Source organism: Rhizobium sp. RM, assembly GCF_013390595.1.
In the GTDB taxonomy this organism is placed as follows: Bacteria; Pseudomonadota; Alphaproteobacteria; order Rhizobiales; family Rhizobiaceae; genus Agrobacterium.
This window is the reverse complement of the sequence record NZ_JACAWV010000015.1, coordinates 1-56,722: the sequence shown is the minus strand read 5'-3', so window position 1 is coordinate 56,722 and position 56,722 is coordinate 1. Positions and strand designations below refer to the sequence as shown.

At 56.3% G+C, this 56,722-nt stretch carries 53 protein-coding genes and 2 pseudogenes; 15 read left to right on the top strand and 40 right to left on the bottom strand.

Features of this window, described 5'->3' with window-relative positions:
* Positions 1-14: 14 nt before the first annotated feature.
* A complete protein-coding gene (locus tag HWX89_RS14320; RefSeq protein ID WP_210271409.1) occupies positions 15-944 on the top strand; it encodes a LysR family transcriptional regulator in 930 nt (309 codons plus the stop codon).
* 74 nt (positions 945-1,018) lie between these two features.
* Here the strand turns inward: HWX89_RS14320 and HWX89_RS14315 are convergent, their stop codons facing one another.
* From HWX89_RS14315 to HWX89_RS14295, 5 genes are all read right to left on the bottom strand, one after another.
* Entirely contained in the window at positions 1,019-1,798 is a 780-nt protein-coding gene (locus HWX89_RS14315) for an SDR family oxidoreductase (RefSeq protein WP_138791544.1), read from the bottom strand.
* The gene (locus HWX89_RS14310) at positions 1,791-2,660 is read right to left on the bottom strand and encodes an aldose 1-epimerase (RefSeq protein ID WP_138791543.1); all 870 of its coding nucleotides are present in this window, start codon (positions 2,658-2,660) and stop codon (positions 1,791-1,793) included. Before HWX89_RS14310 ends, HWX89_RS14315 begins: the two co-directional genes overlap by 8 nt.
* The gene (araH, locus tag HWX89_RS14305; RefSeq protein WP_138791542.1) at positions 2,657-3,604 is read right to left on the bottom strand and encodes an L-arabinose ABC transporter permease AraH; all 948 of its coding nucleotides are present in this window, start codon (positions 3,602-3,604) and stop codon (positions 2,657-2,659) included. Before araH ends, HWX89_RS14310 begins: the two co-directional genes overlap by 4 nt.
* 2 nt (positions 3,605-3,606) lie before the next feature.
* Positions 3,607-5,133: an L-arabinose ABC transporter ATP-binding protein AraG gene (gene araG / locus HWX89_RS14300; protein ID WP_138791541.1), complete on the bottom strand. Its 1,527-nt coding sequence runs from the start codon at positions 5,131-5,133 to the stop codon at positions 3,607-3,609.
* Between the two features lie 69 nt (positions 5,134-5,202).
* The gene (locus HWX89_RS14295) at positions 5,203-6,186 is read right to left on the bottom strand and encodes a substrate-binding domain-containing protein (protein ID WP_138791540.1); all 984 of its coding nucleotides are present in this window, start codon (positions 6,184-6,186) and stop codon (positions 5,203-5,205) included.
* Between the two features lie 188 nt (positions 6,187-6,374).
* Here HWX89_RS14295 and HWX89_RS14290 point away from each other — a divergent pair, with 188 nt between their 5' ends.
* Both HWX89_RS14290 and dgoD read left to right on the top strand, forming a co-directional pair.
* Positions 6,375-7,130 carry a FadR/GntR family transcriptional regulator gene (locus HWX89_RS14290; RefSeq protein ID WP_353505685.1) on the top strand — a complete coding sequence of 252 codons (756 nt, stop codon included), beginning with the start codon at positions 6,375-6,377 and terminating at the stop codon, positions 7,128-7,130.
* Between the two features lie 44 nt (positions 7,131-7,174).
* Positions 7,175-8,323, top strand: coding sequence for a galactonate dehydratase (dgoD, locus tag HWX89_RS14285; RefSeq protein ID WP_138791538.1), 1,149 nt, complete (start codon positions 7,175-7,177; stop codon positions 8,321-8,323).
* An 876-nt stretch (positions 8,324-9,199) separates the two neighbouring features.
* Here dgoD and HWX89_RS14280 read toward each other — a convergent pair.
* Positions 9,200-9,418 carry a diguanylate cyclase domain-containing protein gene (locus tag HWX89_RS14280; protein ID WP_138791537.1) on the bottom strand — a complete coding sequence of 73 codons (219 nt, stop codon included), beginning with the start codon at positions 9,416-9,418 and terminating at the stop codon, positions 9,200-9,202.
* A gap of 623 nt (positions 9,419-10,041) precedes the next feature.
* Here HWX89_RS14280 and HWX89_RS14275 point away from each other — a divergent pair.
* Positions 10,042-10,302 (top strand): hypothetical protein, encoded by a 261-nt coding sequence (locus HWX89_RS14275; protein WP_178340769.1) that lies wholly within the window; start codon positions 10,042-10,044, stop codon positions 10,300-10,302.
* Between the two features lie 1,341 nt (positions 10,303-11,643).
* Here HWX89_RS14275 and idi read toward each other — a convergent pair.
* From idi to HWX89_RS14255, 4 genes and pseudogenes are all read right to left on the bottom strand, one after another.
* Positions 11,644-12,186, bottom strand: coding sequence for an isopentenyl-diphosphate Delta-isomerase (gene idi / locus HWX89_RS14270; RefSeq protein WP_138791536.1), 543 nt, complete (start codon positions 12,184-12,186; stop codon positions 11,644-11,646).
* A 102-nt stretch (positions 12,187-12,288) separates the two neighbouring features.
* Complete coding sequence (locus HWX89_RS14265; RefSeq protein WP_138791535.1) at positions 12,289-12,540, bottom strand: hypothetical protein; 252 nt, start codon at positions 12,538-12,540, stop codon at positions 12,289-12,291.
* 166 nt (positions 12,541-12,706) lie between these two features.
* A complete protein-coding gene (locus tag HWX89_RS14260; RefSeq protein WP_210271408.1) occupies positions 12,707-14,194 on the bottom strand; it encodes a UbiD family decarboxylase in 1,488 nt (495 codons plus the stop codon).
* Positions 14,194-14,781 (bottom strand): annotated as a pseudogene (locus tag HWX89_RS14255) (non-oxidative hydroxyarylic acid decarboxylases subunit B); the annotation flags it as partial. The gene HWX89_RS14260 and the pseudogene HWX89_RS14255, both read right to left, overlap by 1 nt.
* A 105-nt stretch (positions 14,782-14,886) precedes the next feature.
* Here HWX89_RS14255 and HWX89_RS14250 point away from each other — a divergent pair.
* Positions 14,887-15,354: a MarR family winged helix-turn-helix transcriptional regulator gene (locus tag HWX89_RS14250; RefSeq protein ID WP_138791532.1), complete on the top strand. Its 468-nt coding sequence runs from the start codon at positions 14,887-14,889 to the stop codon at positions 15,352-15,354.
* 21 nt (positions 15,355-15,375) lie between these two features.
* Here HWX89_RS14250 and HWX89_RS14245 read toward each other — a convergent pair whose 3' ends face one another.
* From HWX89_RS14245 to HWX89_RS14200, 10 genes are all read right to left on the bottom strand, one after another.
* On the bottom strand, positions 15,376-17,127 hold the full coding sequence (locus HWX89_RS14245) for a LuxR C-terminal-related transcriptional regulator (RefSeq protein ID WP_138791531.1): 1,752 nt from the start codon (positions 17,125-17,127) through the stop codon (positions 15,376-15,378).
* Between the two features lie 95 nt (positions 17,128-17,222).
* Complete coding sequence (locus HWX89_RS14240; RefSeq protein ID WP_138791530.1) at positions 17,223-18,146, bottom strand: polysaccharide deacetylase family protein; 924 nt, start codon at positions 18,144-18,146, stop codon at positions 17,223-17,225.
* 79 nt (positions 18,147-18,225) lie between these two features.
* Complete coding sequence (locus HWX89_RS14235) at positions 18,226-19,101, bottom strand: carbon-nitrogen hydrolase family protein (RefSeq protein ID WP_138791529.1); 876 nt, start codon at positions 19,099-19,101, stop codon at positions 18,226-18,228.
* A gap of 304 nt (positions 19,102-19,405) precedes the next feature.
* On the bottom strand, positions 19,406-20,551 hold the full coding sequence (gene pqqE / locus HWX89_RS14230) for a pyrroloquinoline quinone biosynthesis protein PqqE (protein ID WP_138791528.1): 1,146 nt from the start codon (positions 20,549-20,551) through the stop codon (positions 19,406-19,408).
* Positions 20,548-20,847, bottom strand: a complete 300-nt coding sequence (gene pqqD / locus HWX89_RS14225; RefSeq protein ID WP_138791527.1) for a pyrroloquinoline quinone biosynthesis peptide chaperone PqqD — start codon at positions 20,845-20,847, stop codon at positions 20,548-20,550. The genes pqqE and pqqD overlap by 4 nt, the downstream gene beginning before the upstream one ends.
* Positions 20,844-21,647 carry a pyrroloquinoline-quinone synthase PqqC gene (gene pqqC / locus HWX89_RS14220; RefSeq protein WP_210271407.1) on the bottom strand — a complete coding sequence of 268 codons (804 nt, stop codon included), beginning with the start codon at positions 21,645-21,647 and terminating at the stop codon, positions 20,844-20,846. The genes pqqD and pqqC overlap by 4 nt, the downstream gene beginning before the upstream one ends.
* Positions 21,640-22,545 (bottom strand): pyrroloquinoline quinone biosynthesis protein PqqB, encoded by a 906-nt coding sequence (pqqB, locus tag HWX89_RS14215; RefSeq protein WP_138791526.1) that lies wholly within the window; start codon positions 22,543-22,545, stop codon positions 21,640-21,642. Before pqqB ends, pqqC begins: the two co-directional genes overlap by 8 nt.
* Before the next feature lie 20 nt (positions 22,546-22,565).
* Complete coding sequence (gene pqqA, locus HWX89_RS14210; RefSeq protein WP_138791525.1) at positions 22,566-22,661, bottom strand: pyrroloquinoline quinone precursor peptide PqqA; 96 nt, start codon at positions 22,659-22,661, stop codon at positions 22,566-22,568.
* A 283-nt stretch (positions 22,662-22,944) separates the two neighbouring features.
* Entirely contained in the window at positions 22,945-25,497 is a 2,553-nt protein-coding gene (locus HWX89_RS14205) for a membrane-bound PQQ-dependent dehydrogenase, glucose/quinate/shikimate family (protein WP_138791524.1), read from the bottom strand.
* 284 nt (positions 25,498-25,781) lie between these two features.
* Complete coding sequence (locus HWX89_RS14200) at positions 25,782-26,735, bottom strand: LysR family transcriptional regulator (RefSeq protein ID WP_178340768.1); 954 nt, start codon at positions 26,733-26,735, stop codon at positions 25,782-25,784.
* 104 nt (positions 26,736-26,839) lie between these two features.
* Here HWX89_RS14200 and purU point away from each other — a divergent pair.
* Positions 26,840-27,037: pseudogene (purU, locus tag HWX89_RS26270) on the top strand (formyltetrahydrofolate deformylase); the annotation flags it as partial.
* 137 nt (positions 27,038-27,174) lie between these two features.
* Here purU and HWX89_RS14195 read toward each other — a convergent pair.
* From HWX89_RS14195 to HWX89_RS14175, 5 genes are all read right to left on the bottom strand, one after another.
* Positions 27,175-27,405 carry a BrnA antitoxin family protein gene (locus tag HWX89_RS14195; protein WP_138791522.1) on the bottom strand — a complete coding sequence of 77 codons (231 nt, stop codon included), beginning with the start codon at positions 27,403-27,405 and terminating at the stop codon, positions 27,175-27,177.
* A 214-nt stretch (positions 27,406-27,619) separates the two neighbouring features.
* The gene (locus HWX89_RS14190) at positions 27,620-28,225 is read right to left on the bottom strand and encodes a J domain-containing protein (protein WP_138791521.1); all 606 of its coding nucleotides are present in this window, start codon (positions 28,223-28,225) and stop codon (positions 27,620-27,622) included.
* 235 nt (positions 28,226-28,460) lie between these two features.
* Positions 28,461-29,483 (bottom strand): ABC transporter substrate-binding protein, encoded by a 1,023-nt coding sequence (locus tag HWX89_RS14185; RefSeq protein WP_138791520.1) that lies wholly within the window; start codon positions 29,481-29,483, stop codon positions 28,461-28,463.
* Between the two features lie 29 nt (positions 29,484-29,512).
* Positions 29,513-30,286, bottom strand: coding sequence for an ABC transporter permease (locus HWX89_RS14180; protein ID WP_138791519.1), 774 nt, complete (start codon positions 30,284-30,286; stop codon positions 29,513-29,515).
* A 2-nt stretch (positions 30,287-30,288) separates the two neighbouring features.
* Positions 30,289-31,128: an ABC transporter ATP-binding protein gene (locus tag HWX89_RS14175; protein ID WP_138791518.1), complete on the bottom strand. Its 840-nt coding sequence runs from the start codon at positions 31,126-31,128 to the stop codon at positions 30,289-30,291.
* A gap of 233 nt (positions 31,129-31,361) precedes the next feature.
* Between HWX89_RS14175 and HWX89_RS14170 the strand changes: the two genes are divergently transcribed.
* Positions 31,362-32,066, top strand: coding sequence for a GntR family transcriptional regulator (locus HWX89_RS14170; RefSeq protein WP_138791517.1), 705 nt, complete (start codon positions 31,362-31,364; stop codon positions 32,064-32,066).
* 517 nt (positions 32,067-32,583) lie between these two features.
* Here HWX89_RS14170 and HWX89_RS14165 read toward each other — a convergent pair.
* The 6 genes from HWX89_RS14165 to HWX89_RS14140 form a co-directional block, all read right to left on the bottom strand.
* Positions 32,584-33,561 carry a 2-hydroxyacid dehydrogenase gene (locus HWX89_RS14165; protein ID WP_138791516.1) on the bottom strand — a complete coding sequence of 326 codons (978 nt, stop codon included), beginning with the start codon at positions 33,559-33,561 and terminating at the stop codon, positions 32,584-32,586.
* Positions 33,562-33,572: 11 nt separating this feature from the next.
* Complete coding sequence (locus HWX89_RS14160) at positions 33,573-34,058, bottom strand: PPC domain-containing DNA-binding protein (protein ID WP_138791515.1); 486 nt, start codon at positions 34,056-34,058, stop codon at positions 33,573-33,575.
* Between the two features lie 23 nt (positions 34,059-34,081).
* Positions 34,082-34,966 (bottom strand): hypothetical protein, encoded by an 885-nt coding sequence (locus HWX89_RS14155; protein ID WP_138791514.1) that lies wholly within the window; start codon positions 34,964-34,966, stop codon positions 34,082-34,084.
* Positions 34,967-35,003: 37 nt separating this feature from the next.
* Positions 35,004-35,807 (bottom strand): ABC transporter permease, encoded by an 804-nt coding sequence (locus tag HWX89_RS14150; protein WP_246705179.1) that lies wholly within the window; start codon positions 35,805-35,807, stop codon positions 35,004-35,006.
* A 73-nt stretch (positions 35,808-35,880) separates the two neighbouring features.
* Positions 35,881-36,714, bottom strand: a complete 834-nt coding sequence (locus HWX89_RS14145) for an ABC transporter ATP-binding protein (protein WP_138791512.1) — start codon at positions 36,712-36,714, stop codon at positions 35,881-35,883.
* Between the two features lie 25 nt (positions 36,715-36,739).
* Positions 36,740-37,744 (bottom strand): ABC transporter substrate-binding protein, encoded by a 1,005-nt coding sequence (locus HWX89_RS14140; RefSeq protein WP_138791511.1) that lies wholly within the window; start codon positions 37,742-37,744, stop codon positions 36,740-36,742.
* Positions 37,745-37,947: 203 nt separating this feature from the next.
* Between HWX89_RS14140 and HWX89_RS14135 the strand changes: the two genes are divergently transcribed.
* The 4 genes from HWX89_RS14135 to HWX89_RS14120 all read left to right on the top strand — a co-directional run bounded on the left by HWX89_RS14135 (position 37,948) and on the right by HWX89_RS14120 (position 42,405).
* The gene (locus tag HWX89_RS14135) at positions 37,948-38,838 is read left to right on the top strand and encodes a LysR family transcriptional regulator (RefSeq protein ID WP_138791510.1); all 891 of its coding nucleotides are present in this window, start codon (positions 37,948-37,950) and stop codon (positions 38,836-38,838) included.
* 438 nt (positions 38,839-39,276) lie between these two features.
* Complete coding sequence (locus HWX89_RS14130) at positions 39,277-40,269, top strand: hydroxyacid dehydrogenase (RefSeq protein WP_138791509.1); 993 nt, start codon at positions 39,277-39,279, stop codon at positions 40,267-40,269.
* Entirely contained in the window at positions 40,266-40,964 is a 699-nt protein-coding gene (locus tag HWX89_RS14125; protein ID WP_138791508.1) for an RraA family protein, read from the top strand. The genes HWX89_RS14130 and HWX89_RS14125 overlap by 4 nt, the downstream gene beginning before the upstream one ends.
* A gap of 163 nt (positions 40,965-41,127) precedes the next feature.
* Positions 41,128-42,405, top strand: coding sequence for a CitMHS family transporter (locus HWX89_RS14120; RefSeq protein WP_138791507.1), 1,278 nt, complete (start codon positions 41,128-41,130; stop codon positions 42,403-42,405).
* A 48-nt stretch (positions 42,406-42,453) separates the two neighbouring features.
* On the opposite strand, the gene HWX89_RS14115 is transcribed toward HWX89_RS14120, so the two are convergent.
* On the bottom strand, positions 42,454-43,392 hold the full coding sequence (locus HWX89_RS14115; RefSeq protein ID WP_138791506.1) for a LysR family transcriptional regulator: 939 nt from the start codon (positions 43,390-43,392) through the stop codon (positions 42,454-42,456).
* A 403-nt stretch (positions 43,393-43,795) separates the two neighbouring features.
* Between HWX89_RS14115 and HWX89_RS14110 the strand changes: the two genes are divergently transcribed.
* From HWX89_RS14110 to HWX89_RS14100, 3 genes are read left to right on the top strand one after another with little or no spacing between them, the layout of a single operon-like run.
* On the top strand, positions 43,796-44,821 hold the full coding sequence (locus HWX89_RS14110) for an ABC transporter substrate-binding protein (RefSeq protein WP_138791505.1): 1,026 nt from the start codon (positions 43,796-43,798) through the stop codon (positions 44,819-44,821).
* A gap of 38 nt (positions 44,822-44,859) precedes the next feature.
* Complete coding sequence (locus HWX89_RS14105) at positions 44,860-45,729, top strand: ABC transporter permease (protein ID WP_138791504.1); 870 nt, start codon at positions 44,860-44,862, stop codon at positions 45,727-45,729.
* Complete coding sequence (locus HWX89_RS14100; RefSeq protein WP_138791503.1) at positions 45,705-46,460, top strand: ABC transporter ATP-binding protein; 756 nt, start codon at positions 45,705-45,707, stop codon at positions 46,458-46,460. The genes HWX89_RS14105 and HWX89_RS14100 overlap by 25 nt, the downstream gene beginning before the upstream one ends.
* A gap of 54 nt (positions 46,461-46,514) precedes the next feature.
* On the opposite strand, the gene HWX89_RS14095 is transcribed toward HWX89_RS14100, so the two are convergent.
* Complete coding sequence (locus HWX89_RS14095; protein ID WP_138791502.1) at positions 46,515-47,435, bottom strand: LysR family transcriptional regulator; 921 nt, start codon at positions 47,433-47,435, stop codon at positions 46,515-46,517.
* A gap of 495 nt (positions 47,436-47,930) precedes the next feature.
* Between HWX89_RS14095 and HWX89_RS14090 the strand changes: the two genes are divergently transcribed.
* The gene (locus HWX89_RS14090) at positions 47,931-49,214 is read left to right on the top strand and encodes a Gfo/Idh/MocA family oxidoreductase (RefSeq protein WP_138791501.1); all 1,284 of its coding nucleotides are present in this window, start codon (positions 47,931-47,933) and stop codon (positions 49,212-49,214) included.
* A 334-nt stretch (positions 49,215-49,548) separates the two neighbouring features.
* On the opposite strand, the gene HWX89_RS14085 is transcribed toward HWX89_RS14090, so the two are convergent.
* The 7 genes from HWX89_RS14085 to HWX89_RS14055 form a co-directional block, all read right to left on the bottom strand.
* Complete coding sequence (locus tag HWX89_RS14085; RefSeq protein WP_138791500.1) at positions 49,549-51,087, bottom strand: aldehyde dehydrogenase family protein; 1,539 nt, start codon at positions 51,085-51,087, stop codon at positions 49,549-49,551.
* Between the two features lie 13 nt (positions 51,088-51,100).
* Entirely contained in the window at positions 51,101-51,988 is an 888-nt protein-coding gene (locus HWX89_RS14080) for an NAD(P)-dependent oxidoreductase (RefSeq protein ID WP_138791499.1), read from the bottom strand.
* A gap of 126 nt (positions 51,989-52,114) precedes the next feature.
* Positions 52,115-53,026 (bottom strand): LysR family transcriptional regulator, encoded by a 912-nt coding sequence (locus HWX89_RS14075; protein ID WP_138791498.1) that lies wholly within the window; start codon positions 53,024-53,026, stop codon positions 52,115-52,117.
* 63 nt (positions 53,027-53,089) lie between these two features.
* Positions 53,090-54,253, bottom strand: coding sequence for a M20 aminoacylase family protein (locus HWX89_RS14070; protein WP_138791497.1), 1,164 nt, complete (start codon positions 54,251-54,253; stop codon positions 53,090-53,092).
* Between the two features lie 51 nt (positions 54,254-54,304).
* Entirely contained in the window at positions 54,305-54,823 is a 519-nt protein-coding gene (locus tag HWX89_RS14065; protein ID WP_138791496.1) for a hypothetical protein, read from the bottom strand.
* Complete coding sequence (locus HWX89_RS14060; RefSeq protein ID WP_138791495.1) at positions 54,820-55,647, bottom strand: DUF3100 domain-containing protein; 828 nt, start codon at positions 55,645-55,647, stop codon at positions 54,820-54,822. The genes HWX89_RS14065 and HWX89_RS14060 overlap by 4 nt, the downstream gene beginning before the upstream one ends.
* A 205-nt stretch (positions 55,648-55,852) precedes the next feature.
* Positions 55,853-56,161, bottom strand: coding sequence for a hypothetical protein (locus HWX89_RS14055; RefSeq protein WP_138791494.1), 309 nt, complete (start codon positions 56,159-56,161; stop codon positions 55,853-55,855).
* Positions 56,162-56,722: the final 561 nt, after the last annotated feature.

Here is a 56,722-nt window from a genome sequence, read left to right as displayed (position 1 = left end):
AATAAAATTCGCTAATGAAAGATATGCAGCATCAACACGGCGATGATATGGGTGTCTTTTTGTCTGTCTGTGAAACAGGTAGTTTCGCAGCGGGTTCGACGCGTCTAGGGCTTTCCGCTTCTGCAGTGGCAAAAGCAGTAGCGCGGCTGGAAGAAAGGCTAAGGATAAGGCTGTTTCAACGTTCGACGCGCAGATTGAGCCTGACTGCCGAGGGTGTCGTCTATCGTGATGCCTGCCTCAAAGCGCGACGAGAGATTGAACGCGCCGAGTTCGCAATTTCAAGCCTTTCCCAAGAGCCTTCTGGTGCATTGCACGTCAGCCTGCCGCCGCTCTTTGGCGCCAGGATCGTAGCACCAGCGCTTTATAGCCTCTGTAGAAGATGGCCGAACCTTGATCTTCGAATTTCAACATCGACGATACCCAGTGACCTTTTGGATGGTGAAACCGATCTTGCCGTTAGGATTGGAGAGGTGGCTGACACGAACGGGTTGATGTCGCGCGCCCTCGGGAGCCAAAAAGTCGTACTATGCGCGTCTGCTGACTATTTTGCAGACCGGATGATCCCATACAGAATTGAAGATCTGGCCGAACACGCACTGATCGCCTCACCGGTGAACGGTAAACCTGGCCCTTGGCAATTCCGTAACGCTGATGGAAATTTGCTGGCCTGGCACCCCAAAACCCGGCTTGTCCTTGAGGGTAGCTTGCTGACGCTTTCAGCCATCAAAGAGGGAGAAGGTCTTGGCCTCGTACCGCGGTGGCTTGTGCGAGATGATCTCGCCAGCGGGCGATTGGTGTCGGTGCTAGATGACCGGATTGCGGGGCATTTGCCAATCCAGGCGCTCTGGCCGGCATCACCTGCGATGTTGCCGCGCTTGCGGGTGGCTATCGATGCGATTGTAGATGCGACTAAACCTCTGCTTGTCGATGGCGCGTTGCTTTGAGCCGAGAATGTACTCTTCATTGGACGAAAGTGCTGTCGTCGCCGAGATACAGCCAAAGCGTAAAGTGATACGGTTCAAGCCGGATGCTGCTGTACGCTTAATCCCCCGTCGATCGTTAGACACGTCGCGTTCATGAATGGGCACTCGTCGGAAACCATGAAAACTGCGGCCATGGCAATTTCCTGTGGGGTCGCGATACGACCGCCGGGATGTAACTTCATTGTCTCGGCTTTAGCAGCTTCGGGGTCGGGAAAGCCGTTCCAGTAGTCGATCACCTTCTGGGTGGAAACGTAGCCCGGCGCGAGCGCGTTCACGCGTATTCCCGCGTGTGCATATTCAAGGCCCAATGACTTTGTCATCCCAAGCAGCGCGTGTTTGGCAAGTGGATAGGGAAATGTGTGAGCGATGATGGTGAAGGCATGGGTCGATGCGATGTTCAGTATCACACCCTTTTTACGCGCCACCATGGCCGGCAGAACAGCGCGGCAGCAGTTCCAGGCACCTTTCAAATTAATGTCGAAGCAGCGATCCCAATCCTCATCTGTTGAGGAGAGTGGTTCGGAAAAAACATTGACGCCGGCGTTATTGATGAGAGCGTTGATTTCGCCAATTTCATCTCCAGCGTCATTGACCGCGGCTTCAATCGCGGTGCGGCCGGTAATATCAGCGGTGCGATGTAGCAGAATAGCGCCTTGGTCGCGCAGGCGAGAAGCCATGTCTTCGAGCAGATTATTGTCACGGTCAACCAATAGCAGGGCGGCGCCCTCGCGGGCGCACGCTTCGGCAATGGCAAGGCCGATCCCTTGCGCAGCGCCAGTGATCATGATGCGCTTGTCTATCAATCGTTCAACCATGATCATGTCTCCGAAACTTAATTGTCGTATGGGAATGGAGTGTTTCTGACTGCTTCAAAAGCGTTAGCCCACCCAAGCTTTCCATATGATGGGCATTGGGAAGGTGGGTCATAGGCTCAAGACAGAAGAAATCTTGCCTATCTGACGGTGCGTAAAGCATCAAGACGGCGTGCGATGGTGTGGTTTCGATCAATGCCTCAAGCCGAAGTTCCGGCCATTCGATTGATGCCGTTCCTTCCCAGTTTCCAAATGCATTGTTGATAAAACGCTTTGGCAGTCCGGCCCCGGTGCGAATGTCGAGATCGGACGGAAATTCCTCCTTTGAACCGGGCAAATGCCCCGCACGCTCTGACCAGTATTCGTCAGCGGATGCCTTAATACGCACCGAAGGCGTACGGACAAAGAACGGATGCTGACCCAAGCCGAATGGCATGGTTTCAGCCGCTTTGTTGGAAACGGAGAGGTCGAGCGTGAGGGTGTCTTCGCTTACCGTGATCCGCTGTCTGGCTCGATAGTGATAAGCACTTTGCTCATCGGGAAGATGCTCGAAAGCTAGCTCGATGCTTGGGTCGCCGACCCCTTCCACGGACCAGTCCCTAAGCCAGCCATCCCCATGAACATAAAATGGGTCGGATGTGTTGGACTTAAACGCGTAGGTTTTGCCACCGAAGCGGAATTGATTGAATTCAACCCTGTTACCGAAAGGCACAAGCGGGAAGCTCGCCATGTCGTTGCTTGGGCCGCCGGCCCCAATCATCACAGGAATTCCAGCAAAAGTTACGGTCCGCAGGGATGCTCCCCGCCGTGATACGAGAACGGCGAGATCGCCGCTATCGAGTTTATAAATTTCGGTGGCGCTCATCGACGTCCCGCTGCCGAAGACCTCAGATTGTCGAGCAAAACCGCGAGGAGAAGGATCAGGCCACGCACAACGTACTGATAGAAAGCCTGGATGTTAAGGAGGTTCATGACGTTTTCAGCGATACCCATGATAAGGACGCCGACGATAACGCCACTCATCGCCGCCCGGCCGCCTGCAAGCGAGACCCCGCCAAGTACGCAAGCAGAAATCACCGACAGTTCGAGACCCGTTGCTGCATTAGGCTGACCCGATGTGATGCGCGATGCAAGCAAGATACCGGCGACCGCGCAAACCAGACCCTGCAGCATGAAGATCCAGACCCGCATATTGACGACGTTCACGCCGGCCAGACGCGAGGCCTCCGGATTGCCGCCGATAGCGAGAGTATTCTTGCCGAACACGGTGCGGTTAAGGAGAAAACCGAAGATGATAAAGGTAGCGAGCATGACCCATATCGGAGTTGGGACGCCGAGAAATTTCGACAGGGCCAACTGATAAAAACCGGGGTCGTTTATGCCCACGGCGCGTCCGTCCGACGAGATCAGTGCCAGACCCCGCACGATCTGCATGGTCGCGAGCGTTGTGATCAGGGCATTGATACGGAAACGGGCAATCACGAGCCCATTGATAAGCCCCACCGCGCTGCCGCATGCGATCGCCGCCAGAATCCCAAGTGCGATCGAGCCGGTGGCGTTTGATGCCATGACGGCAACCATGCCGGAAAAGGCAACGGTTGATCCGACCGAGAGGTCGAAGTCTCTCGAGGCAAGGCAAAACATCATCGTGCATGCAACGATACCGATCGTCACAACCGACTGCAGCAGGCCCAGCATGTTGCGTTCGGTCAGAAAGTTCGGAACCGTCAGCGAAACAATGAGGAAAGCAACGGCAAAAAGAACGACGAGGCCCTGTTCACCCAGGAGAAGTTTTTTCAAAGACGTCATTGTTACTGGACCTGTTCGCTTGGAAGTTCGCTGGCGGAGGTGATATCGGGCAGGGCGGCAGCAAGAATGCGCCGCTCATCAAATTCTTCCCGTTTGAAATCGGCTGCGATACGCCCATAGCACATCACCATAATGCGATCGGTAATGCCCATGACCTCCGGCAACTCGCTGGAGATGACGACGATAGCCATTCCCTGTGAAGCGAGGTCGTAGAGGATTTCATAAATCTCGGATTTCGCTCCGACGTCTATGCCTCGAGTGGGTTCATCAATGATGAGCACTTTGACACCTTGCTCGGACAGCCAGCGGCCGAGGATGACCTTTTGCTGGTTTCCACCCGAGAGATTGATGATGTCCTGTTTTCGCGAGGGCGTGCGGACGCGGAGTTTGGCAATGAATGTGTCAGCGAGATCAGCCTCCTTCTTCGGCTGGATGAGGCCGAAGGGAGAAAAATGCCGGCGGGAGGAAATCGCCATATTCTCTTCGATAGAGCGTCCTTGAACAATCCCATCGAATTTTCGGTCCTCAGGGCACAGGACGAGGCCAGATCGGATCGAATGTGGCGGGCTATTTTCCGTCACCACAGCACCGTCTACACGCACTGTTCCTTTCGCACGGTCATCCGCGCCGTAAACAAGGCGCATGAGCTCGCTGCGTCCGGCGCCGATCAGGCCGAAGAAGCCGAGGATTTCTCCTTGGCGCACGGAAAATGCGGCGGGATGCATAAGTTTGGGTCCTGCGATGTCCTCAATTTCAAGGCGGACCGGTCCGAAGTCACGGCCGCGCCAGCCCCAGATATTGGAAATCTCGCGTCCGACCATTTCAGCGATGATCTGGTCGCGCGTCACATGGTTCATGTCAGGATGGTGGGCTGCAAGCTTGCCGTCGCGCAGAACGGTCATGCTGTCACACAAGCGGAAGATTTCGTCCAGGCGATGCGAAACATAGAGAATGACAATGCCCTGCGTACGCAGGCGGTCGATCAATGTGAAGAGAATTTCGCTTTCGCGCGATGAAAGCGATGATGTCGGCTCGTCCAGCGCAATGACGCGTGCATCCGCCATGATTGCCTTGGCGATTTCAACCATCTGCCGGGCGCCGATCGAAAGCGTCGCGACTTTGGCGGCAGGATCGACATCGATGCCGATTTCGTCGAGTTTCTGGCGAACGACATCGAGAAGTTTACGCCGATCGATCACGCCTGCCTTGCCGGGAAATCGGCCGAGCCAGAGATTTTCCGCGACTGTCAACTCGGGGACAAGCTGCAGTTCCTGATGGATAACAATCACCCCGGCGTCGAACGCGTCCCGTACGGAGTGATAGTGCTGAACCTCACCGCCGATGACGATTTGACCCGTGTCGGCTGCCTGGTCGCCGGAAAGCAGGCGGATCAACGTTGATTTACCCGCGCCATTTTCGCCCATAAGGCCATGCACGGCACCTTTGCGGACACCGAACGAAATGCCTGACAACGCCTGAACGCCGGGGTAGCCTTTTGATATCGCTTTGAATTCGAGAAAGTCTTGCATGAATGCGCTCCGGCAGGAAGGCTGGCGGCACACAAAAGGTCGCCAGCTTCATAACTTCGGAAGGAAAGATTATTCGATGCCGAGGTCTTTGCGCACGGACTGATAGTCATCGCGCTTGGCGAGCTGACCTGCTGTAAGGATCAGCTTTTCCGGTTCGTTTCCGTTGGCAATCCACTCGTACATGTTGAGTGCGGTCTCGTAGCCATGACGCTTAGGAGAGATGATAACCGTGCCGAAGAAGCCGGTCGCAGCGGGCTTCTTGAATTCGTTGATGGCCGACTCCGCGCCGCCAATCCCGATCCCGATAACACCATCGGCAGCAATACCAACACTTTCGGTCGCGCGAACCGCACCAAGAACGGCCTCGTCATTGAGGCCGACAGCGACCCAGTGCTTGATGCCTGCGTTCTTGTTGAGAACGATCGTCGCGGCGTTTAGTGCTGCTTCGGTGTCGGTCTTAGCCTGCGGTGCATCGAAGATATTGGCGTTAGCGAAACCGGCGACTTTCAGAACGGAAACGGCACCACCGACGCGATCAACCGCTGTTGGCAACTGTTCGTAGGAGACACGAATGACGCCGACGTCAGCGATATTCCAGCCGCGGTTCTTGACTTCGGCAACGATAGCCTCGCCAACGGCCTCACCGATCTTGGTCGCGGAGATGCCCATGTGTGGCACGTCTTCGATAGGGCTGCCATCAGCATTCACAAGGCGATCGTCAACAGTCATGAGCTTGAGGTCATTGGCCGTAGCTTTTGCAACGATGCCGGGGCCAAGTTTCACATCGGGTGTGCAGATGATGAAGCCCTGCGCTCCCTGGGCACCAAGGTTGTCGATCGCCGACTGAACCTTCTCGCCATCCTCAGCTCCGATCTTGACGAGGGTGAAGCCTTTTTCCTTGGCGGCGACTTCGGCGAACTTCCATTCGTCCTGGAACCACGGTTCTTCCGCCTGCTTGACGACGAAGCCGATCTTGACGTCGGCCGCGAATGCCGAGGTGGCCGCGATAACGGCGACAGTGCCAGCCAGGATGGCTGTCTTGAAAATGCCCATTGTCTCTCTCCCTGATCTTCTGCTGATGCAGTGTGATGAGGTTTAGTGTCTTTCATCATATTCGTCAATTGCATTTGTATGATGAATAAAATATCAGTGTATGACTTTGACGCTTGGGCAGGTATTGTCGCGTTTGAGTGCAAATTGGTCTAATGATCGACCGCAGGGCGACGCGTTCGGGATGGAGTATTGAAGTGATTGAGCGAGAAGGTTTTTCCGCAGATGCCGTTCAAAAACGCCCGCGTGTCCAAAAAAATGTGACGCGTTCCATAGCGAGCGACATTTTTGCAGATGTCTTTCCCCCGGGGTCATTGCTGCCGACCGAAAGCGAGCTTTGCATTCGCTACGGCGTGAGCCGTACCGTGATCCGTGAGTCACTGAAAATCCTTGAATCCAAGGGACTTGTCCGTGGCCGCTCTCGTGTCGGCACGTCGGTGTGCGATAAGCAAGAGTGGAACATTCTCGATCAGCAGATGCTTGAATGGATCGGCCCGCGGATCGTTGAAATGGATCTTCTTCAATGTGTGTTGGATGCACGGCGCGCAATCGAGCCGTTTGCAGCGGAGTTGGCGGCGCAGCGCGCAGGCGTTCAGGAAATCGCGGCAATCGAGGCTGCATGGCAGGCAATGTGTGACGCTGAAGGCGATGTCGAGAAATTCACCAAGGCCGATGTCGCGTTTCATACCGGTGTCTTGAAAGCCAGTCGAAATCAGGTGTTCATGCAGCTCTCAAGCATCATCAGCGCGGCACTTGAGTTTTCTTTGCATGCCTCCAACGAGGCTGTCGATACACGCGGCGAAGCACTTGATGTGCATCATGCCTTGATAGAGGCCCTGCGCATGCGTGACGGGAAAGCGGCGAGACACTGTTCGCAGCGCATGCTGGATATGGCCGCCCGCGATCTCGCCATCGCCATGCAGAAATATCCCGCAAGCGCCCTCTAAAATCCGGCGGCTCCAGTCGCCATCATCCCAGACAGAGTGAATCAATGAAGATAACCAAGCTGACCACCTACATCGTCCCGCCGCGCTGGATGTTCCTGAAGATCGAAACCGACGAAGGTATCGTTGGCTGGGGGGAGCCGGTCGTAGAAGGCCGCGCGTTGACCGTGGAAGCGGCTGTGCATGAGCTTGCAGATTACATCATCGGCAAAGATCCCATGATGATCGAAGACCATTGGCAGGTCATGTATCGTGCGGGATTTTATCGCGGCGGCGCGATCCACATGTCCGCCCTTGCCGGCATCGACCAGGCGCTTTGGGATATCAAAGGCAAGGCACTTGGCCAGCCAGTCCACTCCCTCTTGGGTGGGCAAGTACGCGACAAGATCAAGGTCTATTCCTGGATCGGCGGCGATCGTCCCTCAGATGTGGCAAAAAATGCCCGTGACGTTGTGGCTCGTGGCTTCAAGGCAATCAAGCTCAACGGTTGCGAGGAAATGCAGATCGTTGATACCTGGGAGAAGGTTGAAAAAGCCGTTGAAACCATCGCGACCATCCGCGAGGCAATCGGCCCGCACGTCGGCATAGGCGTCGATTTCCACGGTCGCGTCCACCGCCCGATGGCAAAGGTTCTAGCCAAGGAGTTGCAGCCCTACAACCTTCTCTTCATCGAAGAGCCGGTGCTGTCGGAAAATCGCGAAGCTCTGAAGGAAATCGCAAACCATTGCTCGACACCGATTGCACTCGGCGAGCGACTTTATTCTCGCTGGGACTTCAAGCAGGTTCTGTCAGACGGCTACGTCGACATTCTCCAGCCCGATCTGTCTCATGCAGGTGGTATTACGGAGTGCCGCAAGATTGCGACCATGGCAGAGGCCTATGATGTCGCACTTGCTCCTCATTGCCCACTCGGTCCAATCGCTTTGGCGGCATGCCTGCAGGTGGATGCTGTCAGTTACAACGCCTTCATCCAGGAGCAAAGCCTCGGAATTCACTACAACAAGTCGAACGATATTCTGGACTACATCTCCAACAAGGAAGTCTTCCACTATGCGGATGGCTTCGTGTCCATCCCCCAGCGGCCGGGTCTCGGCGTCGAGGTTGACGAAGCCTACGTAATCGAGCGTGCCAAGGAAGGGCATCGCTGGCGAAATCCAGTCTGGCGTCATGAAGACGGAAGCGTTGCTGAGTGGTAACGTCCATTACGTCATAGCCAGCTTTGCAGCGAGCGTTCTAGTGTAAGCTCGCCGTCACGCTGCCTGGCCGGCTCGACCACAATCTAAGCCACAGGGAGAATAAGTATTCACCCTGTGGCTTACTCTTCGGTGCCGTGTATTCGGAAATCAGCCGATCGACCGCTTTAACCTCATTGGAGGCGAAGGTCTCCCACTCGCGGAACGTTACTCGGGAACAGAATTCTGTGCCATGGTATGCGCATTAACGAGCTTGAGGTAACGGTTAAAACACGTCAAGCAACCCATAGAGCCGGGGCCGTGGATTCAACCGCCATACGAGGTCCGTGACGATCCGTGAAGAAGCCGTGCCAGCTCATCGAACGACTGGAGTATTCCGATCAGTTCGTCGAGTGAATAGAAGGCTGGCCTCGGATAAGGTGGGACGTGTTTTGCAGTGCCGGCAAATTCCGTCAACTCCTTGCTGAGAATTGCGAACGAGCTCTCATGCCGCGTGCCATTCGTCTCAAGACTGAAGTGTGTTTCTACAATGCTGCGGCCCTGAATTATGAAATTCAGCGATAGACCTTCTGGCGGGGACAAGTGACGGTACACGGATCCCGGTCCACGGAGTTTCTCAAGAGGGATGATATCAGCCGTTGCCGCGATGAGATTTTTTGAGGGCAATGCAATAGAGGGTTCCTCCGGCCGCAGTGGATAACCCGCACACAGTTTGTAGTAAAACGTGTGAACTCCCGATCGGCTGGCGGCTGCTAATGATGAAGACTGCTGCATAGCCGCGGGTCTACCATCAACGCACTTATGACGACAAGATATCGAGGTCATTGAGCACCGCCTCGGCCAAGTTTGATCGGCCGCAAGTCACGATCGTCAGCAAAATCAAGCAAGCTTCGTAGAGTTTCGTCCCGAGTTTTTTGCATCATAGAGTGCGTTGTCGGCCCGTATCAGAAATTCTTTCCGGCTTCCATGACGGTACTCCGCAATCCCAGCCGAAAATGTCACGCGAGACGTGAAGGTTTTAGCTTCGAAAACACGTCGAAGATGGTCAATCCGATCATTTGCCGTGTCGACATCACAACAAGAATCTCTTCTCCGCATAGCGAACTACGAAGTCGCAGAGTGTCAGTTGAGCCGTGCTCTGTGCGATTGAGACCGCGCACGCGGTCACTTTATCCCTTCAGGACAAGTGATCGTGACCGGAACGGTGGAGACGCCCGCCAAGGCAGCCCCGTGGCGAAGAGATCGAGCACGCTCGCAAAGGATGACCCCAACTCGAGTATCGAGGAGGTTGAACATTGTTTCAGACAAATTATAAAATCAGAGCGTTTTTTGGGAAGCGTCGATATCGTCCGCCACGTTTACAAGCGCCTTCACCTAGGTAGTACAACTCAACCGTATGCTGAAGCGGTGGCCTGTAAGTTGTGTGCTGTACACACACGCCAGCCGGCTTTATCTCGCCCACTTCTTAATTGACGATTTTGGGAGCTTTAACGAAGTACCCATTTCTTATCTTACTCACTACCATTTGTTTCCCCACCTTGATTCAGCGAGCCTTGCACTCGGTCCGTTCAGCCCTGATTAAGCTAGCATCCTGCTATCTTCGAATATGGAACTGAGAATGCTTCGCGAGCGTTAATGTCTATATTTAGGAGTTGAAATCATGAAACTATTAAGCGCAGCATTGTGCGTGTTGTCCGTCAGCATCCTCTCGGGATGTGTCGATGATGGCGGGTATCGATCAGGCGGTTACTACGCGTCAAGCGTCCAATATCGCTCGTATGATCGTGATCGCTATTATCGGAATTACGACCGTGACCGGTACTACCGAAATACTGACCGCCGCGAATACGATCGTCGCGACCGTGACCGTCGAGAATACAGCCGCGGTCCGGTCAGAACGGACAGCTCGGGCAACACAACTCAATGGATCGATCAGGGCAACGGGCAAGGCTACGAGCGTGCTGTGGTCAATGGACAGGTGATTTATAGGACGGGAAAGAACAGCCAAGGAGGACGGTGATGTTCGGTGCTCACTGATAGAAAGGCGGATGTGAGTCACCAAACCGCCTAACCGCAGCCCACGAAAGAAAACTCTTCGGCAAGCGACAACCGAGGAGTTTATAAACTTTGACTGAAGGCAGTAACTCATCGCGTCCTAGAACGGTGGCGGGTTAGTCCGCTTCCTTTAGAGCCACGTAGCCCGCCGCGGTCGCGAGGCGCGACCGCTTTACCTACGAGACCGGAGCCGATGATTCCGATTGTTTGTGTCATATACGATATCTTTCTTCGTAGGGGCGATAGCCGTCGACGGGATTCATTCGCCTGCATTGCCTCGCGCGCTCTTCGACGGCGGGCGCTCCAGCAAGCGACACGAGCGAAGTTATGAATTTGATGAAGATGTTAACAGTCGGGCCGCGAACAACACACTGTTCCCTCGAACCGACAATAAATCGTCAGCGATGCAGGCATACTCGATCCGCGAGCGATAAGGTGGCTCTATAAGCAAGCGTCACGGCCGGAACGCTACGATGCCCCCTGACGACCGAACGACTTCACCCCGTTTAGAATCTGAAGCCCCGAGCGCAACAGATCGTCTCAACTCAAGCCTTCGACATCATTCCTGAAACCATCGCGGCAGACGTCGCCCCCCCCCCCGTACCTTCGGGGCCATATAACGCGTCGAAGCAAAGACGGCGTGGACCGGCACGGGGACACGCGCCCAAACGGGCAGGACTCTAGCGAGGCCGAATTCTGCTACATACGGCTCGGCCATGTATCTTGGAAGCTGCACGATCCAGACCCGACAGCGCTAGGTTTCTGGCGGCAATAGTGTTATCGAGGGCGCACCGTGGTGCGTCCCACACCTTCTCCGTCTTTTCGCCATTCACCAAGGTCCAGCCCGGACGGCCGCGCGGCGCGTGCATGATGACGTCGTGCCGCTTCAGATCATCAACATTGTGGATAGACGCTGCACTCCCCAGATAATCTGGAGAAACATACAAGCCTCCCAGCTTGCGGGCAGAAAGCTGCGAGTCATCCAGCAGACTGATGCGGATCGCTACAATACCTTCATGAAATGATATCGATGAGCCGGTTCGTGTACTCTGTTTCGACTGTGACCTTGGGCCACTTGCGCAAGAATTCAGCAATCCAGCCATCGACGCGCATCGTTCCGAATTCAACTCCAGCCGTTACTTTCAGGCGGCCCTTCGGTTCCTGAGTTCGTTGTGCTACCGCCGTTTCGGGATGTGCAGGGGGTGGTTTAGGTGCGAGTGACGCACGTGATTGAAAGCCGCTAAGACGGAGAATACGGTCGGAGCGGTTTACTGAGGGAGGCTTTGGGTGCCCATAGCCTCTTTGAAAGCCTGCTCAATGAAGCCCTTACGCAGATAGATATCGAACCAGGGCGCCAGGGCAACAGTAATCGAGTTCGTTAGTGCCTCCGGTGAAATCCAGGCGATTTCACGGACCTCGTTGGGGTTCGGTTCAAAATCACTTGAGAGTATTCCGCAAAAACCGTTCACGAATTCGTCTTCGATCATTCCCTCTCCAACCTCGGCACGATAGGAGAAGTCGCCAAACCATTTGAGGTTGGTTTGAAGGCCTAATTCCTCTCGAAATCTCCTTTCCATACAATGCAAAGACGATTCACCGGGTGCTGGATGTGAACAGCAAGTGTTGGCCCATAGACCTCCACTGTGGTACTTGGTAACGGCGCGTCTTTGTAAGAGCAATTGGCCGTCATGGTTGAATATGAAGCCGGAGACGGCCCTATGTCTTAGGCCTTTTCTATGAGCGTCCAGCTTCTCATGAGTGCCTAGCTCCTGATTTTCAGGGCCTACCAAGATCACCAAGTCGTCTGGCATAACTTTTTTCCTAGTCTTGTCACTGAATACTCGCAAATTCTATCAGCGAAGCGCGAGACGGACTGGTGTCAACGCCATCACTGCAGCGCAAGCTGCAATCGTTCATCCGCTGATTTCTTCAAATTGCCATTGATGAGGTGCACGAAGAATTAGTTCATTCGGTGGGTTGAGTGCCGGCATCAGTTCAGCATGTGAGCACGATGTTATCGCCACCACCCTGTCGTCTTTCGAAACGAAAATTCGCCGCTCGACCTGAGGGATTTGATCGCGTGTGTCATCGCGCAGCCAACCCACCAAATCTTTAACACGGCCCGGCGCCGCCATCACTTCCCACATAACGGTCGAGTTAGTCACGCTTTTTTTCCTGCTGTTTAGGTGTTTGTCCAATAACGTTCGCGCCGTGATCGACGTCGCCTGTTGAATTTCGGTTTTGGGAGTTTTTCGCCGATTTGCAGCTCCTGAAATCGGGATGTCATCGCCCACATCCCGTTGTGAGCGATGACTAATAACGGAAAGATTCTTAGATCGGGGATTTCGTTGTTGTTGGCCAATTGGCGAGAACGCGCTTGCGGACGTCTTCGGGATAGGCTTGATCGAACGAAGCGTGACGAAGACGACCCTTTCCAATGGCCGGCTGCAACGTGTCAAAGACAATCTTCGGTCCCTTGCCAGATTCGTATTCGTCGTCCTCGTAGCAATGTGCAAGGGAGACGACGCGCGCGTCGCTGAACACTACTTGCCGCCTGCTGGGATGGACGCGCGTCGCGATTGCCCAGACGACATCGGACAGTTTTGTTGGGTCGATGTCGTCATCGACAAGGTAGATCTTTGGAAGGAAGACGAGCGAGTCCGCCTTGAAAAGGATTTCACCGACACGACGGGCAAACTCTTCGGTCGACGTATCTGGCAAAACGTCACGCCAGTCGTTTGGCACCACAACGACGAACCAATGTACCGCAGATTCCTCCGGCGCCCAGGTGCATGTCACAGGCAATCCGGCCGCGCGCAGGAGAGCGGTTGCGTCAGCTGCCATTCCCATAGCCCAGATCGTGTGGGATTCATCCGTCGGGCGGCCAGCAACAACAAGCGGCCAAATCGGGTCATCGCGGTAAGATATTGCTTCAACATGGAACGTTGGTTGAAGCGAAGAGTGGGTTCCAAGGTAACCGGAATATTCGCCGTATGGGCCTTCCGGGCAATCACGTGTCAGGGAAACGTGGCCCTCAATGACGACTTCCGAATTGGCTGGAAGTTCAAGATCGTTGGTAAGCGCTTTGACAACCTCAATTGGTTCGTTCCAGAGTGCTCCGACGTAATCGGCTTCATCGACGCCTGCAGGTATGGGAATACCGGCGACACAGGCGATAGCAGGCGCCATACCCTGAACAAGGACATAGGGCATAGGCTGACCCAACTTAACCCATTCGGCCCAGATCTGTCCGATATGTTGGCTCGGAACAATGAGACCGGCCATCCTTTTTCCATCGACTTTCATCACGCGGGCAATGGACCAGTTCGTCCACTTCCCATCGGGCGATTTCGCAATCAGCATTCCCCAGGTGTTGGCGTATCTGCCACCATCTGTATCGTGTGCGAACGGAATGGGAAATTTGTCGAGATTGGCGTCATCGCCCATCAGGATGTTCTGTCGGCAAGGGGCATTGGTCGCGTCAACCAAGACCGGTTTTTTGCCTGGAATGTCTCGCGTGGCGATCAGGGCATCGACAATTTCCGGTACCGAAGCTGCCGGTGGCAGACCTAACGAGAGCGCGACGCGAGCATATGGCATATCCTTGCGTGACGAACGCGCAGCAGGGGCGCCGAGGACGCGGAAGCCCGGTGTTGCGCCGCGAATGTTTTCAAACAGTGGCGCAGGTGCGTCAAGCTCACAGCTTCTTCGCGTGATTGCACCTGGCTCAAGGTCGCCGTCAACCTCACGCGTGATATGTGCCAAATCACCAATTTCATCCAAAGCCGCCAGATAAGATCTAAGATCTTTGTAGTGCATTATGCTTTCTCCTTGCTCAAATTTAACGAACCTTGCCAGCGCTTGGTCAGGTCATTGTCGAGATCAAATTGATCCAAGATCCGCGACACGACGTGGTCGATGATGTCGTCAATGGATTTGGGGTGGTTGTAAAAGGCCGGCATTGGCGGCAGCATTTGCGCACCGGCATTCGTGAGGGCGAGCATGTTTTCCAGATGTATCGCATTCAAAGGGGCTTCGCGCGGGACCAGTACAAGGCGACGGCGCTCCTTCAGTACGACGTCTGCGGCGCGCGCAATAAGGTCTTCAGCAAAGCCCGAACGAATAGCCGCAAGTGTTTTCATGCTGCAGGGTACAATGATCATCCCGTTGGTTCGAAACGACCCGCTCGAGACGGCAGCGGCCTGATCACGTTCGTTGTAAACCTTGTCCGCAAGCGACAAGACATGTTCGAGCGAGTGAGGCGTTTCTGTTTGTATGGTCACTCTGGCCCATTTGCTGACGATCAGGTGGGTCTCGACGCCAAGCATCCTGAGGGCCTCAAGGACGCGAATTCCAAGTATTGCACCTGTGGCGCCGGTAATCCCGACGACAATCTTCATGTTGGTGGCCTCTTCGTGATAGAAGGATTAGACACGGAATAGTTCGAACACGAACTAATATAGCGGACATTAGTACGTGTTCTAACTATGTCAAGCTGGGAGAGTGATGGAATGAACGAAAACTTGATTGATGCCGCGCCGCTCTGGCCAAACGGGCCGACCTCTCTCATGCATTTGATCCGACGAGCAGGCCAACTCACGGCAACAAGTTGGTCCACATCGGTCAGCTCAGGTCTTTCTCAGATCCAATATGCGGCTCTAATCGTTCTGGAAGAGTTGGAAATGTGCGACCAGGGAACGCTGGGAACACGTGTCGGGATCGATAAGGCGACTGGAACCTATGTCGTTGATCGCATGACGGCCGCGGGACTTATTGTAACACGTACTGATCCGGATAACCGGCGGCGCAAGTTAATCACTATGACGGACGAAGGTAGGAAGGCCCTCAACGCAACGATCCCGCAGGCTAAAGGTGCGGAACAATTGATGGTGGAGCGCCTGTCAAAGACAGAAGTTTCGGACCTGATGCACTTGTTGAGCCGGCTTTCAGGCGTCAGAGAAGGCGAACCTACAGACTAGTGCCATTTCCGCTTATAGCGCTCATGACCACCAAGGTGGCGTTCGCATTTTGCCCGTGGCGAATGGCGCAGGGCCAACGATGACGTTACGTCCGTTCTGTATTTGAAAAACCAGATGAGCCTGGCTAATCGACAGGTCTGGAGTATCGTCGGGGTAGGCGAGCCCGACCTGTCCCTGGTTTCCGAGGAAATAGGATCCGTTTACGCCACGATCAATCGAACTACGCAGTTCGAGCAGAACCTGTTGAAAACGTCTGGGATGTCCGGCTCTGCTCCAGGCGCCGGTAACCAGTCGGATACGGTCATAGGCAAGCCCGGCCTGTGAACTGCCGGGAGAACAGGAAAATTGTCTTTGATACTGCTGACGAAAACCCTCGCCGATACGGTCAGCATAAAGGCCGCTGGTCGTTGCCCATATGACGCCTTCCGAAGAGGCTCCGAGTTCCTCCTGAAATTGCGGAACCGATGGCGCATAAATGTCGTAGATGATCGCGCGCAGTGGATTACTGAGAAATGAACGCTGGAAAGCGATCGCATCCTCTACGAAAAATGACGCAACGACGATGATTGCAGGATCGATTTGATGCAGACGATCGATCGCTTTCTTCCAGGCATGCTGTGAACCGGGAATGATGTTGACGATATCGGTTTGCCACCCCCTTTTGGCCAGATCAGCCTCGAGATGATCGATGCCGATGTCAACATTCGACCAGACGGGTTGAACGATCGCCAGGCGTTTTTTCTGTGTGCACCAGTGCTTGCCTTTTTCGAGGCGCTGGATCATGCGAGCAAGCCCGAGACCGTAGTTCACATCGCTCGCACAGGTCTGGAAAATATTCCCCAATCGCGATTGGCTGTCACGCACCCTTTCTACTGCGTGATGCATGGTTGCTGCGTGGAGGTAGGGAATGCCGACGGCTCCCATCGTGTCGTGGATATCGGGTGAGTAACAGGCGTAGCCTGCGGTAACTGCATCCACTTCCTTTTCGATCAGGTCGCGATAGGCGCTGGAGGTACTCGTAAGATCGCCACTATCGAATGGCGCCAGTTCCAGTTCGACCGTGCGACCCAGAATTCCGCCTCGCTCGTTAATTTCGGAAACGGCGAGCTTCGCACCATTCAGCATTTCGACGGAGTCCGCCTTGCCTCGACCGTCGCTGGCGAAAGGAACGCCGATTATCAGGGGACGTATATGGTTCTGAGCGGACCGGCGAGGGGCGGCTTTCTCACTTTTCACGTCTGGTAGTCGTGCGGCCATATCCTCAACATCGCTGAGGCCGAGGCCGGTGCGATTGCAGCCGCCAGGTGTCGGTAATCGGCAGATACCTCGCTGGACAGCGTGGCTGGCCAGTGCCGCGCGGCTCCACAATTGCATTTTGGCGAAGATGTTTTCGACGTGCTTTTCAATCGTCCGCTTACCTATGTCCAGGCGGGCAGCGATGTTGTCGTTGCTCAAGCCGATTGAGACAAGCGTCAAGATATCCAGTTCGCGAAGCGTCAGATTGAAAGGCGGCTTCACCAGTGTCATTTGAACGATAGCAAAGTCGCGGCCATGCACAGTCGTGTCGCGCGAGATCTGCACCCGGTGCCAATGGTTATGGGGATTGGCAATATGGAAGACAATTTGGTCGCACTCGAGAGCCAATAGGGCGCGGGCATATCGCGCAACTTCATTGAACGCGCCAATGTACAGCGCGCCTGTCCGATCCTCGAATTCCTCTAGCGTCCCATGTTGATCGACGAGGCAACGCCATGTTTCGCGTGATACATTCATTCAGCCGCCTCATTCTGCAGGATGCGTCGTGACGCCAGGTGCGTGACAGGGTTCACCGGTCACGCACCGGAGTCAAGAATGAGGTAGAGCGGGCTCTATTTGCCCGGCCAGTTGTAGTCGTTGGGCATTGGAGAAACACCGCGAACATCTGGAAGCTCCATGCGACGGCGATCTTCATCGTCGTCGACCCATGCCCTGGCGATTTCGTCGCAGGTTGCAAACCAGACACCGTCATGTCCTTTGATGTGCTCGATCAATCGTTCGAGCATGATCATGTGGTGAGCTTGGCCGATGATTTGCGGATGCAACGCCATGGCATAGACGCCGTTTTCCTGATTGGCATAACCGTAGTCGAAAATGTCCTTCCAGCGGCGCAGAACGCTATCGGTATCGGACATGCCTTCTTGGTTGCCGGTGTATGCAAGTGCCGGAAAATCATCAAGATACCAGCTAACTGGGATCTCCAGAACTTGACTGGCCGGGCCGGCGAGATTGCCGGATTCCCAGTTAACCTGCCAACGCTGCGGTCGGTAGGGAACGAGATCCCTCGCCATGAGGCTGCTGTCGTATAAGAAGCCTGCCTCTTCAATGAGATCAAGGGTGTTGTCGCTGTAATCCCAGTAGGGAGAGCGATAACCTGTGGGACGTATCCCGAAGTGCTTCTTGTAGGTTGCGAAGGCGAGATCCATAAGCCGCCGCTCCGTGTCACGGCTAATCAGCGTCGGGTTCTCGTGGTAGTAGCCGTGATGTGCGATCTCGTGTCCTGCCTCAAAGACTTTCTGATTGATTGTGGGGAAGGTATCGACAGTATGTGCGGGTGTGAAAAAGGTCGTTCGAATGTCGTGCTTCTTGAAAAGTGAAAGCAGTCTGGGTGTACCAACTTCAGCACCGAATTCGCCACGCGACATGAACGACGGTGTAGGACGGTTGAAGCCGCCGAGCCAGAGAGACTGCGCGTCGAAATCGACGCCGAGATTAACGGCGATCTTCTTGCCTTCAGGAAGTTTCAGTGAACCCATTTTCTCCTCCTTGGGTTTTAGTCATAGAAAGTCGTGCGCGGTTTAAGCCACGCTCCATCTGGTCCTTTGATGCAGACGTTTAGAGATGAGATGGCCACGCTTTGTAGAGATCAGCCCGGCGGCGGCGGTCCCGGAAGGTGGTGGCAGCGCCGCTCTTGCGGTTTTCATAAAGGAGATCGAGGTCAACAGTCCCCGTTACTGTTGTTTCGATATTGGTTGGCGCCTCGGCGATAATGCCGGCAGCATTATCCCAGGCCAGATCGCATGGTCCGAGAACCGAGCTCCGGGCCCAGCCGTTTGGCAAAGGTCCGCCGGGTTGACCGCCAAGGCAGGAATGCACGACGTAGACCTGGTTTTCGATGCAGCGGGATTGCGCACAGTGGCGAACGCGCCAGAAACCTTGCTCTGTAAAAGTCGCCGATGGCGTCAAGATGATTTCGGCTCCCTGTTCGGCAAGAGTAGCCGAACATTCCGGTATCTCGGTCTCGTAGCAGATGTTGAAGCCGACCTTTGCGAAGGGGAGCTGGAAAACCTCCATCTTCGATCCTTCCGACGTTGACCAGTTGGCTTCTGCCGGGAAAATGTGGGTCTTCGAGTGCGCAAACTCTTCGCCACCAGGGCCGAAAAGATAGGCGATGTTTTCGAAGCGATCGTGACTGACCTTTACGAGATGCGACCCGGCCGCGATGAATTGACCGCGGCGCTTAGCTTCTTCGCGAAACAATGTTTTGTAGTCGTCGGTGTATTGCTCGATGAGCACCAGTTCCGAAATCGGGCGCCTCTTCCAGTCGCCAAGCGTTGTGAACAGTTCGATCGTGAATAGTTCGGGAAATACGGCAATGTCCGAGCCATTCGCCTGGTCCAGCAAAGCCCGCACACGTTTGGCCATATCTTCAAAACCGCCAATTTCTTGGACGTGATACTGACAGGCCGATATCTTTATGGTGTTCGCCATTTTGTCTCCTCCAGATCCGCGCGCCTACGCCAGACGACGAGGCTGCTGAGACAAACCCTAAGCCGCTACCGCAATCGGCGGCCATACGGGTTTTCACGTATGTCAGATTCCGTGAGGAGAGTTGTTTTCTGTGGCAGAGAGCAACGAGTTGAAGCGAAGCCCACGCGATAGCGAGACCGCGATCATCTGATCCAGCGCTTGAAAATCATGCCGAAGATTCGCGGACAAACAGATTTTGCGACGTCAGACTTGGGTTGTGCCACCCTTTGCACTTTCGCCTGCTGCTGGAAAGCATCGGCCGGGATCAATCGGTTGATGATGCGCGCCCGCGATATATGAATTCCGGTGGTGCCGCGGCACCATCAATCTCGGCCTGCTGTACCAGAAGCTCTCTCTTCGATGAGCGGATGCATACGGGATCGGTGGCCGAGGCGTTACCGGTCAGAGCCATGGCCTGACAGCGGCAGCCACCGAAATCGATCGCCTTGCGGTCGCAACTGCGACACAGCTCCGGCATCCAACTGTCGCCGCGATAGGCGTTGAAGGCGTCACTTTCGTACCAGATGTCGATAAGCGGCATGTCCCGCACGTTCGTGAAATTCAAAGACGGAATGCTTTCCGCCGCGTGGCAGGGCAGGACCTTGCCCGATGGCGTGACATTGAGGCCGGTTCGACCCCAGCCACCCATGCAGGCTTTCGGATAGGTCGAATGATGATCGGCAGGGACATAGTCGATGACAATGATGCCTTCGAGCCCTTTGCGGGCGTCCTCAACAAAAGCGTTGGTGCGCAGAACCTGCTCCTTGGTCGGCATCAGGGCCTTGCGGTTTTTCTCTGCCCAGCCGTGAAACTGCACGGTTGCAATCTCTATGCGCCGTGCGCCGAGCCTGACCGCGAGATCGAGCATGTCGCCGATCTGCTCCATGTTCTGTTTGTGGCAGACGGCATTAACGGTCAGTGGAATACCTGCTGCGTGGGTCCACTCGGCAACCGCGATCTTGCGATCGTATCCACCTTTGTAGCCGCCTACCTTGTCGGCCAGTGCCGGTGTCGCGCCCTGGATGGAAAGCTGCAGATGGTCGAGACCGGCGTCCGACAGTTCCGCGATACGCTTTTCGGTCAACCCGATGCCCGAGGTGATCAGGTTCGTATAGAGGCCCGCCTTGGCGGCAGCGCTCGTCAGTTCCACGAGGTCGCGTCGTGCCGCGGGTTCGCCGCCGGAAAGATGCAGATGCAAAACGCCGAGTGCGGCGGCCTGCTGGAAGACCGATTTCCATTCTTCGGTAGAAAGTTCCTCCTTGACGCCATCCAGCTCCAGCGGGTTTGAGCAGTAGGGGCAGGCGAGCGGACATCGATGGGTAAGTTCGGCGAGCATCGCGATCGGCGCGGGGATACGGACCCGTCCGCCATTCCATTCGCTCGTCCGCGCAAGTCTGACAATTTCGTTCACGGCTTGAGCTCCAGCATCCTGCGTTTGGAAAATTCATCCACGAAGACGATGATGTCGGCCAGGATCTGATCCTTGGGGGCTTCGAACTTCAAAGAAAACTCTTCCGCGATCGCGTCAATGCTTCGTTTGCCGTCCAGCGCGTTTACGATCATGACTGCAATTTCGTCGAGCGCCAGTGCACGCTCGGGTGCCAGCAGAATCGTTTGGCCGCGAACAGCGTCTTCCCGCAGCCGAACGCCGCGGGCAAGTTTGGCAACGGTGGCAGCCGTGACGATGACGGCGGAAGGCTCGCTCATTTGGTCGCTCCCTTGACGTCCTGTTTCAGCGCCGGCTGATCGAGATCGCCGATCACGCCTTCCGTGCCATCCCAGCCGCCGGGCGGCAGAAGGGCAGGGGAAACATAGGCGCTGTGCAGTGCATCGAGTTGCGCCCACAAAACATCGGTCTTGAAGGTTAGCGCGGCAGCTGCTGCGTCTTGCTTTTCCTTCGTGTCGGCGTGATCCAGAACGTAATTGAGGCCGAAGGCCACATCCACCGGTGCCTCATCAAGACGCTTGCGGAAGTAGGAAAGGGCCTCGTCATTGGCAAACGCATAATGCTCGATCAGCCCGGCAATGCGATTTTTGTGGATTGCCGGCGCAAAGAGCTCGGTAAGCGAGGCGGCCACGGCGTCCAGCATCGGCATGTCGCGCACGAAGCGCACATAGGCATCGCAAGCAAAACGGGTACCCGGCAGAACACCGCGATTGGAGGCAACATAATCCGGGTCTAGTCCAACGGCTTCGGCGAGCTTCAACCAGCGGCGTATGCCGCCGCCTTCTTCGCGCCCGCCATCATGATCTTCAATGCGTTTGCGCCACGCCCGACGGATGGCGACATCTTCGCAACGCGACATGAAAGCTGCGTCCTTGAGGGGAATACGGCTCTGGTAGTAGAAGCGGTTAATGACCCAGGCCCGTACCTGCGTGATCGTGCAATGACCGCCATGCAACATGCCGTGGAAAGGGTGTTTGTCGTGATAGCGGGCGTCACCAATGGCGCGCAGCCGGGCTTCGAAATCGGTTCTGTTCTGTGCCGGGTTCTGAATGTCAGGCAAGGTCTATCTCCATTCCGTCATGCCCGACTTCGAAACCGGCGGCTTTGACGGCTTCCCGCTCCGCGCCATCGCGCCAGATCGGGTTCGTATTGTTGATGTGCACATAGACCATCCGGCCTATTCCAAGCTTCGACAACGCCTCAAGGCTGCCGCCGTCGCCCGTGATGGGCATATGCCCCATTCTTTGACCAGTCTTGACGCCCGTTCCTACACGGATCATCTCATCATCAGTGAAGACCGTGCCATCGAAAAATACCAGATCTGCGCCGCGAATGCGTTCGCAAAGCCAGTCAGGCAGCGTCGCGCAGCCAGGAATATAATAGGCGCGCTTGCCTCCGGCGACGAACTCGACACCGATCGTCTGTTCGCCTTCCAGGCCAAGTTCCGGCTCTCCCTCTTCGAGAAACAGCGCTACCTTGCCGGGAACGGCGAAAATACGCGCTTCAAGCCCCTCGAACGGCGAGAATTCTTCGTCGAGCCGGATGGCATGTCTCTTGACGAATGCTGGATCAAGCACCCGAAATACCGGGTTTGCGTCGATCACAGCGCCGATCGCAGAGGTAGAGAAAAGATCGAAGGCCTGCTTTTCGCGGATCGTCAGAAGCCCGCCAATGTGGTCGACATCGGCATTGGTTATGACGACGCTCCTGATTGGACTGTGGCGAAGTGCCTTCGGATGAAGCTGCGGCGTCTGCTGGATCTGCTGGCGAATGTCGGGCGAGGAATTGAAGATCGCCCAGTTCTCACCGTCAACGCTAACGGCGAGAGACGACTGCGTCTGTGCAGAAAGTCCTGAGGAAGGGTCGCGGGCGGCGGCGCAATTGGAACAATTGCAGTTCCATTGTGGCAGTCCGCCGCCAGCGGCAGCGCCGAGCACGAGAAACCGGAGACCGGTCATCAATCCCGTGCCCTTCACGATTAGAACAGAACCGGCTCGTCGCCGTCTGCCGGTGCGTAGCGGTTGATCTCCATGCCGCAGCTCACTTCAACAAACTTCGGGGATGTCCATTTCATGTTCTTACTCCTTTTTCATCGCGGCCTTAGCCGACGATCATCATATATGAGGTCCGCTCGCCAAAGGAACCGGACCTCACGAAATCGTCATGTGCCGAACACATGGCGAATAGCGCAGTCACGAGACAGATCCGCGATCCAACAAGTGGCGGCACTCGGTTCGACTGTAGGCTTTGCCGGCGCTTTAGCTTTTCTCAAGTGCCGAGCGCAAGCCTTATTGTCCATTCTCCCGGCCAGAATGTTTTTCCGGCCGGGAGAACATAATTGCGTCTCGAGAGAGCCGTTATTCGGCGCCCATGTTGGCCGAGCCTTGCTTTGGTGCCGCATTGCTATTGCCTGCCAGGATGACGCTGGACTGAATCACCTTGGGACCGGCATAGCCTTCCGGCGGCAGGCCCCAAGCGACAAAACCATCGCCTACGGTGGTGCCCATCGCCTGATGACCGCCGACTTCGGCGACGACAAACTGCTGGCCATTGACTTCATAACTCATCGGGTTGGCGTTGACGCCTGCATCTGTGCGCTCCTGCCAGACCAGCTCGCCCGTCTGGCTGTCGTAAGCGCGAATGTAGTTGTCGAGTGCTGCGCCGATGAACATCAGGCCGCCACCGGTTGCCAGCGGGCCGCCGTTCGACGGTGTACCAACGGTGATTGGCAGTCCGGTCTTGATTCCCAGCGGGCCGCTGTCCTGTGCGGAGCCCATCGGCTGACGCCAAAGCACGTCCTTGCTGCGCAGATCCAGTGCCGCGACATAACCCCATGGCGGAGCGATGCAAGGCATCTCCAACGGACCCATCCATGGCTCTTTCTTCGCGGCATAAGGAAGACCGATCTGTGGCATGAACTTCTCTTTATGCCAACGCTTGTCGACGATGGACTTTGCATCAGGAACTTCTGCACGCGGCATGAGGCGGATCTGATAGGGAAGACGCTCGCTGTTGATCAGCATCAATCCACGGTTTGGATCGATTGCACCGCCGCCCCAGTTCATACCGCCGTGATTTCCCGGATAACCAATCGAACCAATGCCGGTGGTCGGGGGCGTGTAGAGACCATCGTAGCGCATTTCGTTGAACTGAATGCGGCAAATGAGTTGGTCAAACGGCGAGATGCCCCACGCGTCGGCCTCCGTCAAAGTTTCCATGTCACCCTTGTTGGGAGCGCCTACGGTGTTGGGCATATTGGGAGACATAGGCTGCTTTTCGGCAACATACTCTTCCGGAACGCCGGGGGTCTTCGGCGCGTCGTACATCTCGACAGGTTCCAGCGGCTCGCCAGTCTCACGGTCCAGCACGAAGATCGGGCCAGCCTTGGTTGCCTGGATCAGCGCGGGGCGCGGACCGTTCGGTGTCTGCCAATCGACGAGGTTCATCGCCGGACCAATGTCGAAGTCCCACAGGTCATGGTTGACGGTGCGGAAGTGCCAACGTTCCTTGCCTGTGCGTGCATCGAGCGCAACGACAGCGTCGGTGTATTCGTTATCACGCTCGGTGCGGTCTGCACCGAAGAAGTCGCCGGAGGCATTGCCCGTTCCGATAAAGACCGTGTTAAGGTCTGCATCCGCAGCCATCGGCGACCATACGTTCGGAGTTGCATTGGTGAAATGTTCACCGGGCTGCAGTGGAGCGGTCGGGTCTTCACGGCCCAGATCCCATGCCCAGCGAAGCTGACCTGTGACTGCGTCGACTGCGCGAACGACACCGGCGGGGGCACGGTAGTCCTGACCGTCAGTGATCTTGTGGCCGACGACAGCCACACCGTCGATGATCGTCGGGGCAGTCGTGACGCCGACGAAGCCCTTCACCGGCGTGTTCATGTTCTGTGCCAGATCGTACTCACCGTTGTTGCCGAAGCTTGTGCAACGTGCGCCTGTTTCGGCATCGACTGCCATCAGACGGCTGTCCATCGTGCCCCAGATGATGCGCGTCTGGCACTCGGCTACCGGCTGCGGCGCGCGGTAGAAGGCAACACCTCGGCAAATCGAGGTGCCGTTATTGAATTGCGCTTCCGGATCGACCTGGGGGTCGAAGAACCATTTTTCTGCGCCCGTGGTTGCATCGAGTGCGAAGACCTGCTGCGAAGACGTGCAGATGTAGAGTGTGTTGCCGACCTTCAGCGGAGTGTTTTCGCCTGCAGGAGAGTATTTGTCGTCCGGGCCCTTGAAATCGCCGGTATGGAATTCCCACAGCTTCACCATCGTGCCGGCGTTCGCCGGTGTAATCTGTGCAGCAGGAGAAAATTTCTGGCTGAGGTTGGAGCCCCCGTAGGCAGTCCAGCTCGTAGCATCATGGGTCGCAGCCACTTCGATGCCTGGATTGGATGGAGCGGAACGGCTGAATGTCCCGGAAGGGCGTTCGCTCGCCTTGGCAAGCTGGACTTCAGGGTTGTTCAGGATCGGGATGAGGATGCAGACCAGCATCAAAACCGGAACGACGAGGGTCGCGCCGAAATACAGTGGCTTGCTGACCGAACGGGTTTCTGTCGCGAAAATGCGGCGCGAAACCGGCCAGAGCGCCGCCATAAGCAGACCCATGACGATGATCCAGTTGAAACGCGGGATCATTGCCCAGCCATTCCAACCTGTTTCAAACAGGCCCCAGATGAAGGTGACGAGCGAGAGGGCGCCAAGCACCCAAACCGCGCCGGAATTACGCATGAAAATCAGTGCGGCAATTGATAACGTGGCAAGCCCGGCTGCGACGTAGTAGGGAGATCCCCCTACGAGAGCGAGCTGGGTTCCAAGATAAAGTATGGCGATGCCGGTCAGCATCGCCAGAATTGCGTAGAGCAGCAGGAGAAGCCCTGCTCCACGAGTAAGCTTAGGTTCGGGTCTCATTGTTACACAATACTGTGCGAGGGCAGATGGGCTGGATATACCCGACCTGCCGCGTTGGATTGGCGGACACCGGTAGTCAGTCGACCATCAGGCGGGAAGCCGCGGATAGAAAAACGTTCTACTGGACCGTGTGGTGAGGACGAACAGGCGAAGAGGGCCGCTTTACGGCAAGTTCGTGAGTTTGTCGGCTCAACTCACTTACGACCCGGCCCCAAGTTGATCCAAATCAAAAATCGCCTGCTGATATAAGCGTTGGTTATGTCCCGCGCATCTGATGACGTTTGCTACAAACTCACGCCGAACTCTGAGATTGCCGCGTCGAGGAAACGGGCAGTCGCGGTTGTCTGCCTCGCCGGAAGCCACGCACAACCAAGGCCGGGAACGTCAATGCCCAGGTCGAACGGAATCTGTTTCACGGCTCCGCAATCGAGCAATGGTGTCGCGACACTGAGCGGAAGAGCATAAACCGCGTCGGTTTTGTTCAGCATGAACGGCAGCATAGATACGCCCCGATGCATCACCCTGATCTGTTTGGCCTGTGTCCAACCCCAGCGATGGCTGGCAGCCTCGAAACGCTCTCGCGCTAATGAAGCGATCTGACTTGTAAGCCAGGTGCATTCGGCGAGGTCGTTGCCGGTAATGTGCTTGCTTCCGACCAATGGATGGTGTGCACCTGCGATGACGATGAGCCTGTCCGGCACCATAAGCGAAAAGCGCCATCCATCTCCCACCGGATTGCCTTCCCGCATGCACACCAGATCGAACAGGCCAGAGGCAAAACTTGCCGTCAGCGTGTCTCCGATGACGCTTGTGACTTGTAGGCTGATATCCGGATTTTGTTCACTGAATACGGGTACGAGCTTGGACAGGATGGCGCCGGTGCCTGCTACCGTTGAAGCTATCCGTATCATGCTGGCATCGCTGTGCAGATGTGAAGCAATTCGCTCCGCGCCGTCCTCGGTCGCCTTCACAATCAGGCGGGCTGTGCCGACAATCTCCAGTGTGAGTGCTGTGGGATCGACACCCTTTGCATGTCGCACGAATAATTTGGCTTCCAGCAGGTTTTCCAGATCTGCCAGCAACTGCGACATGGCAGGCTGAGAGATGTGCATCGCCTCTGCGGCTCTGCCCAGCTGTTTTAAATCGCACAGGTTCACGATGGCCTGAAAATGACGCAGCCGAAGTTTGACAAGCATCCTGTTCAACAGCTGTGCCGAGAGACTGCCTGTTTTTGCCATGTGCATATCCATTTTGCGGCGCGCTGGTTATGTTTCGTAGCGCCATGCACTCGATCTAATGCTTGGTGGGTAGCGCTTCATTATGCCAAAAGCAATCTTGTCGCATTATCGAGCAGGATACTGTCACGGTGACCCACGCACAAAGTGCGATGGATTACGTCAGCCTCGGGCGCGATGTCGAAAGCCAGGTTCTTGCCCGGGCAACTCACGCACACATTCACCACAGGGTATTTTTGAACGGAAGCAAAACGTTGGTCTTCCCCGCGTCCCCAGGGGAGCATGTCTCCGAACGGATGGGATAATTTATTTATCTGATACGAAAACCAAATTCGATAGCAGGGCGATCAACGAATGATTGTATCACCCTAGCTCCACGCTTTCTTACCAGGGATCAGGACAAGAACAGCATTTTACAACATCGAAGCTCGCGTTCCAGAGCTCAATCGGACACATTCATTGCAGCTCGCAAGGTATCGTTGATGCGTTCTTGCCAGCCCGGACCGTCCGCCTGAAAACGCGCGAGGACATCGCTGTCGATCTTCAACGATACAAGCTCCTTGGTGTTAGGGATTACAGGCCGTTCAACGGCCGGCGCTGCGACCTTCTTCGCTGGCTTGAACAGCATCTCTGCTGCGTCTCTCGGATTGGACGGTCGTCGGGTTGTTGCCATGGTCGTATCCTCTTGTGTCTAGCTGTTTGGCAGCGCGCCTAGTCAGTTTAAGTTTGCAGGCTGTATGTCCAAAATAGCGGTGGTCGTAGCCATATGCGTAGTGGGCGGCCGTAAGAACGCAATGCTTCTGATAAACTGGTCAGCCGCCCGCATATCATCAGGGACCGGATGTTGCGAAGTTAAACTCCACAAGAACAATTCCAGCGAACACGTCTCAACAAAAGCCATTCAGCTTGAGAATCCTGTAGGCTCCAATCGCTGCACGAAGTTCGTCCTCAGAATTTCGATCTCCGTCATTGGCGTCTGGATGGTGCATCTTGAGCCGTTCCTTGTAACGGCTCTTGATCTCGTCAGCTGTAGCGCGAGGTGAAAGTCCAAGTGTTTCAAAAGCCTTGGCTTCGAGTGGCTTAAGTTTTCTTTCCTGCTGACCGGACTTCGTCTGTCCAGGCGTGCCTGCCTTGCGAGCATTAAGGGTCTTTGCCGAGCCAGAACGCTCGGTCAAGGGTATCGGGATTTCCTTGGCGTCCTCAACGCGGGTTCCGAACGTGCGGCGAGAGCCGGTCGTCGCCTCTTTTTGATAACGGGCGACGTCGGCATTCGTTGCTGCCGACGTGTAGCTGTATCCCTTGTTGTAGTCCTTCACATGTTCCAGACAGAATAGAAGGTAGAGCCCTTCAGCGCCAGCACCCACGGGCGCTCGGTGGGTGCCACTTTTTTCGCACCCGTCCCACTGACATCGAGGACCTGAACCCGCGCTGGCCGACGCGGGTTGTTTACGAGCGGACCGAAGGCCTACGAATATTTTGGAATCATGCGTCATCGCTACTTTATGGACGCTGCGGGTCACTTGAGCAACGCTGAGATGGCCTCACATTTGATGTTAGGCATTGAGATTGCGCACTCTCTCCTCTCTGGCATCAGGAATGACCCCGTTGACGTTCCTTGTAAGCCATCGAAATCATTGGCATGTCGCACGTCGAAATAGAATGAACGACCGGTTCCTCTCTTCATAGGCTGGCCGGATATTTCCGGCCAGCAAAGCGCATCTGCGCGGATCAGTCGGCCTTGTAGACCAGCTTGCGGTCTTCGAGCGCCGGCAGGAACTGGCGGGTGAAGATCTGTTCCGGTTTCGGCTTGGACGGCAGCTGGTAGCCGTCGGCGACGATGTCGATCGAGCGGGCGAGGCGGGCATCGTCGACGTCACCCAGGCCGAGCTTGTCGACCTCCGGCGAGACGATAAGGTTCTCGTAGGAGAATTTCATGCGCGCCAGTTCGAGCTCTTCCTTGGCCAGATTGTCATAGGCCATCACGGCGCCGATACCGGCCTTGGAATTCCCGGCTATCTCCTTGGCGGCCTTGTTCACGGCGCGCACCAGTCCTGCCACCGCCTTTGGGTTTTCCTCGACGAGCTTCTGCGACACCATCATGCCGTTGGCATAGAGGTCGAGGCCGTAATCGCCGAAGGAAAGCCAGTTATAGTCCTTGGCCGGGTCCTGGCGGTTGTTGATCAGGTTAAACCAGCTGGTGATGTTGAAGACGAGGGCGCCGTCGATATCGCCTTTGATCAGCATCGGCTCCTGCAGGTTCGGTCCCATGTTCTCGATTGCGACCTTGGTCATGTCGACCTTGTTGATCGAACCGAGCACGGTGACGAGGCGGGTCGTTGGCGTGCCCTGCGCGCCGCCAAGTTTCTTGCCTTCCAGATCGGCCGGCGTGGTGATGTTGGTCTCTTTCTTGCTGACGATGGCAAATGGCGGCTTGCTCCACAGCTGGTAGACCATCACCGGCACTTCGTCGGGCCTCGTGGCGGCATTCTGGATGATGGCGTTGATGTCGCCGAAGCCGGCATCGTAGGCGCCCGACATGATGCGGGTAACGGTGGCGGCCGAGCCCTCGCCCTGGTCGATCGTGACGTTGAGGCCTTCTTCCTTGAAATAGCCCTTCTGCATGGCGAGCAGGAAGGGGGCGTCAGAGCCTTGCGTCTTCCAGCCGAGGGTGAACTTGATATCCGTATCAGCCATGGCGGTACCGCCGAGGCAAAGGCTTAGCGCAAGAGTCGAGATCAGTTTCTTCAGCATGTCTGGCTCCGTTGGGTTTGGGTAGATGTTCAGGCGGCAGTGAAATCCTGACGGCGGGTGGCCCAGCCGGTGACGCGTATCTCGATCAGCGAGAAGGCGACGTAGAGAGCTACGCCCAGCAGGGCGAGGATGAAGAGGCCGGCAAAGACCAGTGGCACATCGAAATTGGACGAGGCCGACATCATCACGTTACCAATGCCGCGGTTGGATGCGACGGTTTCCGACAGGACGGAGCCGACAAAGGCGAAGGTGACGGCGATCTTCAGCGAGGCAAAGAAGAAGGGCATGGTGCGCGGCAGGCCGACATTCCAGAGGATATCGAGCTTGCTGGCGCCAAGCGATTTCAGCACGTCCTCCAGTTCCGGCTCGGTCGTCGCAAGGCCGGTGGCGATGTTGACGACGATCGGGAAGAAGCACATGGCAAGCGCCGTCAGGATGGCAGGCACCGAGCCGGAGCCGAACCAGAGGACGAAGATCGGCACGACTGCGACCTTGGGGATCGACGAGAAGCCGATCAGCAGCGGATAGGCCGTATCATAGGCCGTGCGTGACACCCCGATCGCCGCGCCGATGACGACGCCGACGGCAACGCCCAGCACAAAGCCGACCATCGTCGTCCAAAGCGTCTGCATGATATGCGGCACGAGGACCGGAAAGCGATCGACCAGCGTCTCGAAGACCTGGCTTGGGCGGGGCAGGACGAGATCGGACACCTGCAGCGCGAGGCAGAGGATTTCCCACAGTCCGAAAAAGGCGACGATGAGGGCGGCGGCCCAGAAGCGGCGGCGTAATTCGTAGCTCATGGTCAGGCTCCCTGGATTGCGGTGTCGGAACGGGCATCGATGATGAGTTCGCGAAGACGCTGGTTGAGTGCAACAAAATCGTGCTCGAAGGTCATCTCGACGGTGCGGGGGCGCGGAAAATTAACGGGACTGTCATCGATGATGCGGCCCGGTCTCGCACTCATGACGCAGATGCGCGAGGCGAGAAAGCCTGCCTCCTTCAGATCATGAGTGATGAGCAGCACTGTCGGGCGGCGCTTCATCCAGAGCGACTGCATCGTGCCCCATAGTTCCTCGCGGGTGAACTGGTCGAGCGCGCCAAACGGCTCGTCGAGCAGGAGCAGGCTCGGTTCGTGGACGAGGGCACGGCAGAGATTGGCACGCTGGAGCATGCCGCCGGAAAGTTGCCACGGGTAATGGTTGGCGAACTTGTCGAGCCCGACATCGGTCAGCAGTGCGCGAACCCGGTCGCGGAATTCGCCGTTCTTCTTGGCCCGATACTCAGACCGGAAGGGCTTTACGATTTTCAGCGGCAACATGACATTGCGCTCGATTGTCAGCCAGGGAAGCATGGTCGGGTTCTGGAAGGCCATGCCGATGCGCAGCGCCTTGGCGCTGACTTCCCGCCCGCCGACGATGACCGCACCCTTGGTCGGCTGCAGCAGGCCGGCGGTGAGCCGCATGATGGTCGACTTGCCACAGCCGGACGGGCCGACAAGCGCTACGAATTCCCCATCGGCAATGCGCAGGCTGGTTTCTTGCAGCGCGACGACGGCCTTTTCCTGCCGGCCGAAAGAGACGGCCGCTTGGGATAGCTCCACGGCAAGAGGAGCGGATGTCGTCGGTTGAGGAACAATCAGCATAAGGTCACCATCAAAAGCGTTTCGGAAAAGTGCATGCAATCAGCGTGCCATATTGCATGCTTACAGAATCGATGGATTTTACGAACGAGAATTCACTTACTAAAGTGAATGCAATAAGTGCATGCACTAGTTTTGGGCAAGTTCGGCTTGAGCTGCATTCAAATGCGGCACCGCGCCGAGTTGATCTTTGCTGTGACCTCCCTTATCGAGTTGTCAGAAGCAGAGGGTTCGTGATGGCGGGCAAAAAGAGTTCGGCAAGAAGTGAAGGGGATCGTGTCGCAGCGATCTGTACGGCTTTGCGCCGCGCCATTATCGAGCGGGCGCTGCAGCCGGGTGACAGACTGCCGGAGGACTCGCTCGGCGAGCGCTTCGGCGTCAGTCGCACCATTGCCCGACATGCGCTCGGTCAACTGGCGGCAGAAGGCCTCGTCGATCTGCGGCGCAACCGCATTGCGGTTGTCGCCACGCCCTCCTTCGAGGACGCGCGGGATATTTTCGATATCCGCCTTGACCTGGAAAAGCAGGTGGTGAGGCGTCTTGCCGGCAGGCTGACGGATGCGCAGGTGAAGCAGTTGAGGGGGATCGTCGATGCAGAGCATGATGCGCGACACGGATCCGAGGGCACTTCGATCCGGCTTGCTACCGATTTTCACGTGCTTCTGGCGGAGATGACCGGCAAGCCGATCCTGATCCGCTATGTCACGGAAATATGCTATCGCGCCGGCCTGTCCCTTGCCGCCTTCGGGCGACCTCATTCTTCAGACTGCGCTGTGAGTGAGCATCTTGAGTTGATCGAGGCGATCCGCACCGGACCGGTGGAAAAGGCGGAGGCGATGATGGCGGAGCATCTGGAGGCGGTCGCCTCAAGGGCATTGCTGCAAAGTTCCGGTGCGAAGCCACGCGATCTGATGGATATTCTGGCACCTTACGCGGACTGACGGGACCTGACGGCCCGGAAGGGTCTAGTATTCATTCGGCGCCGTCGTGAAGCGGGAGCGAAATAGGTGGCGGCGCGAACCGGATCAGGGGCCATGAAAGCTGCGAGATAGTCCTTCTCCGCCTGCAGACCGTCCACTGTCGTCTCAAGCATCAAAATCTTCAAAAGTGTTACGCATGGTGCCAGAAGTGCATACAAAAATTGTTGCGCAAATTATCCCCTCAAGTTGCAATACGTGATTTCAAGAATCCTTCGATCTCGTGCGGCGCGACGCGCAAATGAGGGGACATGCCGCGCCGCAGGATATCGGCATCATCGATGGTCGCATCGCCGCCGGGATGGGGCGCGAGGAGGAGAGGATCGGCGGGCAACTGGTGTTGCCGGGCTTCGTTATACCCATGTGCATCTCGGGAAGTCCTGCCTGCACTGCCGTTGCGGCTGTGTCGGGGGCGGACCTATTACAAATATCGCCGCGAGCTGAGACCTACTCGCGGCTGACACTATCCGACACCCGACAGCTAACTGGCTCGCTTAATAAGTGAGTAAATCGGCTCCTGCCGGTTCAGAACGCGGATCACGTCCTCTGCGGCTGTCGTTGCCATGCGGATGCGCGTTTCCATGACGCTTGTGCCCAGATGTGGTGAGAAGGCGGTATTCTCGAGTTTCAAGAGTGGATTTTCCGGCGAAACCGGTTCCTCCTCATACACATCGAGGCCCGCAGCGCCGAGTTTACCGGTCGACAGCGCCTGATAGAGTGCCTCTTCATCAACAATTCCGCCACGTGCAGATAGCACGATAACTGCCGTATCCTTCATTTTGGCGATCGCATCAGCATCAATCATTCGCCGTGTCTTTTCCGTCAGCGCACAATTGACCGAGATGAAATCGGCGCGCGCATAAAGTTCGTCGAGCGAGACGAAAGTGGCACCCAACTCCTTCTCCGCCTCGGGTTGGCGGATGACGTCACTATAGAGCACCTCCATGTCGAAACCACGCGCGCGTTTCGCCATATGCTTGCCGATCTTGCCGAAGCCGATGATGCCGATCGTTTTGTAGGAGACGTCGAAGCCCATGAAACGCTGTGCAACCCATGTGCCGGCCTCCGTCCAATGGCCGCCACGCACAAAGGCATCGGCATGGTGCAGCTTGCGTGCGGCATTGATCATTAGACCGAAGGTCAGATCGGCGATCGTGTGGGTGTGTACGGGTGTGACGGTAACTTCGACACCGCGCCGCGCCGCTTCCTCAATATCGATGTTGTCGTAACCGACGCCGCGCCGTGCCGCTATCTTCAATTTGGGCGCATGATCGAATGCCTCCTTGTCGAGTTCTTCGGTATGCCAGACGAAGATCACGCCGTCCGCATCCTGGATACCGGCAAGAAACTCCTCGCGTGTCAGCGGACGGCTGACGCCGCTGCAGACGACCTCGATACCGGCATTCTCGAGCATTGCGACGGCCTCATGCTCCAGAGGCTGGGTGATGAAGACTTTCATGGATATGCCTTTCAAGCGGCCGCAGCCTGGATGGTGGTGACGATGACGCCGGTCTGGGGATCTCGGCCACGGATGATGTCGACGCCCTGAACCTCGCTGATGAAGAGATCAAGCGTGGTCAGCGTAATGGTTCCCGGCTCGATATGGCCACCATAGACCACGTCGTTTTCGCCACTGATCACTGCGTGATAGTGAATGTTCAGGCGCCCGGGCTCTTCGCTCGGAGATACCAGTCCCTGGCCGGTCAGCAGGCTGAAAGGCCCTTCCATGATCAGCTGGGTCGTGTATCCGAGTGTCGGATCCGGTTCCACGCGGCTGACGTAATGCAAGGCGACGCGCTTGAGGCTGCCGATCGTCGTCGTGATCTGACCGCAAAAAATGCTGTGCGCGAGGCAGATTTCCTCGATCGACTGCAGCACGTCGCGATCCGGATGAATGCGTGCCGCAATTACCCGACCGCCCTGGCCGGTGGCGGATGAAAAATGGGAAGAGGTCATGGTCTTTTCCTTGGAAACGTGTGTCAGATAGCCGCGACGACAGCTTCAATCTCCACGAGGGAGAGTTGGCGATAGGGATCGCGCTTCAGCAGCTGCGGCAATTCATGCATGGTGCGGGCGTCGTAGGTCGGATTTTCCGTCGTCAGCCAGTAACGGGTGCTCGGGATGAGCGTGACGGCGGGGTTGAAGGCCCAAGCGATGTCAAAGATCTTTTCGGGCGTGTTGCCGATGAAGACGATCTTGCCGTGCATCTGGCCGCGCATCTGGAAGGCGACAGGAACCGCTTCCTCGATCTCCCAGCCCCGCTTGACCATCGCCTTCAGCGCCGCGGCGCGGATGAGATCGGGATGTGCTGAGGTTTCGACATTGGCGTGGATATGCACGACGTCCGGATGTTCGTTCAGTTCACAGTATTTTGTGAATGCGGCCGTCTCGAAATAACCGTCCAGTTCGGCCTGTTCCTGTGCCGTCAATTTGGTCTTGAACGGAAATTTCTTGTAGAACTGGTCCATATAGTTTTGACCCCAGTATTCGACATTGTGATCGCGCTTTGCAGGCTCGATCAGGGCCGTCTTCGAATATTTCCACAACAGGTCGAAATGCGGCATGCCATGCGGTTCGATCCCGTGGATGGAACCGGAATCAGCCACCTGCCCGGAGGTGAATATCTCGATCTTACGATGCACCGGCCGGCCGATCTTGTTGAAATAGCCCTTTACTATGGCCTCCAGGCTGAGCGGGTGGATTTGCGTCTCGATATAGGCGTGGGCATGGTAGATCGGCTCCTGCGTTATGCTTAGAACCTCGATCACCTTGCGCCAGTGTTCGGAGCGGAAATAGTCGGCAATGGTCTCGACGAGATCGGTCCTGTCTATGCCGATGTCCTTAGTCGCAACGTTGGTGTTCATTTAATCCTCCAGAGTTTTGGGCCCGCGAACGCAGGCGTCAGTTCTGCATCGCCCAGCGGCGGACGGTGCGGTCTTCGAGCAGTTTGAAAAGGACGCCTTCGACGAACAAGCCGATCAGGATGACGCTCAGCAGGCCGGCGAATACCGATGGGATGTCCAGCATGTTCTTGCTTTGAAAGATGAACCAGCCGAGCCCGCCCTGGCCTGAAGAGACGCCGAAGACCATCTCGGCGGCAATGAGCGTGCGCCATGCAAAGGCCCAACCAATCTTCAGCCCTGTGACGATGCTGGGCAGTGCCGCAGGGATCAGGATGCGGCTGACAAAGCGCCAGCCCTTGAGCCCGTAGTTGCGACCAACCATCCGTAGAGTGCGGGAGGTCGACTGAAAGCCGGAGAACGTGTTTAGCGCCACCGCCCACAGAACCGAGTGGACCAGCACGAAGACGAGACTTGCCGATCCGAGGCCGAACCAGATCAGCGCGAGCGGTAGCAGCGCGATCGCTGGCAGCGGGCTGAACATGGCCGTCAGCGTCACCATAAGATCCTCGCCGATGCGGGTGCTGATTGCCACCATCGTCAGTGCCGCGGCCGCGAATATGCCGATGACATATCCTGTCAGCAGAACTTGCAACGAGGCCCAGATCCGTTGCAGGAGTTCACCCGACCCAATACCGGCAACGAGTGCTGAAACCGTCTCCGAAAAGGTCGGAAACAATAGCGGATTATCGACAGCGCGCCCGTAGATTTCCCATGCAATGGCAAGAAGCGCGAGAATGAAGAATTTGCGCGCAGGTCCCGAGCCGTAGATCTTTTCCCAGATGGTTAGCTTGCGCTCGACCATGCCGAAGGCTTCGGCACCTGCCGGCTCGCGGCGGATCTCGGGGCGGTAGTTGTGAAGCGGTGATGCGCTGACGTCAGCCATGATGTTGAACCTCCTGGCTTGCCTTCTCGGCAAACAGCATGTCGTGAATGTCCCGTTCCAGTGCGCTGCCCTTGGCTCCAGTGGCGTCGTCGCGGGAAAGACCGTTCAGTTCCGCCTTCACCTGGCCGGGATGGGGCGAAAGAAGAAGGATGCGGTTGCCGATCTTGATGGCCTCGGCGATCGAGTGTGTGACAAAAAGGACGGTGAAGTGGGTATCGTCCCAAAGCTCCAGCAATTCGTCCTGCATCTTGACGCGGGTGAGGGCATCAAGGGCTGCAAACGGTTCGTCCATCAGCAGGATGTCGGGTTCCATCGCCATTCCGCGGGCAATCGCCACACGCTGCTTCATGCCGCCTGACAGCATGTGAGGATAATTATCCGCGAACTTGGTCAGGTTGACCTTGTCGAGATAGTGGCGCGCGCGTTGTTCTGCCTCCTTGCGGCTCTTCAGCTTACCGGACTCGACCAACGGAAACATGACGTTCTGGACGACGGTCTTCCACGGCAAGAGCTGGTCAAACTCCTGGAACACCATCATCCGGTCAGGTCCGGGGCCGACGACTTTTTTGCCGTGAAGACGGATCTCGCCTTCGCTTGGCTTGTGGAAGCCTCCTATCGCCTTCAGGAGCGTAGATTTGCCGCAGCCGGAAGGGCCAAGCAGGACGAAGCGGTCGGCGCTGAAAACCTGGGCGCTGACCTTATGTGTCGCGAGGATAGAAAGATGGCCGGCGGTATATTGCAGTGTGACATCGGAAATATCGAGAATCGGTTCCGCTTTCGTGATTTTCCGAATTTGGTTTCCGGACGACGGCAGATTGACGTTCATCGCGGTTTCCTCCCTGTTGTAATGGTCAGTTCGCGTGTTCCGCCTGTGGTGCGGACTGCAGATCGGGGAAAAAGAATTCCCGCCAGCTTTCAGGGGCGGTCTTGATGAGGCCGATCTTGGCCATGAAGGAGGCGGTTTGCTGCACGCCGAGCGGTAGCGACTGGAAGATATTTCCCTCTTCCGCGAACATACCGGCCAGCTGATCGACCGTGAACTTTTCCTTTGTCGACGCGAGATATAGCTCGGCTGCCTTCTTCGGCTCCTTGTTGATCATGTCCTGCGCCTCGTTGAGAGCTGCGAGAAAGACCTTGATCGCTTCGGGGTTTTCATCGTGATACGCGGTGGTGCTGAATGCCAGCAGGTTAGTCGTCGGCCCGGCAACATCGAGAGTCGTCAGGACCGCATGCATGTTGGGTTGTTCGAGCAGCTGCTGGTAATAGGGCGGACCTGCGAACATCGCGTCGGTTGGCCCTTTTGGGTTCATCATCGACTGTACGCCATCGGCAAAACCCAGCTGAACCATCATGGGATCGAATTTCTTGGCGTCGCCGAATTCCTTGTCCAGAGCCATCTGGAGATAGATCGCCTGGTTGGAGACCTTTAGGGACGTTACCGAAATACGGCTTGTTTCCTTGAAATCCTTAAGGGTCCTGACGGCTGGATCCTTGGTGACGAGCACACTTTTCGTGCCACTGACTGCTGCGATACTCTTGACGTCGCCGCGGGTGCGCGACCAGAGCAGCACCGCATTTGAGACACCTGCGGCAACGATATCGACATTTCCCGACAGAAGCGCGTCGGTCACTGCACTGCCGCTTGGGAAGCTCAGCATCTGCAGGGAAAGATCCTGCCCCATCTGCCTGGCATGTTTTTCGACAAGCTGGCCCTGCTTCATCACGTGAATCGGTGCAAACAGGATCCCGACGCCACCGGCGACGCGGATTTCTGCTGCAGTCGCCGGAGCCATCTGGCCGACCGTGGCCGAGACGGCGATGGCCGTCGAAATGAGAAACTTCCTGAACGCGTTCATATGGTCCTCCCAACCAAGTCTGCACTTTGCAAAAACTTCAAGCAGCTGGGCCTGCTCTCCTCAGCAGGGGCCTTTGGGAGCATGATGCGCCGACAGGCGTTGGCGTGATGCTTGAAATCTCAATGCAGTCACGATATCGCCAAGAAATCGATGACGTCCAATGGATAATATTCCAAATCCGATAACCGATAGGAATATATTAGATGAATGAACGCGATCTTCGGTACCTTGTTGCCATCAGCGAGTGTGGCAATCTGCGGCTCGCTTCCGAACGGATGAACGTCACCCAGCCTGCGCTGACCAAATGCATCATGCGCATGGAGGAAGAGGCCGAGACGAAACTGTTTCAGCGCAAGGGGCGCCTTATCGTCCCGACGCCGGTCGGCAATGTACTCATTCGCCGGGCAAAGCACATCATCCAGTCGATCGATGAAACGCAGCGCGAGATCCATGATTACGTCAATGGATCGCGCGGACATGCACGGCTGGGCGTCGTTGCAACCATCACCGAATTTCTGATGCCGGAAATCCTTCAGAACCTGACGCGGTCGAGCCCGGATGTTACGCTGAAGCTCACCGTAGGCATGACAGACTTACTGCTGGATAACCTGCGGCGAGATGAACTCGATGTGGTCATCAGTCCCGTCTACGAAAGCGATGAATTCGACTGTCTGCCGATCATGAAGGATCATGTGGTTATAGTCGCCAGCCGCGATCATCCGCTGGCGGGACGGCCGGTTGCGCTGGAGGATTTGAACGAGTTCAAATGGATACTGCCACAATCGAGCGTCGGAATGCGCGTCTGGCTCGAACGCGCTTTTGAACGGCTCTCACTACCGCCCCCACGCGTGCAGGTGGAGATCAGTTCGTTGCCGCTGATGCCGAAGCTGATCGCGCGTACCCATCTGCTCAGCTTCACATCACGGCAGAACCTCACTCGGACAAACGGTGGTGAAAATCTGGTTGAACTGCCTATCCCGGAAATGACCCTGGAACGCCATTTCGGAATTTTCATGCGCAAGGGTGGGTACATTCCCACGGCAAGCCAAGTACTCGTCGATCGTATCATTCAGGCGACGGCGGAAATCGAATAAAATACACAGGACAGCAAACTTCTTTTGTCTGGGGCTTCCGTTGCCAATGCTGCGCCGAAGGTGCGCCTGGATGCCATGACTGTGCATGATCCCGCTGAACCGATGGCAGACGCTACGACTGATGCCGCTGGGTCTGGTGACAACTGCCGATCACCGGATACACATCCTGCCAAATTAAGGTGATTGGCCCGCCGCCGGCCATCTTCGCGGCTGGAGTGCGGAAAATATTCCCCGCAGGAATATGAAAATGAAAATAATGAAATTGATTTGATGTTCTCGGTCCATAAAGTCGAATGACCGTGTGGAGGAGCCGGGCAAATCCTATTTCTGCAACATCGACCGCAGATCGATTGCAGGCTCCTTTCATTGAACGGTAGATGGCGTCGACGGGCAGATATTGCACCTCCTTGGCGACCTCGGCACTATGGAGGAGATATCTTGGCCTACACGATTTTCATAACTGCATCAGCCTTCCATCCCAAAGGTGTCTCTGTGCTGGAGGCCGCCGGGTGCAGACTGATCTATCTGGACGCGGGCGGCGATGAAGCAGCGGTCGACCATATTATGGCCGCCAACCAGATCGATGCGGTTATCTCTCGCACTGTCACCCTTTCAGCAAGGGCAATAGCAAGCTGCCCGAGTCTCAAAGTCATTTCAAAACACGGGGTCGGCGTCAGCAACATTGATGTTGCAGCCGCCACGGCCCGCAACATCCCGGTCTTTGTCACGCCTGGGGCCAATGCGCAGTCGGTTGCTGAAATGGCACTCGGCCTGATGCTCGCTTGTGCCCGCAAGATCGCTTGGATGGATGCAGAAATCAAAGACGGACGCTGGTCCCGCGCCCAGGATGGTCTGGAGCTGAGCGGTCGCACGCTTGGTCTGGTCGGCTGCGGTCAGATCGGTCAGCGCCTTGCCAAAGCGTGCCTCGCGCTCGGCATGAACGTCGCAGCGTATGATCCCGGCTACGGGCGCGTCGCGCCGATGGACGGCATCTCCATGGTGGGATCGGTCGATGAACTGTTGCCGGTCAGCGACGTGTTGAGCCTGCATGTTCCGCTGAACGCACATACCCGCGGCCTGATCGATGCCGACGCGTTTGCAAAACTGCCCAATCAGGCAATTCTCATCAACACTGCCCGCGGTGAAGTTGTCGATGAGGCAGCTCTGATCTCGGCGCTGAAGGGGGGACGGCTTTTCGCAGCAGGGCTCGACACCACGGCTGACGAACCGATCTTGCCCGACAATGAATTGCTGAGGCTCGCAAATGTGGTTCTCACGCCGCATGTGGGCGGCTCGACGCTGGCCGCACTTGCAGAAATGGCAAAGAGCGCGGCGGAAAATGTTCTCGGTTTTCTAAAGGGAGAGCCCCCGCCGATATCGGCCTGCGTCAATCCCCAAAACGATGCCATCCATAAAGGAGTATTTCCATGAGCGGTGAAACCAAGACGGCTGTCGTCTGGCCTGCCGGCTATCACATCAATCCGCGACACGCCGATCTGCCGAAAGATCTTCTTGAAGAGTTCGGCAGAGTTCCGGTTGCGGTCGCAGGAGACTGCATGGGGCGGTCGATCGGCTCGATGGGTTTGAAATCCTATCACGGCGCCAAGATTCTTTTTGGTCAGGCCGTGACCGTGCGTGTCAGGCCCGGTGATAATCTCATGGTCCACAAGGCGATGATGATGGCGCAGGCTGGCGACGTCATCGTGATCGACGGCGGAGGCGATCTTACGCAGGCGGTCATCGGCGGGTTGATCCGAACAACCGCAATGACAAAGATGCTGGGTGGTTTCGTCATTGATGGCGCCATTCGCGACCTGGCAGAATGGGCTGAGGGCGAGATGCCGGTTTTTGCCCGCGGGCATACACATCGCGGCCCGAGCAAGGAAGGTCCGGGCGAGATCAATGTTCCGGTTTCCGTCGGAGGGCTTGTGGTCCAGCCGGGCGATCTTGTCTTGGGTGATCTTGACGGTGTGATCGCCATTCCAGCCGAAGACGCTGCCGCCCTCCTGCCCAAGGCCCACGCGCATCTTGAGCGAGAAGCAAAGATCCGCGAAAGCAACGTCAAGGGTACCTCGGACCCTGAGCGTTTCGACGCCATTCTGCGAGCGAAAGGTCTACCGGTCTGATCAGCGCGTCGCCGGTGGGGCGTTGGGACTGGGTAACGTCACGGGAGGCGCTGCCGTCATGCGGCAGAGGCCGACAGGCCGCAAAATTCTAGCCTTGCATCTTTAAAGGCAATTCAATCGAAATTACTCGCGGGCTGCATGCCTGTGGGAGGAGGATTTTATCGTGCTCATTGCACTCAGCTTCGCAATGTTTGCTTGCTTCATTTACCTGCTGATCAGTGGCCGCATGTCGGCCATGACAGTGCTTATTCTGGTGCCGACCGTCTTTGCGTTGATCGGCGGCTTCGGTGCCGATATGGGCGACATGGTCGTCAAGGGTATCAGGACGATTGCTCCGACGGGCGTGCTGCTGATTTTTGCGATGATATATTTCATGGTGATGACGGACGCCGGCTTGTTCGACCCGATCGTCAAACGGATCGTCAGCGCGGTTGGCGGTGATCCTGTCAAGATTTTCATCGGTACGGTGGCTCTCGGTTACCTTGTCGCTCTCGATGGAGATGGCGCAACGGTCTACATGATCACGCTTGGCGCATTCATGCCGCTGTATCGCAGGCTTGGTCTGTCGTTGCCAATGGTGGCCTGTCTTCTCTTGCAGTGCACGGGGGTGGGCAATCTCCTTCCCTGGGGTGGCCCGACTGCGCGTGCGGCCGCATCCATGAAGGTCGAAATGGGCGATGTTTTCACTCCGCTCATCATTCCGCTGCTTGCCTGTGTCGCCTGGGCATTCGTGATGGCGTGGATTTTCGGTGTTCGCGAACGTAAGCGGGTTGGTATAATCGAATTCAACTCTGCCCAGTTGCTCGAAGCCCGGGGCGTGCCTGGCTGGAAGCTATATTTCAACTGGGCACTCACCATTGCGCTGATGACCTCGCTGGTGCTGGAACTCCTGCCGCTTTCCTACCTCTTCATGATCGGCGCGGCCATCGCTATGGCTGTCAATTTCCCGCAATACTCGGCTCAACAGCATGTGCTCGCCAATCACGCACCGGCTATCCTTTCAGTCGCTGCCATGTTGTTTTCGGCCAGCGTCTTCATCGGGATACTCAATGAAACCGGCATGGCCAGTGCCCTTGCCCAATCGATCGTGGGGATCATCCCGGAACAGGTTGGTCCCTACATGGCCGTCATCACGGCGCTACTGAGTATTCCGGTCACGTGGCTCGTCTCCAATGACGTGTTCTACTTCGGAATGCTGCCCATTCTTGCCGAAGCCGCAGGACATTACGGGATCACCGCAGCGGAAATGGCACGTGCCTCCCTGGTCGGCCAACCGGTGCATATCCTCAGTCCACTGGTTGCCTCCACCTACCTGCTGGTCAGTCGTCTGGACCTCAACTACGGTGAGACCCAGAAGTTCACCATTGGTTGGTCGGTTGCCGCGTCACTCATCATGTTGGGCGTGTCCATCGTTATCGGTGTCATCCCCTTTCACCGATAGGGCCGGTCCGATGCCTGACTGCGGATGGCTGTCGTCAGGCACGGTTACTCAGAAGGAACTCTCCGTACCCGGCAGAGGGCGGTTTTCGAACTGTGCTCTGCTCTCTTCTGCAATCCGCACCAGCAATCTGGCTGCCGGCGTGAAATAGGCCTCACGCAAGCGGATGATACCGAACTCGCGGCGCATCGTTGTTGCCTCCAGCGGGATTTCACGCAGATGCTCGCCTACGGCGCCGGGGGCCAGATTACGTCTGGAGATGAAGCTAAGCAGTTTTGTCTCTGAAATCAGTCTCGGCAGAAGAAAGATGGAACTGGTTTCCATCTGCACTTGAAGTTCGTTCAATCCAAGCGACCGGAACGTACTCTCCAGCCACTGACGCGTGGCAACTCCCGGCCCTGCGAGTACCCATTTATATGCAGCCAGGGTCTCAGGTGTTAGCGGATGATCGAAAATGGGGTGATCGTTACTGGCAACAGCGACAACGTCATCACTGGTTAGCGAAAAAGATTCGAACCGTTCGCTCTCGCTTGTAGACCGTGTTAGTGGCCCGAAGACAAGGTCGATGGACTTTTCAATGAGCGCACGCATGAGTACGTCATTCATGCCCACTGTCAGCTCCAAAGTCACTGCGGGTGCTTGGTTGATTAACTGAGCTGTCAAATGCGGCAGCATATATTCCGCCGTCGTGGCTGCGCTGCCTATTTTTATCGAACCAGCGACGCCGGTTCCGAGATCCGACATCTCGCGTCGGACTTCGGTCGCAAAACCGAGAAGACTGCGCATACGTGTTAGGAATACATGGCCCGCCTCTGTCAGGACGAGTTGCCGTCCCTCGTGACGAAACAACTCAATCCGCAGGTCGTCCTCCAGCCTCTGTATGCATTTGGTCAAAGCAGGCTGCGTGCGTCCAAGTTTTTCTGCGGCAAGCGCGAGACTCCCCGCTTCGGCAACCGTGACAAAATAATTAGCATCTCTAAGGTCGATCATCGTCTTCCATCTTGCATTGAGCGAGGACTTCGCCCCGTGCGATTACCTGGCGTGTTAGCCAGTTTATCCGTCCTTGCTTTCGCTCCCAAGCCTCGCAAACAGTGGTACCGGTCGTCCGCAAAAACTAGATTTCGAAGGATCAACAGTCAAAGGGCCAGCTGTCGGTTCGCATCATCAAATGCGGCTCGGTTGGCTTCGCGGCGTCTGCGTGGCCTTTGTGATCGATTTATCCGCTCGTTGCAGGTTGGTTGGCGGACGAGCCGGATGCTTCGGTCCATGTCGACGGAAGAATTTTTTATTCTCGAGGCCAATCTTAGATCTAATAGTCTATAAATTTTATATACAATATATGAGCATGAGCTTTCCAACGTAGTTGCACCAATATCAACGGGGAAAGCACGACATGCAATTAACACGTCTAACAAAACTCGCCGTGAAAGTTTTTTGTGCAGTAAGCATTCAATCCGGTATTGCGAATTCCGCCAGCGATACTCCCCTTGCAACCGCGGTTCCAGAGGGGACGGTACTGACGATTGGTGACCCAGTTACCCAAAAAGCGCTCGAACTGTCGGGTCTCGACAAGGAGTTAAGCTTCGAGGTGAGATGGGCAAATATCAGCGGTGGTCCACAAACATCGGAGGCGTTTCGCGCCCGCGCCCTCGATGTTGGGTCAGTCGCCGAAATCCCGTCCATATTTGCAAACTGGAACAATTTGCCGGTACGCAATATCGCCTACAAAGAGCGACGCGACCCGATCGCAAATCCAATTTACCGTTTCGGCGTGGCTCCAGGGGTTGAAGTAAAGGGTCTTGCCGATTTCCGGGGCAAGCGTATCGCCTTCAGTCCTGGGCAAGCGCAGGGCACACTGGTGCTGAGAGCCTTGCAAAGCGTTGGCCTTACAAAAGATGATGTCACGCTCGTTGAACTACCTAGCACTGCCGATGTCTATCCCAAAGCGCTTGCAAGCAAACAGGTCGATATCGCACCGATTGGCGGCGTGAACATCCGACGCTACATTTCGCAGTATGGTTCAGACGGTGCCTCTCTGGTTGAACATGGATTGCGAGACGATCCCGGCCACCTCTACGCACCACAGTGGGTGCTGGACGATCCAGCCAAGGCCGCAGCGCTGGCTGAGTTTGTCGGTCTCTGGGCGAAAGCTAACGACTGGGTTAACCGAAATCCCGAGCGATGGCTTAAAGAGTATTACGTCGGCAAGGAGGGACTGAGCGAGGAAGACGGCAAGTACCTTATCGAGTTGACAGGGGAACAGGTGGTTTCCGGCGACTGGCGGGATGTTAAGGAGCGCCACCAAGCAACAATCAACCTGCTGGCTGACCAACTTGGCTACAAGCCATTCGACGTGGAGGCAATATTCGACAATCGGTTCGAAAAGCTCGGTGTATCCGCTCTAGCCCAAGGGCAGTGAATCCCTCATCCACTGCATATGGCGAAGGAACAATGAACATGGCGACAACATGGGAAGTGGACAACGAGCGCCCAGGCGCCCTTTCACAAAAGGCGTCTAAAAACGGTCGCATACGATTACAAAACGGCGTGAGGCAGCGCCTTGGACCTGGTGCCGAAATCCCCTTCGGCTTACACATTGGGCCTCTCTTGCTGATTTTGATTTGGGCTGCGGGTTCGGCCCTTGGACTGATAGACCCGAGGATTCTGTCTGCTCCATGGACAGTGGTCGGTGCGTTTGTCAGGCTGATCGAACAGGGGCGTCTGCAAGATAACCTGATAACATCGTCATATAGAGCGCTGATAGGCCTCAGTATCGGATTGATAGTCGGTACTGTACTCGCAGTTGTCTCTGGACTATCGCGTATCGGTGAAGCCCTCATTGATGGCCCCGTTCAGATCAAACGCGCTGTGCCAACCATGGCGCTGATCCCTTTGCTGATCCTGTGGTTCGGAATCGGTGAGGAGATGAAAATTACCACAATCATCCTGGCAGTGATTGTCCCGGTTTACATACACACGCATAACGCGCTGCGCAGTATCGACAGCCGATATGTTGAACTCGCGGAAACACTCAAGATGAGCCAGCGAGACTTCATTTTTCAGGTTGTGCTACCGGGAGCGTTGCCCGGTTTCTTGTTGGGGCTACGATTTGCCGTGACATTGTGCTGGGTTTCACTTGTTGTGGTCGAGCAGATCAACGCCACAAGCGGGCTGGGTTACATGATCGACCTTGCTCGCACATATGGTCAGACCGACGTCATTCTGGTTGGCATCGTCATTTATGCACTTCTGGGTCTGGTGTCCGACAGTCTTGTTCGCCTTCTTGAAAGGAGATTGCTCTCATGGCGTCGCACCTTGGCACATTGAATACCGATGAAACTGCTGTCCATATACGCAATGTCAGCCGAAGTTTTGGTCAAAAGAAAGTGCTCGACAACGTCGACCTCGATATCCGGCAAGGCGAGTTTGTTGCCATGCTCGGGCGTAGTGGTTCAGGAAAAAGTACATTTCTGCGGGCTCTCGCGGGGTTGGACTACGGAACTGAGGGATCGGGTACGTTGCTGACGCCCGACAATGTTTCGGTGGTATTTCAAGACGCGCGCCTGCTTCCATGGCAAACCGTCATTCAAAATGTTACGCTTGGGCTGCCGAAAAATGAACGCCTGACTGGCAAGCAGGCGCTCGTGGAAGTCGGGCTGGAAGGTCGTGATTCCGCTTGGCCTATCGAGCTATCTGGTGGTGAACAGCAGCGCGTGGCGCTGGCTCGTTCGCTTGTTAGGCAACCTGAGCTTCTTCTTGCAGACGAACCGTTCGGCGCTCTGGATGCCCTTACCCGTTTAAAAATGCACGAGTTGTTGCGAGAGCTTTGTTTTCGGCATCGACCTGCGGTGTTATTGGTAACGCACGACGTCGATGAGGCAATCTCACTGGCTGACAGAGTGCTTGTGCTCGACAATGGCCGCTTCATAGAAGATGTCCCAATCGACCTGAAGTCGCCACGCGACCATGCCGACCCCATTTTTGCGAGCCTCCGTAACAGACTTCTCGCCAGTCTCGGGGTCGGATCCTTCTCTGAGCGAGTGCCAGATAACCAATGAAAAAATTGGGAAGATTTCCATGGCCGCGAGCGACCGGAGAAAAGCAAGGTGTATTCAAACTGTCGATGGAAACAGTCCTGCAGCCTCGGCTCGGGCTGATATCAACTGGATGATTTCCTTGATCTTGGGCTTGGATCGGCCCTCCGGTAAAACGTAAAATCCCATCAAAGCGCGGCGACCGGCCCCTGATGGGACGATCTTCACCTCTCGCAGGCCTTTCTCTACAAAGTAGTCTCTTAGCACATCGCTGTGTATCAGCACCGAGTTTGTATTGAGCGCGAAGTCGATGCATGCGTCCATCGAGTTGCATGCGAACGCATGACCAATGCCATCGATATCCCGCTTACCCGATCCTGAGACGAGGCGTTTTTGTCGGGCTTCCATCGGATTCGCCATTGTCGTTGGATAGCCGCGTATCTCGTCTATCGAATGGGTTCGTTCAAGAAGTGGGTGCCCGTCGCGGACGAAATACCCGTCGGTCGCTCGCCCCAGGGGAATGAAGTCAACCGCGAGCCCTGCTTTCAACTGATCGATCCGATGCCCCATGAACAGGGAAATATCGCCAGCGACCAATTGGTCCATGCAGCGCATCGTGTTGCCGATGCTGACATTGATCGGCGCTGCCGGGTGCATTTTGAAGTGTTCGATCACAAAATCCTTCAAAAGCAGGATCCAGGTCGAATAACCCGTGCCTATGCTGATGCCTTCTTCCAGCTCCGCTTTCTGCCGGGCAATCGTGTTAAGGGCATTCGTGTGAAGACGCTTCATAAAGATAGTGCTGTTGTAGAGCGTTTCCCCATAGGGCGTCAGCTGGACGCCGCGCACCGAGCGGTGAAAGAGCTCCACACCCAATGACGTTTCCAGCCGCTTGATGTTGTAGCTCAGCGCCGGTTGGGAGATGTGCAGTATTTCGGCTGCCGCCATAAATGATCCGGCTTCGGCAACTGCCGCGAATTGCTCCAGTGCCTTGTCCATATTCGCCTCCCGTCTTCATAAAGAAATTCTATGATTGGGCGGAAATATTCTATTTGTCCATATGTCTTGTGACAGTTAGTCTTTGCCAAGAAAGCGCACTCGGGGAGGAGTCGGCGACATCGAAAAACAATGCAGCCAACCGGATTTTCACCGGGGAAGCTGGCCCGTAGCATCCTCGGATGCATGTCAGTAGCAGTAACGGGCGGGACCGGTGATCGGTGAGTAACGTGTCGAGCCTGCCGGATATCTCGGTGACATCGCAATTCTGCACGTGTTTCCGGCATTTCAGCGAGATCAATGCCGCCCTCAGGCCAGTAGTCCTGACGGTCAAATGATCGAGCTGCACTCGGAGATTGCCAGCTATTCGATGCCGAAGGTTGCGCTGGCCACAGTAAGGCGAAGCGTCCTTCTCAAGAGATATCAGAAACACATGGATGCGCCGGACCGGCATCATCAATCGGAACGGTTTGGCGTGAAAGGAAGAGGAGATAGTCCATGGCCAAGAAAAAGTACGTGCTGGTTGGCACAGGCGCGCGTGCCCGCATGTTTTACGAAGCCATTGCTCGCGATTACAGTGAGAATAGTGAACTGGCAGCGCTCTGCGATACCAACCAGACCCGCATGGATTACACCAACAAGGTTCTGATTGAGGAATTCGGCCTCAGCCAGTTGCCGACCTACAAGGCCGAGGATTTTGGCCGCATGCTTGATGAGACGGGTGCCGACGTCGTGATCGTCACCTCGATCGACCGTACCCACCACATCTACATTGTCGCAGCATTGGAGGCTGGCCGCGACGTAATCACCGAGAAGCCGATGACGACGGATGTGGTCAAATGCCAGCAGATCATCGATACGGCAAAGCGGACGGGTCGCTCAGTCCGCGTCACGTTCAATTACCGTTATGCCCCGCATAATGCGGCGGTCCACGAGCTCATCGCTTCAGGCGGCATCGGTGACGTGTATTCCGTGCATTTCGAGTGGTTGCTCGATACCAAGCACGGAGCCGACTATTTTCGTCGCTGGCATCGTGACAAGCGCAACAGCGGCGGCCTTATGGTCCACAAGTCCACCCACCATTTCGATCTCGTCAATTTCTGGCTGCAAAGCCAACCGCAGACGGTCTTCGGTATGGGCGATCTGCGCTTCTATGGCCGCGCCAATGCCGAGGAGCGCGGCCTGTTCACGCCCTATACCCGCACCACCAAGGTTGCGGCCGCGAAGGCCGATCCCTTTGCCATCGACCTGACCGAAAGCCCGGTCCAGAAAGCGCTCTATTGGGATGCCGAACATGAGGACGGTTATCAGCGTGACCAGAACGTCTTTGGCGACGGCATCAGCATCGAAGACACGATGCAGGTCATGGTGCGCTACAGGAACCGTGCGGTAATGACCTATTCGCTCAACACCTATGCGCCCTGGGAAGGATTCAACGTCGCCTTCAACGGCTCGAAAGGACGAATCGAGCTCATGGTTCGCGAAACCTCCTACATTAATGCTGGCGGCTCTTCAGAAAATGAAGGCGAGGCAAAGGGGATCCAGCTCTATCATTTCCCGCTGCATGGCGAACCGCGTGTCGTACCGGTGCTGATGGAGGAGGGCGGTCACGGCGGCGGCGACAGGCGCATGCTCGCAGATATTTTTGGCGGCTCGAACTCGGGCAGTGCCTTCGCCGCAGATTTTCGTGACGGTGCCATGTCGATCCTGACCGGCCTTGCTGCAAACCGCTCTTTCCAGACGGGCCTGCCGGTCGAAGTCGCCGACATGGTTGATCTCTGACCGGTTATCCGAAACGCATGCAAAGCTGGAAAAGGAGGCAGCGATGAATCAGTTGGATGATGATCGTCTGCTCTCCATGGAAACATAGTCGCAGTGCGTAGCGTACGCCTTCGCGAAGGTGTGCGCCAACGGCCTTTCCCTGCTTCTAAGCGACATACGACCCTCTGGCTCGGGAACGAGCCTGCCTTCCTACAAGGGGCCTCAATGTGCCGCGCAAAGCGGACCGTTCGAGATTGATGGACGCAGTTTCAGGAAATCTATGCCGCCAATTACCCTGGCATTTCTGATTCCCTGTAAAGAAAGGGGCCGGCTTGCACCGGCCCCCCGGATAACATCAGCCGACGTAACCAAATGCGACGGCGGGTTCTGCTGCGGTCTCAACCCAGATGCTTTTTGTCTGGGTATAGGCCATCAGTGCATCCTTGCCGCTCGAGCGGCCATATCCGCTCTTTCCGAAGCCGCCGAACGGCGACATGACGCTGATGGTCTTGTACCCGTTGATCCAGAAAGTTCCGGCCCGTACCTGTGACGCCACACGATGGGCGCGTGCAACATTCTGCGTCCAGACGGCCCCGGCAAGACCGTAAGGATTGTCGTTGGCAAGCGCAATCGCTTCCTCTTCCGTGTCGAACGGCGTAACGCCGACAACAGGCCCAAATACCTCTTCCTTGGAAAGCGTGGCTGTCGGAGAGACGTTGTCAAGAATGGTCGGGGAGAAGTAGAAGCCGCCAGTTCCTTCCAGCGCCTCAGGCCGACCGCCGCCTGCGGCGAGCGTTGCGCCTTCGCTAACGCCCTGCTGTACCATCTCGGTGATCTTGGTCCACTGGCGAAGATTGTTGATCGGGCCTACCTGCGTTGTGTCCTCAAAAGGATTGCCGACCGGGATCTTGTTAGCGGCAAAGGCATAGCGTTCCACGAATTTCTGGTGGATTGAGCGATGAACGAGGAGACGCGAACCGGCAACGCAACTCTGGCCGGCGCCACCGAAGATTGCTGATTGGGCGCCAAGAATGGCGCGCTCGATATCCGCATCGTCGAAGACGATGTTTGCTGATTTGCCGCCGAGTTCGAGAATGCAGGGAACTACACTTCTTGCCGCCGTTGCTGCGATCAGCGATCCGGCATGGGCAGAACCGACAAACACCACAAGGCCGGTTTTCGGATGCATGATGGCAGCCTGGCCCGCAGTGGTTCCCTGGCCGGCGATCACGTTGACAAGCCCGCGTGGCGCACCAGCGCGTTCGCAGAGCAGACCAAGGATCAGTGTGCTGAGGGGTGTGAGTTCAGACGGTTTTATGACAACGCCGTTGCCTGCGCAAAGTGCTGGCGCGATCTGCCATCCGCCGGTGAAAAGAGGTGCATTCCATGGTGTTATCTGCACCACAACGCCGATCGGCTCGTTGCGGGTATAGTTGAGATGCGAAGTTGGGACGGGAATGACATCACCGTGAAGCTTGTCGCACCATCCGGCGTAATATTCGAACATTTCCGCGACCTTGACCACCTCACCGCGGATATCGCGGATGGGGCGGCCGGCTGAACGGCTCTCGATTTCGGCAATCGCGGCGGCGTTGTCGCGGATCTGGCGGCCGATTTCGAACATGATGCGGCCGCGAGCCGAAGCGGTGATCTTCATCCATGCGCGCTGTGCTATGGCGGCGGCATCCATGGCCGCATCGATAACGGAATGATCGGCATCCTTGAAGGTTGCGAAGGCTTTACCCGAGGAGGGATCTGTGAGGGTGAGTGTTTCGCCTCCTCCAAAAACAATCTCGCCATTGACGAGGCTACCGATTTCCTCGGTGCTGAAAAAGCCTTTGAGAAGCTCACGAACACGCGGACCCTGATCGAGGATGATTTCGTTCTTGCTCATAATCTGCAGTCCTTTAGTGCGAAGCTGGTTTGAAAGCACCCATGCGGGTGAAGTCGTCGCCGTCCTTGAGCTCGGTGGAGCCGGCCCAGAGCTTGGCCACTAGGTCGGCCATTGGAAGTTCAGCGCCCGTGCGCTGTGCCAATTCACTGGCGAGACGGACATCCTTGCGCATCAGGCCCATGGAGAACCCGCTATCGAAACGGTCTGACATGACCCAGGTCGGGAAATGAACTTCGCTGATCATCGAACGACCGGATGCGGCATTGAGGACACGCAATGCAGCCTCCGGGTCAATACCGCCAGCAAGTGCGAGTTTCAGTGCTTCGCTGGTGGTGACCATATGCGCGGCTGCCAAAAGGTTGTTGACCAGTTTTGCAACGTTGCCTGCACCACTTGCGCCGACATGCAAAGCCTTGGCAGCCAGTGCCTCGATGACGGGGCGCGCAAAAGCCACGTCTTCCTCGCTTCCGCCAAGCATCATGGTAAGCTTGCCGGACGCCGCGCCTGCCGGGCCACCGCTGACCGGAGCATCGAGGAAACCATGTCCGAGAGCAACGAGGCGGTCGGCGAGTTCACGGCTGACATCTGGCTCGGACGTCGACGTGTCGATGATGATGACATGAGCGCTCTTTCGCTTCTCCAGGATGTCGACGTGTTGATTGACGACATCAGCCACGTCTTTTGCCGTCGGCAATGAAAAGACAAGGAAATCGCTGGCTTCGAAAGCTGCTGCAATCGTATCGAGAGGCTCGATGTTCGACTTGGAGGCAAGGTTGCGGCGCTCTGCACTGAGATCGAAGCCAAGTGTGCGGAAGCCCCTGGACGCAAGCGTTTGAGCCATGCCAAGCCCCATGCTGCCAAGTCCGATGACCCCGACTGTAACCTTTTCGTCTGTCGACATTGAACGTTCCCTTTTAGAGAGCAATGCGCTCTGCTGGTTTGGTGATGGCGAACGTTCTCATCTTCGTCCCGGTACCGATAGTCTAGGTGTCGGGAACGACGCGTTGCGAGTGGAGCAACGCTCTATTCAGAGCTTGAAGGCGGCCATCTCAACGGCAAGATGGCTTGCAAGGCGCTCGACCGAGGCAGGCAGTCGGCGACGGGATTTGACCAGAAGATGGGCGCTCGCCTGTGACAAAAGCGGGTCACTCAGTTCGACAACACCGAGTGCGGAGCGAGTGAGTTCAGTCGTTACGGCAAAGTGCGGCAGGAAGGTAACGCCAAGGCCAGCCATAACGAAGCGACGCAGGACGTCGATTGAGGGCGTTTCCACCAAAGGAGCAACGGCGACCCCGCAGTCTGCTGCAACGCGGCCAACCAATTGCGTGACACCATGTCCCTTGCTGAGAAGAGCGTAGCGACATTCTGCCAGACAATCCCGCAGCAGCACAGTTTTTCGCTCGAGCAGGGCATGTCCATTGGGTGCCACCAGGCAAAGCGGTTGGCGGGAAATCGCCAGAGACCGGATGCGTGTGTCGATTACCGGATTATAGGCGATGCCGATATCGGTATCGCCATTCGCAACAGTATCGAGCACATCATCTGTACTGCCGAGTGTCAGGGAGTACGCAACCGTTGGGTAGATATTCACGAAACTTTTGAGGCCATGTTCGATCATGTCGCCCAGAAAGCCCTCACCACAGCATATGCGGATACGGGCCTGCTGGACGCTACGCAGCTGGTCGAGCTGTTCGGAGAGAAGATTGCTGTCCTCGATGACACGCTGTGCGTGCTCAAGCACCAGCCTGCCGGCGTCGGTGAGCCCTACACCACGACTGCTTCGCTCAAAGAGCGGCAGGCCGACGTTTTTTTCGGTCTCGGCAATCTGACGAGAGACAACGGATGCCGCCACATGCAGATGCTCGGCCGCGCTACGGATCGAACCCGTACGAACGACGGCGGTAAACATTCGCAGGGCTTTGGCGTCAAGCGTCTCCATCAGGGCATATTTCGTCGGTCGCGAGATCCTGTCAATCGACTGGAATCTCAGCCTTGATCCCGATCACGCCGTCTTTAACTGGTTCTGGACCAGCGAGACCCACATGTTGGCACCAATCGGCAGGAGAGCGTCGTTGAAGTCGAAATAGGCGGAATGAAGGCCGGGATTTTGGCCGCTTTTCTTCGCGCCAAGCCAGAAATAGCACCCGCGCTTTTCCCGCAGCATGAAGGAGAAGTCTTCCGCTGCCATGCTCGGGTCGGCCTCGACCACAGTCACACCAGCCACATGGGGCGCAACATCTCGGATGATTGCCGCACAGGTTGGGTCATTGATCGTGGCGGGATAACGGTACATATAGTCCACGTCGGCTTGGCAATCGAATGCCGCTGAAATGGAGCCTGCAAGTGTTGCAAGACGCGCCTCGATTTTCGCGCCAACCTGTTCATCGAACCAGCGTGTTGTGCCCCGGATCACGACCTCTTCGGGGATGACATTCCAGGCATCACCACCGTGAACCTGGGTCGCCGAGACGACGGCGCACTGCAGAGGGGAGACATTACGGCTGGCGATGGTCTGTAGAGCGGAAACAATCTGGGAAGCGGCAACGATCGGGTCTGCTCCCTCGTGCGGCATGGCTCCATGAGCCCCTCGACCCTTTACCTTGATCTCAAAAGTACCGAATGCGGCCATCATCTGGTCGTTGCGTGCAACGCACTGCCCGAGGTCCAGTGCTGGCCAGTTGTGCATGGCGTAGATGCCGTCCATGGCAAAATCACGGAAGAGACCGTCCTCGACCATGGCCCGTCCGCCGCCCTCGTTTTCTTCGGCTGGCTGGAAAACGAAATGAACAGTTCCATCGAATGATTGAGACGTGAGCGATTTTGCCGCCGCAAGTGCCATTGCAACATGGCCATCGTGGCCGCAGGCGTGCATTTTTCCTGGTGAGCGTGACGCGTAGTCAACGCCGCTTTTCTCCGAAATCGGCAGGGCGTCGATATCGGCGCGAATGCCGATTGCTTTAGACGAGCTACCGCGGGTCAGGCTGCCAACAAGGCCAGTTTTTCCGTAGCCGGTTTTAACCGAATAGCCCCATTCTGCGAGACGCGCAGCAATGAAGGCGGACGTTTCGGTTTCTTCAAACCCGAGTTCAGGGTTGCGGTGCAAATGATGACGCCAGTTGACGGCTTCTTCGATATCGGAGTGTTGAAGAAAATTCTGCACCTGCATTCCCTTTCAAATAAAAACCGGCCGCATGTGATATGCGGCCGGTTGATAGTTTTACTGACCCGCGATGCGGAGTGAAAGATCTGCAATGACGACGGAACCGATATAGGTTCCGAACATGACGCAAATCGCGACAATCACGATCTTCCAGCCCGACTTTTTGGCGATATCGAACTCGCCCTTGGTCAGTGCCAGCCCGCCATAGGCAAGCGCAGGGGTTGCGAGTGCAAGGAAGTTGAGAGCATTGACCTTTTCGAGTGTCCAGGCCGAACCCGGTACGAAAGGCAATGTCACAACGATGGCCAGCAGCGATGTCCAGGCAACGCCCGGAAGATAGAAGGGCATGTAGCGGGCCAGGACCAGACCTGCGACAGAAACAAGGTAGAGGATCGCCATGCCGGGGAGGGCGACAAGCGGGTTGGTGCCTGTTCCAACCCAGTTCGCGACAAGCCCGATTGCGCAGGCGATCAGAAGCAGGCCGGAATACCTGATAACGTTGACCTTGCGTTCGTCTTCACCGTGGGAGGGGATCTGGTCCTCGACGGAGGAGGTCTGCGCGGAATTCATGCTCATTTGCTCTCTCCTTTGGCTGCCCAGTTTGCAGGGTCGTTTGGACGGGCTTTCCTGTAGAGCCATTCCGTCAGCGGAAGCGCAACGAAGAGACCAACATAAAGACCGGTTGCATAGGTCAGAATGTTGCTGGCGGCTGCGAGTGCCAGGATGATGTCTTTGTTGTCAGGCAGAACCGAGACAAGGCTACCGGTGCACGCGGCAAGCATGCTGCCAGAACCGACGCCACAGGACATGGCGAGCGCACGGTAGTCGAACCATCCCAGAGAATGGATGAGAGGTGGCATGATTGCGAACACGAAAGTGCCGATCAGCGTTCCCGTTGCGTAAACGCCCATCGCGCCGGCGCCTTCAGGGCTGTTCAGGCCATAACGGTCCGAGATCACGGCGAGGTTCGGTTCACGGTCGATGGAGTAGGTCGCACCGATCGATTCACGGCCCATCTTCAGAAGGAAGACGGCAATCGGGAAGGCGACGACGATCGTGCCGAGGTTGCCGAGTTCCTGGATCACCAGTGCAGGACCTGCTTCAATGATCTTGTCGATCTGCGGGCCAACCGTGGTGCCAAACTTGGCGATGAATGGCATGATCGAAATGGTGATCATCGTGCCAGAGAGTTTCACGGCTGCAGGTGGAATGAGCGCAGCCGTCTTTTTAAGAATATGGGGATTGAGCGCGATGCCCAGGGCGAACGCGTAAAGGATCGGCAAGAAGACAACAGTGCCAACGCCGATTGACAGTCTTTGAATGCCGATGAATTCAGCGACGATGACGATAGCCAGCACAACTGCGTGCAGCCACCATCCGCCTGCGGATGTATTAGTCATAGATTGTTGTCCCTCTGGTCGATGCGGCGCCGTCCTTGCTCTTGTCGCCCGCATGACCGAATTATGACCCCAGTCAATTCGATTGGAAGTATGGCGAAAAGCAACGACGCGTTGCCATAGTGGCAACGCCAGACGCCTTGCAAGCCCTGTTGAGGCTTAACCACATCCTTCTGAGGATACGGGCCATCTCACAGAAATGAGTGTTTCATTCGAGCGCCAAGATCCAGAACAGATATGCCCGCTTCGCTTCCACTATAATAAGAGCGTTACCCTGATTTCGGTTGTACGGTAATGTGACGATGTTTCTGTCGCCCGCATAACCAATGTCAGCGACCGGGAAGCTGCCGGTGACGAACCCAAACGCTGTTCGACAGCTATGGATCGGGGAAATAAAATTTATAAGTCTCTGGCTAGTGCGGCTCCAACTAAGAGCGTCAAAATGGCCTTCGCCGTCGATAATGACGGGCAGGTCTAATAGAAAAGCTGTGGCGCTCAGCCTTGTACCGTCTCCCATAAGCCTTTCCGGCTAAGCGTGACGGTAATTTCAATTGCGTTCTAAGTTTGTATCCCGTGGCGGAACCGACATCGTATAACTGCACGTGGTCATTCAAAGGCCGAGAACTCCCCACATTGATCCCAATGCTTTTCGAACAAAGCCCAAAGACTTCCCATATGGCGGACATCAGCATTCAATTGGGCACATGCGTTTGTCGCACGTTTCAGCCCGTCGACGGATCTGGATTCGGGGCTGTGAGGCGGTGTTTCTGGTGGTGTTGAAGGCTTGTCTCGCCTGGGTTTTGCCGTGGTTTTGGGCGTCTTGCGGGGGGTCTTGTTATGGTCTGCTTCGGGGTCGGATTTGGCGTGGCAGGATTTTGTTAATTTGTGCTACGAAATGGAGATACAGTAGCTTAATCAATTGCTTGTGTGATTTTTTGTATTTTTGAAAATTGGTGTGTTGACTTGTTTCATGGGGTGGGTTTATAAGTCCGCTCACTGAACGAGGGCGGCGGCGCTGCTGGCGACGAACTGCTTCGTTCTAGAGAAATCAAGCGGATTGGCTGACTTGCTGGTTTGT

What these genes read in the sequence shown, in the direction of transcription:
- HWX89_RS14320 (WP_210271409.1), top strand. Translation starts at nt 15, where the DNA reads ATGAAAGATATGCAGCATCAACACGGCGATGATATGGGTGTCTTTTTG.
- HWX89_RS14315 (WP_138791544.1), bottom strand. Translation starts at nt 1,798, where the DNA reads ATGGTTGAACGATTGATAGACAAGCGCATCATGATCACTGGCGCTGCG.
- HWX89_RS14310 (WP_138791543.1), bottom strand. Translation starts at nt 2,660, where the DNA reads ATGAGCGCCACCGAAATTTATAAACTCGATAGCGGCGATCTCGCCGTT.
- araH (WP_138791542.1), bottom strand. Translation starts at nt 3,604, where the DNA reads ATGACGTCTTTGAAAAAACTTCTCCTGGGTGAACAGGGCCTCGTCGTT.
- araG (WP_138791541.1), bottom strand. Translation starts at nt 5,133, where the DNA reads ATGCAAGACTTTCTCGAATTCAAAGCGATATCAAAAGGCTACCCCGGC.
- HWX89_RS14295 (WP_138791540.1), bottom strand. Translation starts at nt 6,186, where the DNA reads ATGGGCATTTTCAAGACAGCCATCCTGGCTGGCACTGTCGCCGTTATC.
- dgoD (WP_138791538.1), top strand. Translation starts at nt 7,175, where the DNA reads ATGAAGATAACCAAGCTGACCACCTACATCGTCCCGCCGCGCTGGATG.
- HWX89_RS14280 (WP_138791537.1), bottom strand. Translation starts at nt 9,418, where the DNA reads ATGCGGAGAAGAGATTCTTGTTGTGATGTCGACACGGCAAATGATCGG.
- HWX89_RS14275 (WP_178340769.1), top strand. Translation starts at nt 10,042, where the DNA reads ATGATGGCGGGTATCGATCAGGCGGTTACTACGCGTCAAGCGTCCAAT.
- idi (WP_138791536.1), bottom strand. Translation starts at nt 12,186, where the DNA reads ATGCCAGACGACTTGGTGATCTTGGTAGGCCCTGAAAATCAGGAGCTA.
- HWX89_RS14260 (WP_210271408.1), bottom strand. Translation starts at nt 14,194, where the DNA reads ATGCACTACAAAGATCTTAGATCTTATCTGGCGGCTTTGGATGAAATT.
- HWX89_RS14250 (WP_138791532.1), top strand. Translation starts at nt 14,887, where the DNA reads ATGAACGAAAACTTGATTGATGCCGCGCCGCTCTGGCCAAACGGGCCG.
- HWX89_RS14245 (WP_138791531.1), bottom strand. Translation starts at nt 17,127, where the DNA reads ATGAATGTATCACGCGAAACATGGCGTTGCCTCGTCGATCAACATGGG.
- HWX89_RS14240 (WP_138791530.1), bottom strand. Translation starts at nt 18,146, where the DNA reads ATGGGTTCACTGAAACTTCCTGAAGGCAAGAAGATCGCCGTTAATCTC.
- HWX89_RS14235 (WP_138791529.1), bottom strand. Translation starts at nt 19,101, where the DNA reads ATGGCGAACACCATAAAGATATCGGCCTGTCAGTATCACGTCCAAGAA.
- pqqD (WP_138791527.1), bottom strand. Translation starts at nt 20,847, where the DNA reads ATGAGCGAGCCTTCCGCCGTCATCGTCACGGCTGCCACCGTTGCCAAA.
- pqqB (WP_138791526.1), bottom strand. Translation starts at nt 22,545, where the DNA reads ATGACCGGTCTCCGGTTTCTCGTGCTCGGCGCTGCCGCTGGCGGCGGA.
- pqqA (WP_138791525.1), bottom strand. Translation starts at nt 22,661, where the DNA reads ATGAAATGGACATCCCCGAAGTTTGTTGAAGTGAGCTGCGGCATGGAG.
- HWX89_RS14205 (WP_138791524.1), bottom strand. Translation starts at nt 25,497, where the DNA reads ATGAGACCCGAACCTAAGCTTACTCGTGGAGCAGGGCTTCTCCTGCTG.
- HWX89_RS14200 (WP_178340768.1), bottom strand. Translation starts at nt 26,735, where the DNA reads ATGGCAAAAACAGGCAGTCTCTCGGCACAGCTGTTGAACAGGATGCTT.
- HWX89_RS14195 (WP_138791522.1), bottom strand. Translation starts at nt 27,405, where the DNA reads ATGGCAACAACCCGACGACCGTCCAATCCGAGAGACGCAGCAGAGATG.
- HWX89_RS14190 (WP_138791521.1), bottom strand. Translation starts at nt 28,225, where the DNA reads ATGACGCATGATTCCAAAATATTCGTAGGCCTTCGGTCCGCTCGTAAA.
- HWX89_RS14185 (WP_138791520.1), bottom strand. Translation starts at nt 29,483, where the DNA reads ATGCTGAAGAAACTGATCTCGACTCTTGCGCTAAGCCTTTGCCTCGGC.
- HWX89_RS14180 (WP_138791519.1), bottom strand. Translation starts at nt 30,286, where the DNA reads ATGAGCTACGAATTACGCCGCCGCTTCTGGGCCGCCGCCCTCATCGTC.
- HWX89_RS14175 (WP_138791518.1), bottom strand. Translation starts at nt 31,128, where the DNA reads ATGCTGATTGTTCCTCAACCGACGACATCCGCTCCTCTTGCCGTGGAG.
- HWX89_RS14170 (WP_138791517.1), top strand. Translation starts at nt 31,362, where the DNA reads ATGGCGGGCAAAAAGAGTTCGGCAAGAAGTGAAGGGGATCGTGTCGCA.
- HWX89_RS14165 (WP_138791516.1), bottom strand. Translation starts at nt 33,561, where the DNA reads ATGAAAGTCTTCATCACCCAGCCTCTGGAGCATGAGGCCGTCGCAATG.
- HWX89_RS14160 (WP_138791515.1), bottom strand. Translation starts at nt 34,058, where the DNA reads ATGACCTCTTCCCATTTTTCATCCGCCACCGGCCAGGGCGGTCGGGTA.
- HWX89_RS14155 (WP_138791514.1), bottom strand. Translation starts at nt 34,966, where the DNA reads ATGAACACCAACGTTGCGACTAAGGACATCGGCATAGACAGGACCGAT.
- HWX89_RS14150 (WP_246705179.1), bottom strand. Translation starts at nt 35,807, where the DNA reads ATGGTCGAGCGCAAGCTAACCATCTGGGAAAAGATCTACGGCTCGGGA.
- HWX89_RS14145 (WP_138791512.1), bottom strand. Translation starts at nt 36,714, where the DNA reads ATGAACGTCAATCTGCCGTCGTCCGGAAACCAAATTCGGAAAATCACG.
- HWX89_RS14140 (WP_138791511.1), bottom strand. Translation starts at nt 37,744, where the DNA reads ATGAACGCGTTCAGGAAGTTTCTCATTTCGACGGCCATCGCCGTCTCG.
- HWX89_RS14135 (WP_138791510.1), top strand. Translation starts at nt 37,948, where the DNA reads ATGAATGAACGCGATCTTCGGTACCTTGTTGCCATCAGCGAGTGTGGC.
- HWX89_RS14125 (WP_138791508.1), top strand. Translation starts at nt 40,266, where the DNA reads ATGAGCGGTGAAACCAAGACGGCTGTCGTCTGGCCTGCCGGCTATCAC.
- HWX89_RS14115 (WP_138791506.1), bottom strand. Translation starts at nt 43,392, where the DNA reads ATGATCGACCTTAGAGATGCTAATTATTTTGTCACGGTTGCCGAAGCG.
- HWX89_RS14110 (WP_138791505.1), top strand. Translation starts at nt 43,796, where the DNA reads ATGCAATTAACACGTCTAACAAAACTCGCCGTGAAAGTTTTTTGTGCA.
- HWX89_RS14105 (WP_138791504.1), top strand. Translation starts at nt 44,860, where the DNA reads ATGGCGACAACATGGGAAGTGGACAACGAGCGCCCAGGCGCCCTTTCA.
- HWX89_RS14100 (WP_138791503.1), top strand. Translation starts at nt 45,705, where the DNA reads ATGGCGTCGCACCTTGGCACATTGAATACCGATGAAACTGCTGTCCAT.
- HWX89_RS14095 (WP_138791502.1), bottom strand. Translation starts at nt 47,435, where the DNA reads ATGGACAAGGCACTGGAGCAATTCGCGGCAGTTGCCGAAGCCGGATCA.
- HWX89_RS14090 (WP_138791501.1), top strand. Translation starts at nt 47,931, where the DNA reads ATGGCCAAGAAAAAGTACGTGCTGGTTGGCACAGGCGCGCGTGCCCGC.
- HWX89_RS14085 (WP_138791500.1), bottom strand. Translation starts at nt 51,087, where the DNA reads ATGAGCAAGAACGAAATCATCCTCGATCAGGGTCCGCGTGTTCGTGAG.
- HWX89_RS14080 (WP_138791499.1), bottom strand. Translation starts at nt 51,988, where the DNA reads ATGTCGACAGACGAAAAGGTTACAGTCGGGGTCATCGGACTTGGCAGC.
- HWX89_RS14075 (WP_138791498.1), bottom strand. Translation starts at nt 53,026, where the DNA reads ATGGAGACGCTTGACGCCAAAGCCCTGCGAATGTTTACCGCCGTCGTT.
- HWX89_RS14070 (WP_138791497.1), bottom strand. Translation starts at nt 54,253, where the DNA reads ATGCAGGTGCAGAATTTTCTTCAACACTCCGATATCGAAGAAGCCGTC.
- HWX89_RS14065 (WP_138791496.1), bottom strand. Translation starts at nt 54,823, where the DNA reads ATGAGCATGAATTCCGCGCAGACCTCCTCCGTCGAGGACCAGATCCCC.
- HWX89_RS14060 (WP_138791495.1), bottom strand. Translation starts at nt 55,647, where the DNA reads ATGACTAATACATCCGCAGGCGGATGGTGGCTGCACGCAGTTGTGCTG.
- HWX89_RS14055 (WP_138791494.1), bottom strand. Translation starts at nt 56,161, where the DNA reads ATGGGAGACGGTACAAGGCTGAGCGCCACAGCTTTTCTATTAGACCTG.